The sequence below is a fragment of the Streptomyces sp. NPDC060184 genome, assembly GCF_042728795.1.
In the GTDB taxonomy this organism is placed as follows: Bacteria; Actinomycetota; Actinomycetes; order Streptomycetales; family Streptomycetaceae; genus Streptomyces.
Window position 1 is genome coordinate 1 of record NZ_JBHWYX010000033.1, and the last position, 55,610, is coordinate 55,610.

Genomic DNA, 55,610 nt, shown 5'->3' on the forward strand with positions numbered 1-55,610 from the left:
GGCCCGGCCCGGTCTCGGGCCGGGCCCTGGGACCGGAGCGGGCCCTGCTCAGCCGTCGGGCGAGAACACCCCGCCGCTCGCCGAGATGCCGGTGTCGAAGGTGCTGCGCACCGTGAAGTCGTCGCCGCTCGCGTCCCGTTCGCCCTCCGCGTGGTTGTACTGCCCCGCGAAGGTGAGGGTGGCCGCCGGGACGGTACGGCCCGGCCGCAGGGTCCAGCGGAACACGAGGAAGCCGCCCTCCTCGCCGATCGAGAGCGTGTAGTCCTCCTTGTGGCCGGACGTCCACGCGTCCGTCTTGGTCACCCCGCCGGTCAGCGCGACCCGCAGCTCCACCGTGAGGGAGGTGAGCGGCCGGGACGCGGTCACCAGCACGTCGCTCTGCGCCCAGTACGCGTTCGACCCGGGGTCCACCATGCCGCGGGTGGACACCGGGCCGTTGGCCGCCGGGAGCTGGGCGCCGCGCTCCCCGGAGAGGGCGGGCGCCGGCGCCGTCGCCTTCGCCGTACGGCTCGGTGCGGCTGCCACCGGCTGCCCGGAGCCACCGTCGCGGGCCGTCCACGCGACGGCGAGCGGGACCGCCACGAGGACCCCGCAGACCGCCGCCGCCGCTGCCGCGATCCGCAGCCTCGGCATCGGCGCGCGCGGCGGGCGTGCCACGCGTCCGGGCGGCGGGTCCTGACTCATCCCGCGCTCGATCCGCGCCCACATCCGTTCGCGGTCCGGGCGGTGCTCCAGCGCCGCACCGCGAAGACGCTCCCGCAGCTCCTCGTCCATCAATGCCTTCCTCCGCCGGGCTGCCCCGCCACGGCCACCCGCGCCGGAGCCGGACCCGCCTCGGGGCCGAGCAGCCGCTGCAACTCCGCCAAGCCCCGGGAGGTCTGGCTCTTGACCGTACCGACCGATATCCCGAGGACCAACGACGTGTCCCGCTCGGACAGGTCGAACGCGTGCCGCAGCACGACGCAGGCCCGTTTCCTGAACGGCAGCTTACGCAGGGCCTCTTGCACGTCCACCACGGTGGTGACGTCGGGGTCGTCGACGGCGAACCCGTCGCCGGACCCGGCGCGCGGTGCCCAGAACAGCGCGATCCGGCGGCGCTCGCGCACCGCGCCCCGAATCCGGGTCCGCGCCAGGTTGGCGACGACCCCGCGCGCGTACGCGACGGGATGATCGGCCTCCCTCATCCGGTCCCAGCGGTGCCAGAGGGCCATCAGAGCGTCGGCGGCCAGATCATCGGCCGCATCCGCCTCGCCTGTCAACAGGTGTGCGAGACGAGCCAGTTCGGCGTAGTGCGCCTCGAAGAACTGATGGAACTCGGCGGCAGCGGCAGCGTCGACCACAGTGCCCACGGGTACCTCTCCCTGCTCTCGAATCCCTGTACGCGAACCGCGTGGCTGTGTACGTTCCCTCAACGGCACCCAGGGGTGCGAGCGGTGCGAGAGCGTACCAGCGCGCCTCGGAAGCGCTGTGAAGCGGGTGTCACTCCAAGTAAGGCGTAACACGGCGAAAACCTGAACCCCCTTTCCACGGGGGAACATGTCGTCACTCACCCCGCAGACCACTCACACCCCGAGGAGCGCCATGCCGGACACACCGGAAGCACCACAGGCACCAGCGGCCCCCGAAGCACCCCAAGCGCCGGCGGCAGCGGAGACCACGCCGGCCACCGGCCCGGCCGCGGCGCCCCGGAACGCGCTGGACCGCTACTTCGCGATCACCGCGCGCGGATCGAGCCTCGCCCGCGAGGTGCGCGGCGGCTTCGCGACCTTCTTCACGATGGCGTACATCCTGGTCCTCAACCCGATCATCCTCGGCTCGGCCGAGGACAAGTTCGGCGCCCACCTCTCCACGCCCCAACTCGTCACCGTCACCGCGCTGGTGGCCGCCGTGATGACCGCGATCATGGGGCTCGGCGGCAACCTCCCGCTCGCGATAGCCGCCGGACTCGGCCTCAACGCGGTCGTCGCGTTCCAGATCGCCCCGCTGATGAGCTGGCCCGACGCGATGGGCCTGGTCGTCCTCGAAGGGCTCATCATCTGCGTCCTGGTCGTCACCGGCCTGCGCGAAGCCGTGATGCGCGCGATCCCGCCCGCCCTCAAGCAGGCCATCAGCGTCGGCATCGGGCTCTTCATCGCGTTCATCGGCTTCGTCGACGCCGGGTTCGTCACCCGTATCCCCGGCGAGACCGGCTCGACCCCCGTACAGCTCGGCTCGGTCGGCCACCTCACCGGCTGGCCGGTGCTGGTCTTCTGCGTCGGTGTCCTGCTCACCGTCGCCCTGATGGCCCGCAAGGTGAAGGGCGCCATCCTCATCAGCATCGTGGTCAGCACCGTGCTGGCCGTCGTCGTCAACTCGGTCGCCGACATCGCGCCGACCGCCTGGGGCCTGACCGTCCCCGAGGTCCCCGAAGACCTCGTCGCCGCACCCGACTTCGGTCTCGTCGGCTCCTTCAGCCTCTTCGGCGCCTTCCAGCAGGTCGGCGTGGTCACCATCGTCCTGCTGATCTTCACCCTGATCCTCAGCGACTTCTTCGACACCATGGGCACGGTCGTCGGCGTCTCCCAGGAGGCCGGGCTGCTCGACGAGAAGGGCGACGTCCCGAACATCGGCCGCGTCCTCCTCATCGACGGAGCCGCCGCCGCCGTCGGCGGAGCCGCCTCGGCCTCCTCCAACACCGCCTACATCGAGTCGGCGGCGGGCGTCGGCGAGGGCGCCCGCACCGGTTTCGCCTCCCTGGTCACCGGCGCCCTCTTCGCCGTCGCGCTCTTCCTGACCCCGCTGGCCACCGTCGTCCCGGCCCAGGCCGCGGCCCCGGCGCTCATCGCGGTCGGTTTCCTGCTGATGGCGCAGGTCCGCCACATCGAGTGGGAGAGCTACGAGATCGCCATCCCGGCGTTCCTGACGATCGCCGTCATGCCGTTCACCTACTCCATCACCAACGGCATCGGCGCGGGCTTCCTCGCCTTCGTCGTGATCAAGGCGGCGCTCGGCAAGGCACGGGAGGTCCACTGGCTGCTCTGGGCCACCTCCGCCCTGTTCGTGGTGTACTTCGCGATCGACCCGGTCGAGCAACTGCTCGGCGTGAAGTGAGGCCCGGACGCGAGGACGGCTGACCCGCGTGGTCCGGCTCCCTCCGCGGGGGAGCCGGACCGACACCGCGGGGCGTCACCGCGCGAGCGCCGCCTTCATCATCTTCTGCGCGACGGGCGCCGCCAGGCCGTTGCCGCTGACCTCGGAGCGGGCCGCCCCCGAGTCCTCCACGACGACGGCGACCGCCACCTCCTTGCCGGAGGCGTCGTCCTTGGCGTACGCGGTGAACCAGGCGTACGGGGTGTTCCCGTTGTCCACGCCGTTCTGGGCCGTACCCGTCTTGCCGCCCACCTCGGCGCCGTCGATCCGCGCGTTGGTGCCCGTACCGTCCTCGACCACCGTCACCATCGCGCTGCGCAACTGGGCGGCGGTCCGCTTTGACACCACGCGCTCGGTGTCGCCGTCCGGGTACTCCTGGAGCGTCGTGCCCTTGCCGTCGGTCACCGAGGAGACCATGTGCGGGGCGGCCAGCTCACCGCCGTCCGCGAGCGCCGCGGAGACCATCGCCATCTGCATGGGGGTGGCCGTGACCTCGAACTGGCCGATGCCGGTGAGCGCGGTCTGCGCGCTGTCCATCTCCTTCGGGTACACGCTCGCCGAGGCACGCACCGGCACGTCGAGCTTCTCCACGTCGAACCCGAACTTCTCCGCCATCGCCCGCAGCTTCTCCTGGCCGAGGTCGGCCGCCACCTTGGCGAAGACGTTGTTGCAGGAGTACTGGAGCGCCGTGCGCAAGGTGGCGTTCTCGCAGGGCGCGGAGGCGCTCTCGTTGCGCAGCACGGTCGTGGTGCCGGGCAGGGTGTAGGGGTCGGGGCTGTCGGTGGCCTGGTCCACGGAGTCGTACAGGCCGTTCTCCAGCGCGGCCGACGCCACCACCAGCTTGAACGTCGAACCCGGCGCCAGTGGCTGCCGCAGCGCGCGGTTGACCAGCGACTTGTCGGGGTCGTCCAGCAGCTTCTGCCAGGCGTCCTGGTCCGTGGTCCCGCTGATCGTCGACGGGTCGTACGACGGGGTGGAGACCATGCCGAGGATGCGGCCGGTCTTCGGGTCCATCGCGACCGCCGCCCCCTTGTCGTCGCCGAGCGCCTCGTACGCGGCCTTCTGCACGTCCGGGTCGATCGTCGTCACCACGTCGCCGGGCTCGGCCCGCTCGCCGGTGATCACGCCGGCGGGGTCCTTCAGCCGGTCGTCCGTGCCGTCGAGCACCGAGCCGTAGATGCCCTCCAGCTGGGTGGAGCCGTACGCCTGCGAGCCGTAGCCGGTGACGGCCGCGTAGAGCGCGCCGTTCTCGTAGGTGCGCTTGTACGCGAGATCTCCGCTCTCCGTCCTCTGCGATCCGGTGACCGGGGAACCGGCCACGATGATGTCACCGAGCGGCTGCGCGTACCGCGCGATGGTGTTCCGCCGGTTGTTGCCGTTGTCCGCGAGTGCCTTCGCGTCGTACACCTGCACCCAGCTCGCCCGCGCCAGCAGCGCGAGCACCAGGAGCAGGCAGAAGACCGAAGTACGCCTGATCGTCTTGTTCATCCCGGTGTGGGACGAACGGGGGAGCGGCGGATGTTCCCGGTCGTGCCGCTTCTCACCGGTTTCTCAGACGGCCCGGCCGGTGTTCCGGGGATGCGCCCCGTCAGAGGCGGCGGGTCGCCAGCGTCAGCCGGTCGCGGGCGTCGAAGAGGGCGTCCTTCACCGTCTGCTCGTGGGCGGGGGTGAGCCGGGCGACCGGCACCGAGCAGCTGATGGCGTCGCGCGAGGGCGTCCGGTACGGGATCGCCACGCCGAAGCAGCGCAGCCCCAGGGTGTTCTCCTCGCGGTCCACCGCGTACCCCTGCTCGCGGATGGTGTGCAGCTCCTCGATGAGCTGCTCGCGGTCGGTCAGGGTGTGCTCGGTCAGTGCCGGGAGCGTCTCGGGGAGCATCTTGCGCACCTGCTCGTCGCTGTGGGTGGCCAGCAGCGCCTTGCCCAGCGAGGTGGAGTGGGCGGGCAGCCGGCGGCCGACGCGGGTGAAGGGGCGCAGGTAGTGCTGGGACTGCCTGGTCGCGAGGTAGACCACGTTGGTACCGTCGAGCCTGGCCAGGTGGATGGTCTCCGTGGTGTCGTCGGAGAGCCGGTCGAGCGTGGGGCGGGCCGCCGCCACCACCTCGTCGCCGTCGATGTACGAGGTGCCGACCAGCAGGGCGCGCACCCCGATGCCGTACCGGGTGCCGGTGGCGTCGGTCTCCACCCAGCCGAGCTCGACGAGGGTGCGCAGCAGCATGTAGAGACTGGACTTGGGGTAGCCCACCGCCTCCTGCACGGCGGCGAGGGAGTGCATCCCGGGGCGCCCCGCGAAGTATTCGAGGAGCTCCACCGTCCGTACCGCGGACTTGACCTGCGCCCCACCAGACTCGGCAGCCGACATCGCCCTCGCCCCTTCCACTTACGTCGAAATCCCGTGACTTCGCTGTGACTTCTTGCCTGTGACTTCTTGCCAACGCGGAACGCCCGGAAATAGAGTTCCAGGACATTCACGATGAGGAACGCTGTTCAGAATACCGAACAACTTCCTGGCGTGTGGCAGACAGTACGGAAGGGAAAACGGTGGCAGCAGCACCAGTCTGGAGCGTCGACCCCCGCACCGGGAACCCGCGCGAGCAGGTTGCGGTGGAGGCTAGCGCGGAGGAGGTCGACCGCGTGGTGCGGGCGGCGCACGCCGTCCGCGACGCCCTCGCCGACCGCACCGTACGCGCCGCCTTCCTGCGCACCGCGGCCGACCTGCTCGCCGGGGCCGAGGAGGCCGCCGTCGCGACCGCCGACGCCGAGACCGCGCTCGGAGCGCCCCGGCTGACCGGTGAACTCGCCCGCACCGCAGCACAGTTGCGGGCCTTCGCCGAGGTCGTCGACGAGGGTGCCTTCCTCGACATCCACATCGACCACGAGGACGCCGGCCGCACCCCGCCCTGGCCCGACCTGCGCCGCTGGAAGATCCCGCTCGGCGTCGTCGCCGTCTACGCGGCCAGCAACTTCCCGTTCGCCTTCTCCGTCCCCGGCGGCGACACCGCGAGCGCACTGGCCGCCGGCTGCCCGGTCGTCGTCAAGTCCCACCCCGACCACCCGGCCACCTCCGAACTGAGCGCCTCCCTGCTCCGCCGCGCCGCCGCCGCCCACGGCCTGCCCGAGGACGTCGTCCAGCTGGTGCACGGCTTCGAGGCCGGCGTCGAACTCGTCCGCCACCCGCTGATCTCCGCGGCCGGCTTCACCGGCTCGATCCGCGGCGGACGCGCCCTCTTCGACGCGGCGGCGGCCCGCCCCGCCCCCATCCCCTTCCACGGCGAGCTCGGCTCCCTCAACCCCGTCGTCGTCACCGAGGCCGCGGCGGCCGAGCGCGGCGAGCAGATCGGCAGCGGACTCGGCTCCTCCATGAGCATGGGCGTCGGGCAGTTCTGCACCAAGCCCGGCCTGGTCCTGGTCCCCGAGGGCGAGAGCGGCGACGCACTGGTGAAGACCCTCACCGCGACCGTCGGCGACACCGTCCCCGCCGTCATGCTCGACCACCGGATGCGCGACGCCTTCATCGCCGGAGTACGCGACCGGGCCGCCCTCCCCGACGTGGCGGCGCCCGTCACCCCGGGCGACGGCGGCGAACACGCCGTCGCCCCCGGCTTCCTCACCGTCCCGGCCGCCCGCCTCGCCGAGGACGGCCCCCACGAAGCGCTCCTGGAGGAGTGCTTCGGCCCGGTCACCGTCGTCGCCCGGTACGCCTCCGAGGACGAGGTCGCCGCCGTGCTCGGCCGCCTCCCCGGCAACCTCACCGCCACCCTGCACATCTCCACCGAGGAGGAGGGGGGCGCCGCCGCCGGACTCCTCGCCTCCCTCACCCCGCTCGCCGGGCGCGTGCTCGTCAACGGCTGGCCCACCGGCGTCGCCGTCGCCCCGGCCCAGCACCACGGTGGCCCGTACCCGTCCACCACCTCCACCTCGACCTCGGTCGGCGCCACCGCCATCGAACGCTGGCTGCGCCCGGTGACGTACCAGTCGACCCCCGAGGCCCTCCTCCCGCCCGAGCTTCGCGACGACAACCCGCTGGGCCTGCCCCGCCGGGTGAACGGATGACGGCCATGACCCTGAGACTTCCCGAACTCCCCTTCGAGCTGGAGCCGTTCGGCCCCGAGGGCAAGTGGACCTACGAGGACGGCGTACTGACCGGCCGCGCGGGCGCCCGGCAGGACCGCTTCGTACCGCCCGGCGGCGACTCCCTCGAATCGGCGAGCGACGCGCCGCGCCTGCTGGGCACCGCGCCCGCGGGCGACTTCCAGCTGCTCGCCCGGGTCAAGGTCGGCTTCGCCGGCGCCTACGACGCCGGGGTCCTCTACCTGCACGTCGGGCACCACGACTGGGCGAAGATCTGCCTGGAACTCTCGCCCGCCGTCCCCACCATCTGCACGGTGGTCACCCGGGGCGTCTCCGACGACGTCAACTCCTTCACCGTGGACGGCGACACCTTCTGGCTGCGCCTCACCCGCAACGGCGGCGCCTTCGCCTTCCACGCCTCGCCGGACGGCGTCACCTGGACCTTCGTCCGGGTCTTCGCCCTCGGCGACCCGGAGGGCACGGCCTCCGCGCAGGTCGGCTTCCTCGTCCAGGCGCCCGTCGGCGACGGCTGCGAGGTGTCCTTCGACGAGATCGCCTTCCGCGCGGAGGGCCTTGCCGACCTGCGGGACGGCAGCTGACCGCCGCCCGCCCACCCGCACCCCGGCCCCTGCCCACCGCCTCCGTCCGGCGGGCAGGGGCCGGCCCCGCACGTGAACTTCCCCGAGCCCGGCCCGGAGTGGCGGATCCTCCGGCGGAAATTCGCTGGCACGGCGCAGCCCGGTGGCCGATCATGCGGCCCATGACCGAGCAGCCCGAACGCTGGACCCAGGCCGCCGTCCACCCCGACATGTGGACCGACCCCGACAAGGACCCGCGCGAGAACGACGGGAACGGCCCGGACGGTGAACTCCCCACCCTCCAGGAGTACCTGCGCAACTACCGCCTCACCCTTACCATGAAGTGCGAAGGGCTCGACCCGGAGCAGCTGGCGCGCCGGGCCGTTCCGCCGTCCACGATGTCGCTGCTCGGCCTGGTGCGCCACCTCGCCGAGGTCGAACGCGACTGGCGCAACTGGATCACCGACGGCGACCCGCTGCCGAAGCTCTACGGGGTCCGCGACGGCGACTTCGACGGAGCCGTCGCCGAACAGTCCGCGGTGGACGGCGCGTACGCCGACCTCGCACGCGAACAGGCGGCGACCGACGCGGCGTTGGCCGGACACCCTGACCCGGGTGCGCGGATCGGGAAGGAGGGCGTCGTGGTCCGGGAGCTGCTGGTGCACCGCATCGAGGAGTACGCCCGCCACTGCGGCCACGCCGACCTGCTGCGCGAGTGCGTCGACGGACGCGTGGGGCAGTGAACCCGCAGCCGCACGCGCCCGCCGGACCGGCGATCCCTCAGCGGTCCACCGCCGGGAGCCGGTCCAGCCCCGTCTCCCGCAGCACCCGGTCCACCGTGTCCGCCAGCGCGCTCGAAGCGCCGACGACGGTCTCCGTACCGCCCGGCAGCAGGTCGAGCGGGCGGTACCAGGAGCGCAGGTCGTCCGCCCCGACCACCTCGGCGATCGGCTTGGTGGCGTGCCTTTGCAGCGTCTCCTCGAACGGCACGTCCAGGTAGTACCCGTGCGTCGGACCGCGGTGGTCCGCCCGCAGCCGGGCGAGCATCCCGCCGTAGTGGTCGGCGTACAGGATGCCCTCCAGCACGACGTGGAACCCGGCGTCGAGGGCGTACCGGGCGACCGCGTCGATCAGGCCGATGTTCGCCGCCCCGGGCCGGTCGCGCTCCCGCAGCACGGTCCGCCGCAGGTTGTCCTGGCCCACCAGCGCCACCCCCCGGCCGAACCGCTCCCGTACCCCGGCCGCGACGGCCGACTTCCCGGAGGCGGAGTTCCCGCGCAGCACGACGAGACGGGTCTGGGCGGTGCCGGTTCTCATCCACGGGACTCTACGGACGCGGGTTTCCGGGCACACGGTGGTACGACGCGGTGTCGCGCGCCCGTAGCGCACGCCGGTACGACGTGGTGTCGCGCATCCGTAGCGCACGCCGGTACGACGGGTCTCGCGCGCCCGTAGCGCACGCCGGTACGCGCCCCGCGTGGAACCGGTCCCGCGCGCCCCGCGTCCCCTCAGGCATGTCCCTCCTCATCCGCACCGCCGCCCCCGCCGACCTGGACGCGATCGTCCGCCTGCACACCGAGGCCCGCGCCACCTACTACCGCGGGCACCTCGCCCCCGAGGAGTACGCGGGCCCCGAGGAGGTCGGCCGGTCCGCCGCGGGCTGGGCGCGCGCCGTGGACGCCGAACACGCCACCGTCCTCTGCGCGGAACGCGGCGGCGCCCTGGTGGGCGTCGCCTGCCACGCCGTACGCGACGGCGGCACCACCCTCACCCAGTTGCACGTGGACCCCTCGCAGTGGCGTACGGGCGTGGGCACCGCCCTCCACACCGCGTGCACCGAGGCCTGGCGGCGGACCGGTGTCCGCACCGCGCGCCTGGAGGTGTTCGCCCCCAACACCCGCGCGCAGGCCTTCTACGCCCACCACGGCTGGACCGCCGACCCCGACACCCCGCGCGACGGCACCCACATGGTGCTCCGGCTCGTTCTCGGCGACGGCTGAAACCACCGTCCCGCACCGAGCGCTCAGATCCCGGGCACCGCGTGCGGGCGCAGGACCATGAGCGAGCCCTCCAGGGCCGCCACCATGGCGAAGGGGAAACGGTCGAGTTCGAGACAGAGCTCCACGTCGTCGGGGTGGACCCCCTCGCGCACCCCCTCCCTCAGCTCGGTGGCGGCGAGGGACATCTCCCCGCGACGGAGAAACGCGTCGGCGTCCTTCCTGTCCCCGTTGGCCCGCCCCGCGATGTACTGCGCGCACGCGAGATCCTCGTCGGCCCTTCCGTCCTCGCCGGTGACGACGAACGTGACGCTGCCGCTCCCGCCGGTCCGCAGGACCTCGGCCGTCGCCTCCGCCACCACGAAGCTCGCGCACAGCACCAGGGATGCGTCCTTGACCGCGAGCGCGCCGACCGTACCCGCCGTGGTCTTCTGCACCACGGTCCGCCCGCCGAGATCGACCGAGCGCAGCAGCCCCGGCGAGTTGACGGCGTCGAACCCGGGCGCGGGCGGGCCGTCCTTCAGCGTCACCCACTCCGGGTGGCGGGCCTTGAGCGCCAGGGACTCTTCCAGCGACCCGGAGAGCACGATCTTCTCGGCTCCCCGGGCGAAGGCCCACGCGGCCACCGTGAAGGCGCGCATCACGTCGACCACGACCGCCACGGGCGGGGTGTCGGTCAGCTCATCGATTCCGAGAAAGGAGGCGTCCATGCGGTCATGATCGTGGGAGCCCGGCCCCGGTCGCCCGGAGAGTGGCGCGTCTCACACCAGGGGGTGACGAGGAACCGCAGGACCGCGATCCGGACCGTGACGCGGTGCCCGGCGGGAATCCGGGTGGGGACGACGGTGTTGTTCCCCCTGGCGCGGAGGGCTCTCCGCGCGCGTCACCGAGCCCGTCCGGGGAAGAGCTCCCGCCGGGGCAGAGCTCCCGTCACGGGAAGAGCTGGAGAGAAGAGAGAATGCGCGTCGAGATCTGGAGCGACATCGCCTGCCCCTGGTGCTACATCGGGAAGGCCCGCTTCGAGAAGGGGCTGGCGGGCTTCGCCCACCGCGACCAGGTCGAGGTGGTGCACCGCTCCTTCGAGCTGGACCCGGGGCGCGCCAAGGACGACATCGCGCTGGTCGTGGACATGCTCGCGCTGAAGTACGGCCGCACCCGCGAGGAGGTCCTCGCGATGGAGGGAAACGTCGCCGCGAACGCGCAGGCCGAGGGGCTCGGGTACCGCAGCGAGGGCCGCGACCACGGCAGCACCTTCGACATCCACCGGCTGCTCCACCTCGCCAAGGCGCGCGGGCGCCAGGACGAGCTGCTGACCCTCGCCTACCGGGCCAACTTCGCCGAGGAGCGTTCCGTCTACGACGACGCGGTCTTGGTCGACCTCGCCGTCGAGGCCGGTCTCGACGAGGCCGAGGCCCGTGCGGTGCTCGCGGACCCGACCGCGTACGCCGACGACGTACGCGCCGACGAGCGCGAGGCTTCCGAACTCGGCGCCAACGCCGTCCCGTTCTTCGTCCTCGACCGGCGCTACGGCATCTCCGGCGGCCAGCCCTCCGAGGTGTTCGCCCAGGCGCTGGAGCAGGCGTGGAAGGACCGCGAGGTGACCGCCCTCACCCCGCTCGGGGACGACGCCGCCGCCTGCGACGCCGACGGCGCCTGCGAGGTCCCGCAGCGGGGCGAGGCGACCGCCTGACGGCCGGTCGGCGCCGAACACGTCGGGGCGGGTGGACCCGGTCCGCCCGTCCCGCCTTCGCATCGGGCTCAGTCGGTCCCACGGCGAGACGCGCGCATTCTGCCGTCGTGGAGGGCATCGACAGCCTCACCGAACAGTACGACTGCCGGACGTGACCCGGGCCAGGGCCACCGGGTCGGAGCGGTTCGTCCGGCCTGGCGGGCCTGTCGTGCCGCCCGGTCGCCCCGGCGAGCCGCCCTTGCCTCATTGACGCGGTGGCCGGGGCGTCCCAGGCTGGAGCGCATGGAGACCACGCCGCTGAGCGAGACCACCGGAACGGGCGGAGCCACCGCGCTGGCACGGGCCGCAGCCGAGGAGTTCGCTCCCGCCACCACCTACCTCAACACCGCCTTCGCCGGCCTGCTGCCCCGCCGTACCGTCGCCGCCGTCACCGACCTGGCGCGGGCCTGCGCCGAGGGCGGGCCCGTGGGCACCGGGGAGTTCGCGGTGGTGGACGCCGCGCGGGCCGGGTTCGCCGGGCTGGCCGGTGTCGGAGCCGACCGGGTCGCCGTCGGCACCTCGGTCGCGGTGCACGTCGGGCTGATCGCGGCCTCGCTGCCCGCCTACGCCGAAGTGCTCTGCCCGGAGGGTGAGTTCAGCTCGGTGGTCGCCCCCTTCGCGCACCGGAGGGACCTGCGGGTGTCGTACGCCCCGCTCGCGGAGCTGGCCGGGGCGGTACGGCCCACCACGGCACTGGTCGCGCTCTCCGCGGTGCAGTCCTCGGACGGCCGGGTCGCCGATCTCGCCGCCGTACGGGCCGCGGCCACCGCGCACGGGGCCCGGGTGCTGCTCGACACGACGCAGTCGGCGGGCTGGCTGGCGGTGGACGCGGGAGAGTTCGACTACACGGTGACCGGCGGGTTCAAGTTCCTGCTCTGCCCGCGCGGCGCCTCGTTCCTCACGGTGACCGAAGAGGCGCAGGAGTCGCTGAAGCCGGTCTTCGTGGGGTGGGTCGCGGCCGAGGACACGGAGAACAGCACCTACGGGCCCATCGACCGGCTCGCCGGCTCCGCCCGGAGGTTCGACTCGGCGCCCGCCTTCCTCTCCTACTACGGGGCGGAACGCTCGCTCGCCCTGCTGGCGGAGATCGGCACCGACGCCCTGTACACGCACGCCACCGGGCTCGCCGCGCGCTTCCGCACGGGGCTGGGGCGCCTCGGGCACCCCACCGTGCCGGGGGAGTCGGCGATCGTGGCGGCCCCCGGACTCGGCAAGCGCCAGGCGGAGTTGAGTGCGGCCGGCATCACCGTCTCCGACCGCGCGGGCAACCTGCGGGCCGCCTTCCACCTCTACAACACCGAGGCCGACGTGGACCGGGCGCTCGACGTGCTCGGCTGACGGCGGGCACACGTCCTAGGCCGAGTCCCGCCGCACCAGTTCGGTGGGGAGGATCACCGCGGCCGGGTCCTCGCCGCCGATCTGGGCCAGCAGCACCCGTACCATCTCGGCGCTGATGCGGTCCCAGGGCTGCCGGATCGTGGTCAGCGCCGGGCGGGAGTCCAGCGCGGCCGGGGAGTCGTCGAAGCCGCCGACCGCGATGTCCTCGGGCACCCTCCGCCCGGCCCGCTCCAGCGAGGTGAGCACACCCTGCGCCATCAGGTCGGACGCGACGAAGACCGCGTCGAGGTCGGGGGCGCGTTCCAGCAGCAGCGTCCCGGCCGCCTCGCCGCCGGCCCGGCTGTAGTCGCCCGGGACGATCAGGTCCTCGTCCACGGGCAGCCCGCACTCGGCGAGCGTCTCGCGGTACCCGGCGAGCCGCTCGACGCCGCCCGGGGTGTCCAGGGGGCCGCTGACCGTACCGATCCGGCGGCGCCCCGACTCGTACAGGTACCGCACCATGTCCCGGGCGCCGTCCCGGTCGTCGGCCGCCACATAGCTGACCTTGGAGCCCTGCCCGAGGGGCTTGCCGCAGGTCACCACCGGTACGCCCGCCTCGTGGAGCTGGGCGACCACCGGGTCGCCCGAGTGGCTGGAGACCAGCAGGACGCCGTCCACGTGGCCGGCGATGTACCGCATGTTGCGGCGCCGTTCGGCCTCCGTACCCGCGATCATCAGCAGCAGCGGGACGTCGTGCGCGGCCAGCGCGCTCGTACAACCCCGGAGCAGCACGTTGAAGTTGGGGTCCTCGAAGAACCGCTCCTGAGGTTCCGTCAGCAGGAACGCCACCGAGTCGGAGCGCCCGGTGATCAGGGAGCGGGCGTGCCGGTTGACCGTGTAACCGGTCTTGCGGATGGCCGAGTTGACCGCTTCGAGGGCGGCCGGACTGACGTTGTGGCCGCCGTTCAGCACCCGGGAGACGGTCCCGCGCGACACCCCCGCCTCGCGGGCCACGTCGTGGATCGTCGGCGGCCTGCGGCGTCCCCTTCCGGGCTGCCCGGAGAGCGGGGGAGGTTCAGTGCGGCTCATGGTGCGTGTTCTTTCGTTTTCGGGGCCCCGGGTGGAGGGGGCGGGTCCGGCGGCCCCCTGGGGGCATGGTCAGGACTTTACGGCGCCGGAGAGCAGGTCGAGACTCCAGAACCGCTGGACCACGAGGAAGAGCGCGATCAGCGGCAGGATCGCCAGCAGCGCGCCGGTGATCACCAGCGTATAGAGGGCCGGTGTGTTCGAGCCCTGCTGGAGCAGGGTGAAGAGCCCGAGGGTGACCGGGAACTTCTCGTCGTCGCTGAGCATGATGTAGGGCAGCAGGAAGTTGTTCCAGATCGCGACGAACTGGAACAGGAACACCGTGACCAGCCCCGGCAGCATCATCGGCAGCGCGATGGTGCGGAAGATCCGCCACTCGCCGCCGCCGTCCATCCGGCCCGCCTCGATCACGTCGGGCGGCACCGCGGCCGTCGCGTAGATCCGGGCGAGGTAGACGCCGTACGGGGAGAGGACGGTGGGCAGCAGCACCGAGAGGTACGAGTCCGTGAGGTCGGCCTTGGCGAGCAGCAGGTACTGCGGGACCGCCAGGATCACCGGCGGCATCAGCACCCCGGCGAGCAGGAGGTTGAAGATCGACTCGCGGCCCCGGAAGCGGTAGACCGCCAGGGCGTACCCGGAGGCCGCCGACACCGCCGTGGAGAGCAGGGCCCCCACCCCGGCGTACAGGGCCGAGTTGCCCATCCACTTCCAGTAGACGCCGTCCCGGTACGCGGAGAGGTCGGCGACGTTGTCGGAGAACCCCGAACCGGGCAGGAAGGTGAAGGTGGAGAAGAGCTCGCTGCCCGACTTGGTCGACGCCACGACCACCCAGAGCACCGGCAGCAGGCAGTAGACGGCACCCAGCAGCAGCGCCGCGGTGGGGATCGCGGCGAACCGGCGCGGGGCGCGGCCGGCGCGGGACGTGCCGGACGTCCGGGCGGTGGCCGGGAGGGTCTGCGTACTCATCGTGCATCACCCTGCTTGGTGCGGGAGTTGGCGGCCCGGAGGAAGCCGAAGGAGAGGGCGAGGGTGGCGACGGCGATGATGACCGCCTGGGCCGCCGCCGCGTAGATGTCGTTGTTGACGAAGGCGTCCTGGTAGACCTTCATCAGCGGACTCCACGTGGTCGAGAGGGAGTTGGTGAGCGGCTTGAGCGTGGTGGGCTCGCTGAACACCTGGAGGGTGGCGATGATGGAGAAGAAGAACGTCAGCACCAGCGAGGGCGCCACCATCGGGATCTTGATCCGCAGCGCGGTCTGCCACTGCGAGCAGCCGTCCAGCCGGGCCGCCTCGAAGATCTCGGCGGGGATCGCCCGGAGCGAGGTGTAGATGACGATCATGTTGAAACCGGTGCCGCCCCAGACCGCGATGTTGGCGAGCGAGGCGTAGAGCGGCCCGCCGTCCAGCAGGTCCGGCTGCGGCAGCCCGAGGTGGTCCAGCAGCCAGAAGAACGGGCTGACGTCGGGCAGGTAGAGGAACCCCCACATCATCGCGGACACCACCCCCGGGATGGCGTACGGCAGGAAGATCGCCAGCCGGGTGAAGCCGCGCAGCCGGACCCGCTCGGTGTCCAGCAGCAGGGCGAACAGCAGCGCGAGGCCCAGCATCACGGGCACCACGATCAGGCCGTACCCCAGGATGCGCAGCGCGCCGTGCAGCAGCTCGGAGTCGGAGAGGGCGTCCGTGTAGTTGGCGAGACCGGCCCAGACCTCGTCGCGGGCGCCCTTGCCGAGACCGAGGCCCTTGACCTCGGTGCGGCGGAAGCTGAGGTAGAGCGCGTAGCCGATGGGCAGCGCGAAGAAGAGCAGGAAGAGCAGGGTGGCGGGGACCAGGAAGGCGTACGGGGCGCTCTTGACCCCGTACGACCCACTGCGGCGTGCGCGTGTCACTCGGAGACTCCGAAGCCCTGCTTCTTCAGGTCGGCGACCGTGGCGTCCTGCATCGCGGTCAGCGCCGCCCCGAAGTCCGACCGGTCCTTGGCGGCCTTGGCGAACTCGTCCTTGAAGGCGGTGTACGCGACGTTGACGTTCGGGCCCCAGGCGGCGGGCGCGGTGCCCTTCGCGATCTCGGCGGCCTTGGTGTAGAAGTCGGGCTGGTTGGAGAAGTACGCGGGTGCCTGGGCGAGCGCGCTTCCGGTCTGCGCGGCGGTCGCGGCGGGGTAGATGCCGGACTCCTTCACCAGGGCGGCCAGCGCGGTGGGGTCGGTGTTCAGCCACTTCGCGAACTTCGCCGCCGCGCCCTTGTTCTTCGAGTCGTTGGTGACGGCGGTGGAGGACCCGCCCCAGCTGCCGGTGACGTTCTGGCCCGCCGTCCACTGGGGGAGCGGGGCCATCGCCCACTTGCCCGCCGTGTCGGGGGCCGCCGTGGTCAGGGTGCCGGGGGCCCAGACCGCGCTGACCCAGGCGATCTGCTTGCCGGTGTCCAGCGCCTTGTTCCAGGCGGGGGTGTACATCGGCTGGTTGTCGATCGCCCCTTCCTTCACCAGGCCGCCCCAGAAGTCGGCGACCTTCCGCGTGGCCGGGTCGTCGATGGCGACCTTCCACGTGTCGTCGGCGGTGGTCCACCACTGGGCGCCGGCCTGCTGGGCGAGGCCCGCGAAGAGGCCGGAGTCGTTCGAGGAGAACGTCGTCAGGTCGGTGTCCGGCGCCTTCTTCTTCAGCGCGCGGGCCGTCTCGGCGAACTCGTCCCAGGTGGCCGGGACGGTCAGCCCGTACTTCTCGAACAGGTCCGCGCGGTAGTAGAACATCAGCGGGCCGGAGTCCTGCGGCAGCGCGTACAGGGCGTCCGTCCCCAGCGTCGCCTGCTGCCAGATCCCGTCCGCGAAGGCGCCCTCGGCATCGCCCGCCTCCTTCGATATGTCCGCGAGGACGTCGTTGGAGACCAGCGTGGGCAGTGCCTGGTACTCCGCCTGCACCAGATCGGGCGCCTTGTGCGCCTTGGCCGCGGTGATGATCTTGGTGACCAGGTCGTCGCCCGACGCCTGCTTCTTCACCGTGACCGTGATGCCCTCCTTCTTGCCCTCGCCCTTGTTCCAGATGTCCGCGACCTTGTCGAGGCCGGGCGCCCAGGACCAGTAGGTGAGCTGGGCGGGACCGGCGGCGGCGGGCGCGTCGCCCTTCCCGTCGTCCGACGAGCCGCAGCCGGTGAGGAGGGCGGAGGCGGCGAGGACGACGGCCGTGGACAACGCGACGTTGCGGTGCTTCATGGTTTTCCCCTGACGAGAACCGAGGGTGCAGCGCGGGAACTGCGCTGTGAGCGTTCACAGTAGAGAAACGGAACCGACACTTGTCAATGGTTGTAACTCTGCGGTTATCTTGGCTCCACACCGCCGATCGACTGTGTGCACGTTCCCAACCCGATGCACACAGCGGCCCGAGGGGCGTCGCCGCAGGGCGGCGGTGCCACCCCAGGACCGACCCGGTCGGGTGCATCCGTACCGCCCGGTGGCGGGCCGCCGCCCGACCCGGCGGCGGACGACCGCCGTCACCGCCGAGAACGCCAGGAGACCCCCATGCCCCACACCGCTCCCCGAGGTCTGGACCGGCTCGCCTTCGGCGGCGACTACAACCCGGAACAGTGGCCCGAGGAGATCTGGCCCGAGGACGTGCGGCTCATGCGCGAGGCCGGCGTGACCATGGTCAGCGTCGGGATCTTCTCCTGGGCCCTGCTCGAACCCGAGCCCGGCGCCTACGACTTCGGCTGGCTCGACCGCGTACTCGACCTGCTCCACGAAGGCGGCGTCCGCGTCGACCTCGGCACCCCGACCGTCGCCCCGCCCGCCTGGTTCTACCGCGCCCACCCCGAAGCGCTCCCGGTGAACCGCGACGGGGTCCGGTACGCCTTCGGCTCACGCGGCGCCATCTGCCACAGCAACCCCGACTACCGCGCCGCCGCCGCCCGCATCACCGAGGAGATCGCCCGCCGCTACGCCGGTCACCCCGCCCTCGCCCTCTGGCACGTCCACAACGAGTACGGCGTCCCCGTCTCCGCCTGCTACTGCGACAACTGCGCCGCCCACTTCCGCCGCTGGCTCACCGCCCGCCACGGGTCGGTCGAAGTCGTCAACAAGGCCTGGGGCACCGCCTTCTGGGGCCAGCACTACCGCACCCTCGACGAGATCGACCCGCCGCGCACCACCCCCACCGTCGGCAACCCCTCCCAGCAGCTCGACTACCGCCGCTTCGCCGACGCCACCCTGCGGGAGAACTTCACCGCCGAACGCGACATCCTGCACCGGCTCGCCCCCGGCATCCCGGTCACCACCAACTTCATGACCGCGCTCAGCCAGTGCGACTCCATCGACTACTGGGCCTGGGGCCGCGAGGTCGACCTCGTCACCAACGACCACTACCTGATCACCGACGGCCGCCGCACCCACGTCAACCTCGCGATGGCCGCCGACCTCACCCGCTCCGTCGCGGGCGGCGCCCCCTGGCTGCTCCTCGAACACTCCACCAGCGGCGTCAACTGGCAACCCCGCAACCCCGCCAAGCGCCCCGGCGAGATGGCCCGCAACAGCCTCGCCCACGTGGCCCGCGGCTCCGAGGGCGCCATGTTCTTCCAGTGGCGCCAGTCCCGCGGCGGCGCCGAGAAGTTCCACTCCGCGATGCTCCCGCACGGCGGCACCGACACCCGGATCTGGCGCGAGGTCACCCGGCTCGGCGCCGACCTCGGCCTCCTCGACGGCATCCGGGGCACCCGCACGGTCGCCGACGCCGCGATGGTCTGGGACTGGCAGTCCTGGTGGGCCCAGTCCCTGGAGTGGCGCCCGAGCCAGGACCACGACGCCCGCGAGCGCGCCGACGCCTTCTACCTCTCGCTCTACGACCGCCACCTCACCGTGGACTTCGCCCACCCCGAGGCGGACCTCTCGGCCTACCCGCTGGTCGTCGTACCCGCCCTCTACCTCGCCACCGAACAGGCGGGGGAGAACCTGCGCCGGTACGTCGAAGGCGGCGGCACCCTCGTCGTCTCGTACTTCTCCGGCATCGTGGACCCCGACGACAACGTCCACCCCGGCGCCTACCCGGGCGTGCTGCGCGACGTCCTCGGGCTGACCGTCGAGGAGTTCTCCCCGCTCGGCGAGGGCGACACCGTCCGCCTCATCACCCCCGAGGGCGCCCCCGAAGGCCCCGCCCTCACCGGCGACCTCTGGTCGGACGTGGTCGTCCCGCGCGGCGCCGAGACCGCCTGGTCGTACGCGGACGGGGTCGCCGCCGGCCGCCCCGCCGTCACCCGCAACCGCCTCGGCGACGGCACCGCCTGGTACGTCTCCACCCGGCTCTCGGGCGCCGGCCTCGACGCCGTACTGGACCGCGCCTGCGCGGACGCCGGGATCGCCCCGCGCACCTCGCTCCCGTACGACGTCGAGGTGGTCCGCCGCACCGGGGAGACCGGCAGCTACCTCTTCGTCATCAACCACACCGGGGGCGACACCAAGGTGCCGCTCGACACCCCCGGCACCGAACTCCTCACCGGCGAGCCCGCCTCCGGACACCTCGCCGTCCCGGCGGGCGCGGTCCGGGTCGTACGGCTCGACGCCTGAGGCGCACCAACGCACCAACGCACCAACGCACCTCCGCATCTCCAGCCCCCCCCACGTACCACCAGCACCACCCCCGTATCCCGCACAACGGTCGAAGGGACATCGACGACGATGTACGGAAAGACGCTGTTCGGCAGGACGCAAGACGAACCGGGAGCGGCGGCCCGCCGCACCCCGCGCGGCAGCCGCCGGACCGCCGCCGCGCTCACCGCCCTCAGCGGGCTGATGCTCGCCGGGCTACCCGCCCAGGCCGCCCACGCGGCGGCCACCGTCACCAACCCCGGCTTCGAATCGGGCGCCACCGGCTGGACCGCCTACTCCGCCGGAGGCCAGAGTGCCGCCTCCTTCACCGAGGCCGGCGGCCACGCGGGCACCACCCGGCTCAGCCACTGGTCTGCCTCCGCCTACAAGGTGGAGACGTACCAGTACCTCTCCGGGCTGACCGACGGCACGTACACCCTCAGCGCCTGGGTCCGCTCCAGCGGCGGCCAGAACTCCGCCTACATCGCCCTGCGCAACTGCGGCTCCGCCGAACAGCGCACCGACCTGCCGCCCACCGCCAACGGCGCCTGGATACGCCTGGTGACCTCCGTCAAGGTCACCGGCGGCGCCTGCACCATCAGCCTCAACTCCGACGCGCACGCCGGGGAATGGGCCAACTTCGACGACCTCGCCTTCACCTCGGGCACCACCGGCCTCAGCGTCAAGGGCGGCGACCTCTCCACCCTCCCCAAGAACGAGGCCCACGGCGCCGTCTACCGCAACGCGAGCGGCACCACCGGCGACGCCATGACCCTGCTCCACTCCGCCGGAATGAACTACGTACGCCTCAAGGTGTGGGTGAACCCGGCGGACGGCTTCAACGACAAGGTCCACGTCCTCGCCATGACCAAACGCGCCAAGGCGCTCGGCATGAAGGTCCTCGTCGACTTCCACTACTCCGACGCCTGGGCCGACCCCGGCAAGCAGACCAAGCCCGCCGCCTGGGCGGGCCACGGCTACGCCCAGCTGAAGACCGACGTCTACAACCACACCTACGACGTGCTCAACGCCCTCAAGGCGCAGGGCACCACCGCCGACATGGTCCAGATCGGCAACGAGATCAACGCCGGGATGCTCTGGCCCGAGGGCTCCACCGACAACTGGTCCCAGCTCGCCGGACTCCTCACCTCCGGAGCCAACGCCGCCAAGGCCGTCTCCTCCTCCACGAAGGTCGCCCTGCACCTCGCCAAGGGCGGCGACAACGCCGGCACCCGCTGGTGGTTCGACAACGCCGTCGCGTACGGCGTGCCCTTCGACGTCATCGCCCTCTCGTACTACGGCTACTGGCACGGCGCCCTCTCCGACCTGCAGACCAATCTGGACGACGCCGCCTCCCGCTACGGCAGACCTGTCCTCGTCGCCGAGACCGCCTACGCCCACACTCTCGCGGACAAGGACGGCCTGGAGAACAACGTCGCCACCGCCGACCAGCTCGTCACCGGCTACCCCGCCACTCCTGCGGGCCAGGCCGCCAACCTCCGCGACGTACTGAACGTCGTCGAGGCGGTCCCGGGCGGCCGGGGCCTCGGCGCCGTCTACTGGGAACCCGCCTGGACCGCCGTCACCGGCAGCGGCTGGGACCCGGCCGACGCCTCCTCCGGCAACGCATGGGAGAACCAGGCGCTCTTCGACTACAACGAGAAACTGCTCCCCGCGGCCAGCTGGTTCTCGCACCGGTAGGACGCCCGGCACGCGACCGTGCCCCGCCGTGCTCCGGGTTGTGGAGGCGCGGCGGGGCACGGTTGCCGCGTGCGGGGGCGGCCGTACTCGAAAGGACGTACAGCGCGCGATCGCCGGCACCCCACCCGATCCGGTCGCTACCGTCACCACGACCATGACCACGGCCCCGACCTGCGGTGGTTCGCCGAGCACGACCTGCCCGGGGACCTGATCGAGTACCCCGCCGCAGGGCTGCGCGGCAGCCTCACCCGCCCCGGCGGGGTCACCTTCCACGACTGGTCGTAGAAAGGGAGGGCGCGCCGCACGTCGAGGAGCCCGAAGCGGGGAGCCGGATGCTTCCCTGTCCGGGAACGAACCCGGGAACGAACCCGGGAACGCCCGCGGGAACGAGTCCCGGAGTGAGTCCGGGAGTGAGCCCGGGATCAGAGGAGTGGTGCGCGATGAGGCTGGTACTGCAGGAGTTCGTGTCGCTGGACGGCGTCTCCCAGGGGCCCGGCGCCCCGGACGAGGACACCAGCGACGGGTTCACCGGGGGCGGCTGGTTCGTGCCGCATCTGGACGAGGCGTTCGAGCGGGTGGCCGCCGACTGGCTCGGCAGGGCGGACGCGTTCCTGTTCGGCCGCCGCACGTACGAGAACTTCGCGCGGGACTGGCCGGAGATGACCGACCACCCGAACGCCCGCGTCCTGAACGGCTCGCCCAAGTACGTCGCCTCCCGGAGCCTCGCCGAGGCCGGGTGGGCGCCGACCACGATCCTGTCCGGCGACGTCCCCGCCCAGGTCGCCGCGTTGAAGCGGCAGCCCGGCCGTGAGCTCCAGATCCACGGCAGCGCCCGGCTCGGCCACAGCCTGCTGACCGCCGGTCTGGTCGACGAGGTGCGCCTCGCGATCGCCCCCGTGGTGGTGGGCGGCGGACGCCGCCTGTTCCCGGACGGCGGCACCCCGGTCGGCCTGCGCCTGCTGCACCACGAGACGACCCCGCGCGGCGTCGCGGTGCACGTCTACGAGCCGACGGGCGTTCCGGAGTACGGGACGTACGGCGGCTGACGCCCGGAGCCCGGCCCCGCGTACGCCCGCCCCGGGGTCGGTCAGCCGGTGAAGCCCTGGTCGCCCAGTGCCTTCTCGATGCGGGCGCGGTGGTCCGCCTCCCAGGCGTCGAGGGACTGCTCGGCCTCCGCGGCGAGCTTCGTCCGCGAGGCCGCGAATATCTCCTCCTGGCGGGCGGCGGGAGTGACGACGACGCCCTCCTCGTCCGCGACGACGATGTCTCCGGGGTGCACCAGCACGCCGCCGACGCGGGCCGGTTCACCGAGCGCCCCGACCTTCTTCTTGGTGCCGGGGATCGGGATGACGCCCCGGGCGAAGACCGGGAAGCCGGCCTCGCGCACCTCGGCGAGGTCGCGGACGACCCCGTCGACGACGAAGGCCGCGACGCCCCGCCGCTGGGCGATGGCGCACACGTTGCCGCCGGCCAGCGCGTAGTCCACGTCGCCCGACTCCACGACGATGACCGAGCCGGGTTCGGCGCGGTAGATCGCGGCATGCAGCATCAGGTTGTCGCCGGGCACGCACCGCACCGTGTATGCGGGGCCGGCGACCCTCGGCGCGTTCCACAGCGGGCGGACGCCGATGTCCATGACCTGCTCGCGGTCCAGCAGTTCGGCCAGGGTGGTGGAGGGAATGTCCTTGAAAGCGGCGTTCATGGTCGTCTCTGTTCCTTTGTGCGGCGAGACGGTCGGCGGTGGGCCGACCGTGTACTCACCGGGCCGTGAAGGGGGCGTTACCGGTTGACATCATCGTCGGAGTCCGAGCCGCACGGGAGGTCGGGTTGCTCACACTGCCGGAGATCGCCGAGGAGCATGGCGTCCTGACGTACCGCCTGGACCTGGCCGACGGTACGTCGGTCGTCTTCCCGCCCCCTCGTCCGTACCGACGCCGGACCCCTGGCGCGTTTCCTGGGGGCCTGTCGGCCGAATCGAGGCGTCTCAGTACGTTCGACGGGTACGGCTTCGCGGCTGCCCAGGAGTTGTGCGACGCGATCGCGCGCTACGACGAACTCACGCTTCGGTCCCACCCTGGCCGACGACCATCAGGGGCGAGGGGCGAGGGGCGAGGGGCGAGGGCGAGGGCCTCCTTGGTCGTGGGGGAGACCCCGGACCCGGCAACCCCACCGGCGTGACGCAAAGAGCTGGAGAACCGCCCTCCCGTCCCCGGCCCGCAAGCGCCCCCACTGCACCGTCGTCTCGCGATGCGGGACATGATTGCTCACATGGTGGACTAATCGCTAACGTCCGGAGCCATGACTGAACTCGTGGATGTCCCGCCGTTCGCGCGGGTCGAAGAGTTGGGCGGACTGCCGGGGCGCGTGGTTCTGGCGGACGTGCGGTGGTATCTGGACGGGCGTTCGGGGCGTGCCGCGTACGAGGGGGGACACCTGCCCGGCGCGGTCTTCGCGGACCTCGACCGCCGGCTGACCGGGCCTCCCACGCCGGTGGGCGGCAGGAACCCCCTTCCCGCACCGGAGTTGTTCGCCGAGGGCATGCGGGAGCTGGGCATCGGTGACGACGACATCGTGGTGGCCTACGACGACCAGGGCGGGGTCATCGCGGCCCGGCTGGTGTGGATGCTCCGGGTCACCGGGCGCCGTGCGGCGATCCTCGACGGCGGTCTCGCCGCCTACCTCGACGCGCACCCCGACTCCCTGACGACCGATGAACCGAAGCCGGAAAAGGGCGAGTTCTCCGTACGCGCCTGGCCCGCAAAGGCCCTGGTGGAGGCCGACGACCTGGTGGGCCCGGAGGCCCTGACCGTCGACGCCCGCAACCGGGACCGCTTCGTCGGCGCGCAGGACCCGGTCGACCCCCGCCCGGGCCACGTACCCGGTGCGGCGAACGTCCCCTGCCGGGAGAACCTGGACGGGCTCGGCCGGCTGCTGCCGGTACAGAGGATCCGGGACAACTTCGCCGCCGGGGGCGTGGACGCGGACACCGCGTCGAAGGTCGTCTCCTACTGCGGCTCCGGCGTGACGGCCTGCCACAACCTCCTGACCCTGGAGCACACCGGGCTCGGCCGGGGCCGGCTCTACGTCGGCGGCTGGTCCGCCTACAGCCGTGACGAGGCCCGCCCGGTGGAGACCGGACCCGCCCGTTGAGACGGCGGACCACGACTCCGACTCCGACTCCGGCGCGTCCGCACGGGCGGGGCGGGACTCCGGCGCGTCCGCAAGGGCGGGGCGGTTTCACACCGTCCCGCCCCGCCCGTCGCCCGGCTTCCGCTACCGCACCGGGGTGAAGTCGCGGGCCCCGATGAACTCGGGCCGGCGCACCGGGGCCTGGAAGGGCTCCTGCGCCGGGTTCTCCACGCTGTTGAAGACGATGAAGACGTTGCTGCGCGGGAACGGGGTGATGTTGTCCCCCGATCCGTGCATGGCGTTGCAGTCGAACCAGGTCGCCGAACCCGCCCTGCCCGTGAAGAGCTTGATGCCGTGCGCGTCGGCCATCCGGGACAGGGCCTCGTCGGACGGGATGCCCGCGTCCTGCATCCGGAGCGACTTCTTGTAGTTGTCGGCGGGCGTCTCGCCCGCGCAGCCGAGGAACGACCGGTGCGAACCGGGCATGATCATCAGCCCGCCGTTGGTGTCGTGGTTCTCGGTCAGCGCGATCGAGACGGAGACGGTCCGCATCTGCGGCAGGCCGTCCTCCGCGTGCCAGGTCTCGAAGTCCGAGTGCCAGTAGAAGCCCGAGGCGCCGAAGCCCGGCTTCACGTTGATCCGGGACTGGTGCACGTACACGTCCGAGCCGAGGATCTGCCGGGCCGCGCCCACCAGCCGCTCGTCGGAGACCAGCCGGGCGAACACCTCGCTGATCCGGTGCACTTCGAAGACGGAACGCACTTTCCGGGACGTCGGCTCGACGATCGACCGTTCGTCGGCGCGGATCTCCGGATCATCGATCAGCCGCTCCATCTCGGCGCGGTAGTCCGCGACTTCGTCCGGAGTGAGCAGCTGGTCGACGGCGAGGAAGCCGTCCCGCTCGAACGTGAGGAGGCTCTGTACGGGTACGGGCCCCGGGGCGCCCGGCGCGGACCAGACGACCGGGTCCCGGCGGGGAGTGAGCGTCTCGGTGACACCGCGCGAGGGGTACGGATCGGTGCGCGCGTACGTGGTCATGGTCAGGCCTCCTCGGTCAGCAGCGGGTAGACGCCGTTCTCGTCGTGGTCCTCCCGTCCGGTGACGGGCGGGTTGAAGACGCAGACGCAGTGGAAGTCGGTCTTCGGCCGGAGCGTGTGGTGCTCGTGGCCGTTGAGCAGGTACATGGTGCCGGGGGTGATCCAGTGCTTCTCGCCGGTGTCGTCGTTGGTGAGTTCGGCCTCCCCCTGGGTGCACAGGACGGCCTCGATGTGGTGCGCGTACCACATCGACGTCTCCGTGCCCGCGTACAGGATGGTCTCGTGGAGCGAGAAGCCGACCTTCTCCTGGGCGAGCACGATGCGCTTGCTCTCCCAGGTGCCGGAGGCGGACTTCACGTGCCGGTCGGTGTTCTCGATGTCGCGGAACGAACGGACGATCACGGTGGTGTGGTGCCTTTCTCTTCGGCGATGGCCCAGTGCCTCGGCCGGGTTGGTGCGGCCGGTGGGGCACTCGGTGCCCGCCTGCCCGGAAGTCCCGGGCCCAGGCGAGGGGTTCAGGGTGGAACGGGGGCGGTCAGGCGGCCGTCTCGCGGACGGACCGGGCCAGTGTGCGCAGCCCTTCGTCCAGTTCCTCGGGGGTGATGGTCAGGGGCGGCAGCAGCTTCACGACCTCGCTCCGCGGGCCCGAGGTCTCCAGCAGCAGCCCGAGTTCGAAGGCGCGCGCGGCGACCGCGGAGGCGCGCGCCGGGTCGGTGAACTCCAGGCCCCACACCAGGCCCCGGCCCCGGAAGGAGGCGGTGGGCTCCTCGGCACAGAGGGAGAGCAGGGTCTGCTCCACCTGCTCGCCGCGGGCCTTCGTCTGCCGCTCCATGTGGCCGTCCGTCCAGTACGCGTCGAGCGCGGCGGCGGCGGTGACGAACGCGGGGTTGTTGCCGCGGAAGGTGCCGTTGTGCTCGCCGGGCTCCCAGACGTCCAGCTCGGGGGCGAACAGGCAGAGGGACATGGGCAGTCCGTAGCCGCTGATGGACTTCGACAGGGTGACGATGTCGGGGACGATGCCCGCCTCCTCGAAGGAGAAGAAGGCGCCGGTGCGCCCGCAGCCCATCTGGATGTCGTCGACGATCAGCAGCATGTCCTGGCGGTGGCAGAGATCCTGGAGCGCGCGCAGCCACTCGGCACGGGCGACGTTGACACCGCCCTCGCCCTGGACGGTCTCCACGATCACGGCGGCGGGCTTGTTCAGGCCGGAGCCGCGGTCCTCCAGCAGCCGCTCGAACCAGAGGAAGTCGGGGACCTGGCCGTCGAAGTAGTTGTCGAACGGCATCGGCGTGCCGTGCACCAGCGGGATGCCCGCACCGGCCCGTTTGAACGCGTTGCCGGTCACGGCGAGCGAGCCGAGCGACATCCCGTGGAAGGCGTTGGTGAAGGAGACCACGGACTCGCGGCCCTTCACCTTGCGCGCCAGCTTCAGTGCGGCCTCGACCGCGTTGGTACCGGTCGGGCCCGGGAACATCACCTTGTAGGGCAGGTCGCGCGGGCGCAGGATCACGTTCTGGAAGGTCTCCAGGAAGGCACGCTTGGCGGTCGTCGCCATGTCCAGGCCGTGGGTGATGCCGTCCCGTTCGATGTAGTCGAGCAACGCCCGTTTCAGGACGGGGTTGTTGTGGCCGTAGTTGAGTGATCCGGCCCCGGCGAAGAAGTCCAGGTAGGTGTGGCCGTCCTCGTCGGTCAGCCGGGCTCCCCGCGCGTGGTCGAACACGGCGGGCCAGCTCCGGCAGTAGCTCCGGACCTCGGACTCCAGGGTCTCGAAGACGCTCAGGGCGGGCGGGGTGATGGTCACGGCGATCTCCTGAGGGTTGGGGACACAGGGGTGGTGGGCACGGGGGTGGAGGACACGGGGGTGGAGGGCGATGGGGTTGGGGCGCACGAGGCGAGGGTGCGAGGGCCGGCACGCGGTCGCGGAAGGCGCGGGTGCGGCGGTGCCGACGACGGCCGCGTGCCGCGCGGGCGCCCCGTCGGGCCGGCGGCGCCCGTCAGCTGCCGAACGGTCCGATGCTGTACAGGACTTCGGGAAGGTGCGTGTCCTCGGGGAACAGCTCCCCGGCGAAGAGGACCTCGCGCTCCAGCCCCACGTCGTGGCGCTGCGCGTACGAGGTGAAGAGCCGGTTCGAGGCGGTGTTGTCGGGCGTGACGGTCGTCTCCACCGCGACGAGCCCCTGCTCGGCCGCGACCCGCTCGGTCAGCGCGTCCAGCAGGGCCGCGGCCAGCCCCCGGCCCCGGTACGCGCCGTCCACCGCCACCTGCCAGACGACGAGCGTCTGCGGGCGGTCCGGGCGTACGTACCCGGTCACGAAGGCGACCGGCTCGCCGTGTTCGTCCCGGGCCACCACCGAGGTGCCCGCGAAATCGCGGCACCAGAGCAGGTAGCTGTACGAGGAGTTGAGATCGAGGACTTCGGAGTCACGGGCGATCCGCCACAGCGCGGCCCCGTCCTCCACCCGTGGCGCGTCCACGGTGAGGAATGCGCTCGGCGCGTGCGGCGCATGGAGGTCGGCGGAGTCGATTCGGGCACGGGCAAGGTCTGCTGGTGCGGCGCTCATGCCAGGGAATTTACCCAGCAAATTTCGTAATCGCACCGCCGGAAAGGGTTGGGTGGCGGAGGCGAACGTGTTATCACGCGAGTGCGAGCAGCCTCGGCCGGGTGGGCGTTTTCCGGTGATTACCGATGGATTTATCCGGCATAACGCCCCGTCTGTGGAGTCCGTCACAGCCCGTAAATCCCCTGTCCGGCATGTGGAACGCGTTTCGGGGTGGCTCCCGGATCGGCGCGTTTACCTGCCGGAAGTCCGGGCACAAGAATGCGGGGAGCTGCTTATCGATAAGCAGCTCCCCGCATTCTTTAATTCACCGCGACGATGAATTTGTGGGTCGAGTGCGGAGCATGTGGAGAATGTGCCGCGCCCCGTGGATCACGCGCTCGGCCAGGTTTCCTCGACGGCCTTGCGGGCACCTTCCAGATCGACCTGCCGGCCGGCCTCGGCCAGCGCCGAACCCAGCGCCGCGAGGGAGGCGAGGACCGCTCCGCGCGTCGCGTCCACCCCGTAGTGATTGACCCGGACCATCTCCTTGGAGAGCGCCCCGCCGCCCGCGATCAGCGGCAGCGAGGGCTCCGCGAGCAGCGCCCGCGCCACCAGTGCGGAGGCGTCCACCCCGTCCGGCACGCGCAGCGTCGTGGCGACCGGCGCCGCGTCCCGCGCCTCGTGGACGTACGGCGTCAGCCCGCCGCCGAGCGCGAGCGCACCCGCCCGGGTGGCAGCGGCGGCGGCGGCGTGACGGGCCATGAGGGGCTCCAGGCCCTCCGCCTCGATCCGCTCGACACACGCCTCAAGCGCCAGCATCTCCAGCTGCGCCGGGGCGTGCAGCAGCGCCTTGCGGCCACCGTCGATCCAGCGCTGCTTCCAGTCCAGCAGGGAGAGGTAGGAGTGGCGCGGCGCCTGCGGGTTGGCGGCGATCCGCTCCCAGGCGCGCTCGCTCACCGAGACGGCCGAGACGCCCGCCGGGCCGCCCATCGCCTTCTGCGCGCCGATCACGCACAGGTCCACGCCCCAGGCGTCCGGCAGCAGCGGCTCCGCGCCGACCGAGGCCACCGCGTCCAGCATGAAGAGGGCGCCGTGGGCCCGGACGACTTCACCGATCTCCGCGACCGGGTTGGTGTTCCCGGTCGCGGCCTCGGCGTGCACCAGCGAGACGAAGTCGATCTCCGGGCGCTCGGCCAGGGCGGCGGCGACCTGCTCGGCGGTGACGGCCGTGTGGAACGGCACCGCGAGGTCGACGACCTCGGCGCCGCAGTCGCGCAGCCAGTTGCCGAAGGTCTGGCCGTACGGGCCGGTGACGACGTTGAGTGCGGTTGTACCGGGCCGGGCGGCGCCCCGGATGCAGCCCTCCAGGGGCAGCAGCGCCTCGCCCTGCATGATCACCACGTCCTGGTCGGTGGCGAGGAGACCGGCCACCCGCTTCTCGATGGCCGCGAAGTGCGTGGCGGTGAGCGGGGCGAGGTCGAGGAAGGGGTGCGTCACGGTGGTGCTCTCTCCGGTTCGGTCAGTCATTCTGCGGGCCTCTGTACGAACAGATGCGGGCCTGTGTACGAACAGCGCTCGGTCCGAGAGTACCGACCGCCTCGTACAGTGCCGCACATGAGCGATCACAGCGACCAGCGCGACCACCGCGACCGGGACCGGCGCGTGCTGCGGGTGAGGGGACGGGTGCTCGTCGGCCCGGACGAGGTGCGGGACGAACTGTGGGCCGTGGACGGCCGGATCACCTACGAGCGGCCCCCGGGCGCGGACGGGGCGGACACCGTCGAGGGCTGGGTGCTGCCGGGTCTGGTGGACGCGCACTGCCACGTCGGCCTCGACCGCCACGGCCCCGTCGACGAGGCCACCACCGAGCGGCAAGCGCTCACCGACCGGGAGGCCGGCGCCCTGCTGCTCCGCGACGCCGGATCGCCCTCCGACACCCGCTGGACCGACGACCGGGAAGACCTGCCCAAGATCATCAGGGCGGGCCGTCACATCGCCAGGACCCGCCGCTACATCCGCAACTACGCCCACGAGATCGAGCCCGGCGACCTGGTCGCGTACGTCGCGCGCGAGGCACGCCGGGGCGACGGCTGGGTGAAGCTGGTCGGCGACTGGATCGACCGGGGGGTGGGCGACCTCACCCCCTGCTGGCCGCGCGGGGAGGTGGAAGCCGCGATCGCCGAGGCCCACCGGCTCGGTGCCCGGGTCACCGCGCACTGCTTCGCCGAGGACTCGCTGCGCGACCTGGTGGAGGCGGGCATCGACTGCGTCGAACACGCCACGGGACTCACCGAGGACACCGTCCCGCTCTTCGCGGAGCGCGGGGTGGCGATCGTACCGACCCTGGTCAACATCGCGACCTTCCCGCACCTGGCGGACGGCGGCGAGGCCAAGTTCCCGCGCTGGTCGGCGCATCTGCGACGGCTCCACGCCCGCCGCTACGACACCGTGCGCGCGGCGTACGACGCGGGCATCCCGGTCTTCGTCGGTACGGACGCGGGCGGCTCGCTCCCGCACGGCCTGGTGGCCGCCGAGGTCGCCGAGCTGGTCAAGGCCGGCATCCCGCCGCTGGATGCGCTCGGCGCGACCACCTGGGCGGCGAGGCGCTGGCTCGGCCGCCCCGGCCTGGACGAGGGCGCCCCGGCCGACCTGGTCGTCTACGCCGAGGACCCCCGCGCCGACGTACGGGCCCTGGCCGAGCCCCGCCACGTGGTGCTGAACGGCCGGGTGGTGGGCTGACCCCCGCCGCACCGGGTGGCGGGCCGACCCCGCCGGACCGGCGTCAGCGCGCGGGTGCCCCCGTGGCCACGGCGTTCGGTACGGGCTCCAGGGCACGCAGGATCCGGGCCAGGTCGCCAGGCGCGGCGGTGAGGCGGACGGGGGTCCCCGCGTCGTCCAGCTCGGCGACGTGCCAGCCGCTGGAAACCTCGTCCCCGTCCTCGCCCCGGACCCGCCGCACACGCACCACGGTCAGCCGCTCCACCGGCACCCGCCTCACCCCGAACCGCCCGGGACCCGAGTGCGGAGCCACGGCGAGCACCTCGCCGCCGCCCAGCACCACATGGGTGCCGAAGTGGTACGGGTTGTACTCCGTGGCCTCCAGGAAACGCGCGGAGAGGAACACCTCCTCCGTGTCGGCCCCGTCGGCCCCCTCCGCCCCCTTCGCTCCGTCCGTGTCGTCAGCTCCGAGGGGCCCGGGCGTCCGGACGCGGCTGGTGCGGAAGGCCAGGACGAGGAGCCCCGCCGACACCGCCGTACCCGCCACCGTCCACGTGACCGTCGCGGGGGAGCCGAGCGGGTCCGTGGGGTGCAGGACGCAGAGCGGGAGCAGCCACAGGGCGGTCGCGAGGAGTGCCCCCGCGAAGGGGAGGGCCGAGGGAAGCACCTCGTCGTCCGGCAGCCGGCGTGCGCGCACCCGCTGGACGACCAGGGCCAGGGGGTAGCAGGCAGCGAGCGCGAGCGCCACCGCGAGAGCCAGCAACTGCCCTGCCGGGGCGCGGTGTTCGTGCCAGTCCCCGTGCGCTCCGGTGAACGATCTCGGCCTGCCGCGCCAGAAGGTCACCTCGACCCGGTCGCCCGGGGTGTACGCATGCGCCGTCTCGTAGGGCACGTGGATCCGCCCGGTGAACCGGCCGGACTCGACGTACACGTAGTTGTGCCTCTTGTGCCGGTTGGCGCCGGTGCGCGCGACCACCCCCGGGAGCGTGGTCAGACATGCGCCGCGCTCCGCGACCGGCGTCGCGGAGGTGCACGGGGCGGCTGTCGGCCACGCGCGGGCGTCCGAGAGCGCCTGGGGCACCGCCCAGAGGGCGACGATCATCGCCACGACGAGCAGCGGGACGCTCCAGGCGACCGGCCCGAAGAGGCCGTGGCCCCCGGTGCGCGCGGTGATGACGTGCGGATGCTCCGGTCCGGCCGGGGCGCCGTAGCGGCGGCGCAGAGCACACAACTCCTCGACACAGGCGTCGAATTCCGGGTCCGCGGTCCGGTGGCTCCGGGGCCGGGGAAGGTTGCGGACACTTCCGTCGCGCAGTCGCAGGCTGACCCGACGCCGTTCCTGATGGCGGGAGTCGGCGCGCGTCCGGTGGACGCGTACGGCCACCACCTCCGGCCACGGCACGCTCCGGCGCCGCAGCGGAGTCCGGTAGCGCACGCCGTCCGCGTCGGCGTCCACGACGGGAGCGGCGCCCCCGGGCCCGACGGGCGACCACCCCCGGCCGTATCCGTGACGGCGGGTCGGCCGCGCATCATCGCTCATGCGCCCAGCTTGCCACCGGCCCGATCCGCGCTCTTGTCCAGGTTGCGGCAGCGTTCGGGCCCGCGAACCTGCCGAGTTCCGCCCCTGGCGCGTGCGGTGTTTTCGGCGGCGGTCACGATGCCGCGCCGACGCGGGCGCGGTGTTGACAGGCAGTGTCGATCGGGCGGTCGGCTCGTTGTGATTGCTCGATCCGCACGCTCAACACCCCGGCTTACCCGTCGCGTTCGGTGAAACGGGTGACTTCGAGGAACGCACGTGCCGCCAGATTCGAATACGTACGCTAAAACACCCCTTTAGGGTGAACTAGCGCCAGGTATGCGCCAGTTCACCCTTCGTGCGTAAAGATTCACGGAGTCGAGGCCGCCGGCGCACGCGATGTCCCCCATTGGACGGCGCCGGTGGCTCCATGTCTCTTGTGGGGGTTCCACCATCTTGAACAGCAACACCTTCCGTCTCGCTGCCCTGGCGGTCGCCGCCGCTCCCGTCGCCCTGTTCGCCGCGTTCCCCGCGCAGGCCGCAGCTCCGGCGACGACGGGCGCGGACGGGGGCAGGGCGAGTGCGGTCGTGCTCCGGGCGGCGCTCGACGTCTCGCTCGCCGACAAGACCGTCGACGTGCCGCTCAAGGCCACGCTCAACGAGGTCAACGCCCCGGAGAGCGCGGAGAAGACCGCGCTCTCCGTGAGGCTGGACGGCGTGGCCGAAGGTCCGGTGCAGGTGCTGCGGGCCGACGTCGCGACCTCGGGTGCCACGGTCGACAAGCACCGCGCGGAGGGGCACAGCAACCTCGTCAAGGCCCGGGTACAGGTCCCCGGCCTGCCGTTCCTCCCGCTCATCGAGGTCGAGAAGGTCACTTCGAAGGCCGTCTGCGAGGCCGGCAGGAAGCCGGTCGCGTCCTCGAACGCCCTCGGGCACGTGACGGTCCTCGGCAAGCGGATCACGCTGACCGCGGGCGGCCGGACCGAGGTGGACATCCCCGACGTCGGCACGGTGACCCTCGACCTGTCGAAGACCGGCACCACGTCGAAGACCGCCGCCGCTACCGCGCTCCAGCTGCGGATCTCCCTCAACCCGGGCAAGCTCAACGTCGCCGAGGTGCAGGGCGAGGTGACCCTCGCGGAGGCGACCTGCACCACCCCGGGCTCAGGCCACGGCGGCTCCGGCGGCGGTTCCGGCCACGGAGGTTCGGGCAACGGAGGGTCGGGCAACGGAGGTTCGGGCAACGGCGGTCACGGTGACGGCGGTTCGGGTGACGGCGGTTCGGGCGACGGCGGCGCGACGACCGGGGACACCGGCGCGACCGGCGACTCCGGTGCCACGGACGGCGGGTACGAGGACGGCGGCGCCACGGACGGCGGCGCGAGCGGTGACGGCGCAACGGACGGCACCGCCACCACCGGCGACACGTCGGGTGCCACCACCGGCGACACCTCGGGCGACACCGGCTCCACCGACAGCACGTCCGGCAGCGGGAGCACCGGCGGAGACGTGAAGACGCAGACCGGGGCCGACACCTCACCGGCCACCGTCTCCGGGGACGACCTCGCGGAGACCGGCAGCAGCTCCAGCACCCCGCTCATCGCGGGCGGCGCGGCCCTGCTGCTGGCGCTCGGCGCCGGAGCGACCGTCCTCGCCCGCAGGCGCGCCCAGGACTGACCCGGACCGCGACCCGGCAGACGGTCCACGGCCGGTCGGACGGGCCGACGCCCGTGCAGACGGCCGGCGACCGAGCGGACGGTCACGGCCGGTCGGCCGGTCCACGGCCGGTCCGCGCGCTCAGGCGGGCGCGCGGACCGGCCGTAACCGCCCAGGGCCGCCACGGGTGACCGCGGGCGTCCACGAGCGGCTACCGCCCCTTGCTCACCCCGCCCCCACCGGCAGCGCCTGCAGGGCCAGGTCCAGCGCCTGGAGGAAGCGGTTCGTCGTCACCCGGTCCCGGACGGCGAGCCGCAGCCACTCCGGTCCGAGCCCGGGGAAGGTGTCCCCGCGCCGGGCCGCGAACCCCAGGGAACGCAGCCCCTCCCGCAGCTCGGCCGCACCCTCCAGGCGGATCAGCACGAACGGTCCCTGGGCGGGGGCCACCACCTCGATCTCGCCGAACTCCGCGATGCCCGCCAGCAGATGGGCCCGGTCCACCGCGATCCGGTCCGCCGCGCAGGCCGCCTCCGCCAGAGCCCGGGGCTCCATGCACGCCTCGGCCGCCGCCAGCGCCGGCGAGGACACGGGCCAGAGCGGCTGCGCCTCCTCCAGCAGGGCGATCACCCCGGGGTCGGCCAGCACGTAGCCGATCCGCAGCCCCGCCAGCCCCCACGTCTTGGTGAGGCTGCGCAGCACGACGAGACCCGGGATGTCCGTACGCCCGCAGAGCGCCTCGCGCTCCCCGGGCACCGCGTCCATGAACGCCTCGTCGACCACCAGGGTCCGCCCCGGTCTCGCCAGTGCTTCCAGCACACCGGCGGGGTGCAGCACGGACGTCGGGTTGGTCGGGTTGCCGACGACCACCAGGTCGGCGTCCTCCGGCACCGTCGCCGGGTCCAGCCGGAACCCGTCCTCCGCCCGCAGCACCACCCGCCCCACCTCGTGCCCGGCCGCCCGCAGCGCCGCCTCCGGCTCCGTGAACTGCGGGTGGACCACGACCGGCCGTCGGGCCGACAGCGCCCGGGCGATCAGCACGAACGCCTCGGCCGCCCCGGCGGTGAGCAGCACCCGGTTCACCGGGAGCCCGTGCCGGGCGGCGACGGCTGCCCGTGCCGCACGGCCGTCGGGGTAGGAGGCGAGCCCGCCGAGGGAGGCCGCTATGCGTTCCCGCAGCCAGTGCGGCGGGGTGTTCGTCCGGACGTTCACGGCGAGATCGGTCAGATGCCTGCCGCGTACCTCGGCGTCGCCGTGGTGACGCAGGTCGGGGCCGCCGCTCTCGATGTACCGCGTGGGGGGTGTCATGGCTGCCATGGTGGGGGGCGCGGAGCCTCCCGTCACCGGCGCGGCTGAAGATTCCGCTTCCGGGAGAACCGCGCGCGGTCCGCTCCGCCGGGCCACCGCGCACGTCGCCCGCGCCGATTTCGTTTTCGGCACCACCAGTTCGTCCGCCGCGCAGAGTGCCGCCGCCTCCGCGACCGAGGCCGTACCCACCAGCGCGGCGACCGCCTCGGACGCCCCGGGCGCCGGTACCCGGTTCAGTTCCGCCGCCGACCGGCCGCGCAACGGAACCCCCAGCCGCGCCGCCGCCGCGACGATGCCGGGCTCCGCCGTCTTCGCCTCGACGGTGGCCAGCTCGACCACGTCGGAGACCGCGAGCCCCGCCGTCCGCAGCACCTGTTCGATCAGCGCGGACACCTCCTCGCCCGGGACGCCCCGGCGCGCGCCGACGCCGACGACGAGCCCCGCCCCGGCGGCGGCTGCGGGGGAGTGGTCCTGGGGCCCTGCGCTTGCGGACACGGGCAGTCCTTTCGTACGGGCCGCCGACGCCGGGTCCTCGGGACTCCCGGCGGGGCGTACGGCGCTCCTGCGGAGACGGGGAGACGGAGAGTGGGAGGAGGCGGAGAGGCGGAGGAGACGGGGAGACGGCGGAGGAGAGGGCGGAGACGGGGAGACGGCGGACGTGGCGGAGATGCGGGCAACCGGCCCGATCGGCTAGCAAGGGCCCATGGCGGTGTTCGTCGCGCTCGGCGCGTTCCTGATGACTCTGGCCGGCGGCTGGGTCGCGCAACGCGTCACCGACCGCCGCCACCTGGTGCTCGGCTTCGCCGGCGGGCTGATGCTCGGCGTGGTCGGTCTCGACCTCCTGCCGGAGGCGATCGATGCGGCGGGGCGGCCCGTGGCGGGAGTGCCCGCCGCCCTGCTGTTGTTCGTGGGGGGCTTTCTGCTGGCCCATCTGGTGGAGCGCCTGCTCGCGGTGCGCCAGGCGGCACACGGGGCGGGCGAGGAACGCGTGCCCCAGGTGGGGCTGACGGCGGCAGCCGCGATGGTGGGCCACAGCCTGATGGACGGGATCGCGCTCGGCGCCGCCTTCCAAGTCGGCGCCGGCATGGGGGCGGCCGTCGCGCTCGCCGTCATCACCCACGACTTCGCCGACGGATTCAACACCTACACCCTTACCAGTCTCTACGGGAACAACCGCCGCAAGGCGTTCTTCATGCTCTTCGCGGACGCGATCGCCCCGATCGTGGGCGCGGCGACCACCCTCGTGTTCACTCTTCCGGAGGAATTGCTCGGTGCGTATCTCGGGTTCTTCAGCGGGGCGCTGCTCTACCTCGCCGCCGCCGAGATCCTGCCCGAGGCCCACCACGACCACCCGGCCCGTTCCACCGTGCTCTGCACGATCGGCGGGGTCGGCTTCATCTGGCTGGTCGTCGGCATCGCGGACTGAGCGGACGCCCGCCGTTCTCCGCGCCACGGGAAAGGCCCTCAGCCACCGAGGGAAGGCCCGCAGCGCATCGGGAGAGGGCCCCTCAGCGCACCGCCCCGCACCGCTCCACGAACCGCCGGGCCGTGCCCGGCGCCCCCGCCCAGTGGGTGTGCAGATAGCTCGCGTGCACCCCGCCCCGGACGAAGCCCTCCACCCGGCGTTCCGGCAGGTGCATCCCCCAGGCCGGTACGGGCCCCGAGCCCGGCTCCAGCACCGTCCGGTGGAACTCGTGGCCGCGCACCCGGGTCCCGGCCGCCGCGAGCGAGCTGTCCGCGACCGCCACCGCCTCCCGGTAACCGAGCGTCAGGCGCCCCGACATCCGGGCGCTCGCGTCCAGCACCCCGCACATCGGCCGGCCGTCCAGCTCGCGCGCCAGGTAGAGCAGGCCCGCGCACTCCGCAGCCACCGGCGCCCCGCTCTCCGCGAGGGCGGTGACCGCCCGGCGCAGCGGTTCGTTGGCCGACAGCTCGGGGGCGTACACCTCGGGGAAACCGCCCCCTATGACCAGTCCCGCCGTGCCCTCGGGGAGCTTCTCGTCGTGGAGGGGGTCGAAGGGGACGACCTCCGCGCCCGCCGCCGTGAGCAGCTCGGCGTGTTCGGCGTACGCGAAGGTGAACGCCGCCCCGCCCGCCACGGCGACGACCGGCCGCCGCCCGGAGACGGTGTACGGCTCCGGCTCCCAGGCCTCACCGGCCAGTGGCGGAGCGGTCCTGGCCAGGGCCAGCAGCGCGTCCATGTCGCAGCCGGTCCGTACGCGTTCGCCCATGGCCGCCACCGCGTCCACGGCGTCCATACGCCGTTCGGCCACCGGCACCAGCCCCAGATGGCGCGACGGGGTCTCCACCTGCGCGGCCCGCCGCAGCACCCCGAGCACCGGCAGCCCGGACTCCTCCAGGGCGTCCCGCAGCAGCGTCTCGTGCCGGTCGGAGGCCACCTTGTTCAGGATCACCCCGCCGATCCGCACCCCGGGGTCCCAGGCCGCGAAACCGTGCACCAGGGCCGCCACCGAACGCGACTGCGAGGAGGCGTCGACCACCAGCACCACCGGTGCCCGCAGCAACTTCGCCACCTGCGCCGTCGACGCCAGCTCGCCCTGGCCCGAGGCACCGTCGAACAGCCCCATCACGCCCTCCACGACCGCCAGGTCGCACCCCGCCGACCCGTGCGCGAAGAGGGGCGCGATCAGGCCGGTCCCGCACATGTAGGCGTCGAGGTTGCGGCCCGGCCGGCCGGTGGCCAGCGCGTGGTAGCCCGGGTCGATGTAGTCGGGTCCCACCTTGTGCGGGGAGACGGCGAGCCCGCGCGCGGCGAAGGCGGCCATCAGCCCGGTGGCGACGGTCGTCTTGCCGCTGCCGGAGGCCGGAGCGGCGATCACCAGCCTCGGCACACCGCCGGAAGAACCGCCGGAAGAACCGCCGGAAGAACCGTGAAGGGCACTCACCACTCGATGCCTCGCTGGCCCTTCTGACCCGCGTCCATCGGGTGCTTCACCTTCGACATGTCGGTCACCAGGTCCGCCGCGTCCAGCAGCGCCTGCGGGGCGTTGCGGCCGGTGATCACCACGTGCTGGGTGCCGGGACGGTTCCGCAGCGTCTCCACCACGTCCTCGGTGTCGATCCACCCCCAGTGCAGCGGGTACGCGAACTCGTCGAGCACGTACAGCTTGTACGTCTCGGCGGCGAGGTCGCGCTTGACCTGCGCCCAGCCCTCCCGGGCCTTCTCCTCGTTCGCCGTGTTGTCCGTCTCGCCCGAGGGCCCGCGCTGGACCCACGACCAGCCCTCGCCCATCTTGTGCCAGGCGACCGTGCCGCCCTCGCCGCTGGCCCCGAGGACCTTCAGCGCGTTCTCCTCGCCGACCTTCCACTTCGCCGACTTGACGAACTGGAACACCCCGATCGGCCATCCCTGGTTCCAGGCGCGCAGCGCCAGCCCGAACGCGGCCGTCGACTTCCCCTTGCCGATCCCCGTGTGGACCAGCAGGAGCGGACGGTTGCGGCGCTGACGGGTGGTGAGCCCGTCGTCCGGTACCGAAGTCGGCTGTCCCTGCGGCATTACGCGGCCCTCCCGGCTGCTCTGACATCCTTGACCAGCCCGGCGATCGAGTCGGCCCGCAGCTCGTCGAGCGTGACGGCGGTGCCTCCCAGATCGCGGGCGAGCTGTGCGGCGAGCCCGAGGCGTACGATCCCCGACTCGCAGTCCACCACGACGGACGCGGTCCCCTCGGCGGCGTGCAGCCTTCCGGCCCGCGCGGCCAGCGCCACCGGCCCGGGGCCGCCGGTCGCCCGCCCGTCCGTCACCACCACGAGCAGCGGACGCCGCGACGGGTCGCGCATCCGCTCCACCCGCAGCACGTCGTGCGCCTTCAGCAGACCCGCCGCCAGCGGGGTGCGCCCCCCGGTCGGCAGGGTCTCCAGCCGGGCCGCCGCCGCGTCCACCGACGAGGTCGGCGGCAGCACCAGCTCCGCGTCCCGGCCCCGGAACGTCACCAGGCCCACCTTGTCGCGCCGTTGGTACGCGTCGAGCAGCAGCGACAGCACCGCGCCCTTCACCGCGCCCATCCGTTGCCGGGCCGCCATCGACCCGGAGGCGTCCACCACGAAGAGCACGAGGTTCCCCTCGCGCCCCTCCCGCGTCGCCTGCCGCAGATCGTCCCGGCGCACCACGAGCCCCCGCCCGGACCGGCCGCGCGCCCGCTGGTGCGGGGCGGCGGCCTGGACCGTCGCCGCCAGGTGCAGCTTGGTCAGCGCACCCTCCGGGCGCCGCGCGCCGGTCGTCCGGCCGTGCTCGGTACGCGCCCGGGACCGGCGGCCCGCCGCACCCTCGCCGAGTCCGGGGACGCTCAGCGTCTTCGTACGGAACGGCTCCGCCGCCGCGACCGGCCGTTGCTCACCACCGGCCGGGGCGCCCGGCGCCTGCGCGGAGTCAGGTCCCTGCGAGGAATCCGGGCTCCGCGGGAGATCCGGGCTCTGCGGGGAGGACGAGGCCGAAGGCGCGGGCGCGTCCTCGGGGCCGCCCCCCTGCGGCGGCACCCCGCCGCCGGGCCCGTCCCCGTCGCCCGGTCCGTCGGGATCAGGATCGGGATCGGAGTCAGGATCGGGATCGGCGTCCGGGCCGGGATCGGGGGCACCGTCACCGCGCCGCCCCTCGTCCCGCCGGTTCTCCTCCTCGGCGGCCTCCCGGAGCGTGTCGTCGAGCTTCTCCTCGTCGAGCCCCGGGGCGTCGAAGGGGTTGCGCCGCCGCCGGTGCGGCAGGGCCAGCAGGGCGGCCTGCCGTACGTCGTCGGCGGTCACCTCGTCGCGCCCGGCCCAGGCGGCCAGCGCGGTCGCGGTCCGGGCCATCACGATGTCCGCGCGCATCCCGTCGACCTCGAACGCGGCGCAGGTCGCCGCGATCCGCCGCAGCGCCCCGTCGCCGAGGACGACCCCGGGGAGCAGGGCACGCGCCGCGGTGATCCGCTCGCGCAGCGCGCTCTCCTCGCCGGCCCACGCCGCGGCGAAGGCCTCCGGGTCGTCGTCGTACGCCAGGCGCCGCCGCACGACCTCCACCCGCAGATCGGTGTCCCGGGACGCGGCCACCTCCACGGTCAGCCCGAACCGGTCCAGCAACTGGGGCCGCAGCTCGCCCTCTTCCGGGTTCATCGTGCCGACCAGCAGGAACCGCGCCGCGTGCCGTACGGAGACGCCCTCGCGCTCCACGTACGAGGCACCCATCGCCGCCGCGTCCAGCAGCAGGTCCACCAGGTGGTCGTGGAGGAGGTTGACCTCGTCCACGTAGAGGATGCCGCGGTGCGCGTCCGCGAGCAGACCCGGCTCGAAGGCCTTCACGCCCTCGGAGAGGGCCCGTTCGATGTCGAGCGCCCCGACCAGCCGGTCCTCGGAGGCGCCGACCGGCAGCTCCACCGTCCGCGCGGGCCGCGACGCACCGGGAGCCGCCGCGTGCGGGCCGTCCGGGCACGCCGGGTCGGGGGAGACCGGGTCGCAGGAGAACCGGCAGCCGGGCACCACCGCGACCTGGGGCATCAGCGCGGCCAGCGCCCGCACGGCGGTGGACTTCGCGGTGCCCTTCTCGCCGCGCACGAGCACCCCGCCGACCGCCGGTGACACGGCGTTCAGCAGCAGCCCGAGCCTCAGGTCGTCCTGGCCGACGATCGCGGTGAACGGATACGGCGTGCTCACTGGGCCTCCTGGAGGGTGTCGGAAACGTTCGTGCGCGTCACGGCAAGCGGTGCGGCGGGCGGGTCGGCGGACGGTACGGACCCCACGTCGGCGCCCGCGCCCGGCAGCACAGGCGCGCCCGGTCCCACGAACGGCAGCCCCTTCGGTGCGCCCCGTTCGATCAGCCGCCACAGGGCGTCGGTGTCCGCGTGCTCCTCGATCAGGTCGCCCAGCAGGTCCAGCTGCTCCTCGCGCAGCGCGGCGAAGCTGGTGTCCGGGGCGGCCGTGAACCGTCGCCCGGCAGCCCGGGCGACCTCCGTCAGGAAGGCCCGCCGGAACGCGTCGCTCTCCAGCGACCCGTGCCAGTGCGTCCCCCACACCTGGCCCACCCGGCATCCGTCCAGGAACGGTTCGCCGCCGTGCACGTCGGCGACGCCGTGGTGGATCTCGTACCCCTCGACCGGCTCGCCGAGCGCCGTACCGACCGGCCGGGCCAGGGTCTTCTCCCGCGCGAAGCGGACGCGCACCGGCAGCAGGCCCAGACCCTCGACCACACCGGCCCGCGACTCGACCTCGTCCTCGATCCGCTCGCCGAGCACCTGGAAACCACCGCAGATCCCCAGCACCGGACGGCCCTCGGCCGCCCGCCGGACCAGGGCGTCCGCGAGCCCCCGGGCCCGCAGCCACTCCAGGGCCTTCACGGTGCCCCGGGTCCCGGGCACCACGACCAGGTCCGCGTCGGCCAGCTCCTCCGGCCGGTCCACGAACCGCACGATCACGCCCGGTTCGGCGGCCAGCGCGTCCACGTCGGTGAAGTTCGACATCAGCGGCACCGCGCACACCGCGACCCGCAGCACGTCCTCGCCGTGCGGCGGCGCCACCACCGACTCCCGGACGGTCCCGCGCAGCGACACCCGCAGTCCGTCCTCCTCGTCGATGCCGAGACCGTGCGTGAACGGCAGCACCCCGTACGTCCGCCGTCCGGTCAGCCCCAGCAGCATGTCGAGGCCCGGCTCCAGCAGCGACACGTCACCGCGGAACTTGTTGACCAGATAGCCCGCGACCAGCTCCTGGTCCTCGGCGCTCAGCAGCGCCGTCGTACCGAAGAACGAGGCGAACACCCCGCCCCGGTCGATGTCGCCGACGACCAGCACCGGGAACCGCGCGGCCCGGGCGACGCCCATGTTCACGATGTCGGTCCGCCGCAGATTGATCTCGGCCGGACTGCCCGCCCCCTCGCAGATCACGGCGTCGTACGTGCCCCTCAGCTGCTCCAGGCAGTCCACGACCGTCCCGAACAGCGACTCCTGGCGGCCCCCGTGGTAGCCGCGCGCGCTCATCTCGCCCACCGGCTTGCCCATCAGCACGACCTGGCTGGACCGGTCGCCGCCGGGCTTGAGCAGCACCGGGTTCATCAGCGCGGACGGCTCGACCCGGGCGGCCTGCGCCTGCATGGCCTGCGCCCGCCCGATCTCGGCACCCTCCCGGGTCACGAAGGAGTTCAGCGACATGTTCTGCGCCTTGAACGGGGCGACCTTCACGCCCTGTCGCACCAGCCACCGGCAGATCCCCGCCGTGACGACGCTCTTGCCGGCGTCCGAGGTGGTCCCGGCGACGAGCAGCCCGCCGCCCCCAGACGGTGTCCGGTTCCCGCTGCTCATGCCCGTCCTCGTTCCGTGATCATGTGGGTCGCCGACGGCCGCCCCGCGGCCCGCTCCGCCACCAGCCGCCCCGCGACGCAGACGACCAGGGCCAGCACGCCCACCCGGCGCGACAGCCGCACCGCGCGCTCGATGTCGCCCGCCTCCACGTCCACGGCCCGCCCCTCGGCGCCGTTCAGCACCGGCCGGTGCTCGACCCGCCCGCCGTACGCGAGGGTCCCGCCCAGCCGTACGCCGAGCGCCCCCGCGAACGCGGCCTCCACCGGGCCCGCGTTCGGGCTCGGATGCCGCCGCGCGTCCGCGCGCCAGGCCCGGACGGCCTGTCCGGGCCGCCCCCCGGCGACGACGGCCAGGGCGGCGGTGAGCCGGGCACCGGGCCAGCCCACCACGTCGTCCAGTCGGGCCGACGCCCACCCGAAGCGGCGGTGGCGCGGCGAGCGGTGGCCCACCATCGCGTCCAGGGTGTTCACCGCGCGGAAGCCGACGAGCCCGGGGACCCCGCCCAGCGCGCCCCACACCAGGGCGCCGACGACGGCGTCCGAGGTGTTCTCGGCGACCGACTCCACGACGGCACGGGCGATCCCCGGACCGTCGAGCGCCTGCGGGTCACGGCCGCACAGATGCGGCAGCCGCTCCCGGGCCGCCTCGACGTCCCCGGCGTCCAGCGCCGCGCCGATGGTCCTGGCCTCGCGGCCCAGCGACGTACCGCCGACGACGGACCAGGTGACGGCCGCCGTCAGCGCGACGGCGGCGACGGGACTGCGGCGCACGGCACGGGCGGCGAGCGCGGCGGCCCCCGCGGCGCCTCCGGCGCACACCAGGGTGTGCAGCGCGCCCCGGCCCCGGTGGTCCCGCCACAGGCGCCGTTCCACGGCGGCGGCGGCCCGGCCGAACCCGGCGACCGGATGGCCCCGGCGAGGATCGCCCAGCAACCGGTCGGCGATCAGCCCCGCCGAGGCGCCGTACGCGAAGACGCGGTCTCCACGCACGGCTCAGCCCGCCGGGTGCCGGAGCGGTCCCGGACCGGACGGAACGGCTGACGGGGGAAGGGGCGCACGGCGGCCGGGCATGGCTTCATGTCCTCACTCAGGGTCCGCGCCCTGGTTCGACGAGACGGCGACGAGAGTGTCCTGGCTCCCGGGTCGGCGGCCACCCCGGTCGTCCGTGACACGCACGCACGGCGGGGCGCCGCTCCCCGGTGACAGTGGCGGGACCGCGCCGGATTCGCACCGGCTTCCTCTGCTGTCGCCGTGAATGGCTCCGGCAGTCCACCACGCAGCGCGAAGGCCCGTCAACTCGCCGTTGACCTGCGGGGCCGTGGTGTGCCCGGACGCACGTCGGGCCGGACACACGGGGTGTGTCCGGCCCGACGGGGCGCGACGAGTGCCGCGGGGGAGCGGGTCAGGCGACGATCAGATAGATGCCGTACGCCACCGCCGCCGCGCACAGCGCGAAGCAGGCGTACGCGCCGGTGCGCACCAGCGCGGCGGACGAACCGGAGCCGCCGCTCAGCGCGGTACCGGCCTTCCTGGCGAGGCCGACGACGCCGAGGCTGAAGAAGCCGACGAGCGCCACGGTGACCACGAGGCTGACACCGAAGACGGTGGCGAGAGCTGCCCAGTCGATTTTCATGGGGGCGAGTCCTTACACCGCGGCCGGACGGGCCGGGTCGGTGGTCGTCGCCGCGGCCGGTACGGACGCGGCGGAGAGGGGCGACGGGATGGTGGCGGTGAGGCCGGTGACCGGGAGGCCGGCGGCCGACGACCCGGGGAGCTGCGCGGGGATCGCGTCGAGCGTCGCGGTGGCGACGCCCGCGGGCTCGTCCGCCTCGGCGATGTCGGTGTGGCCGACCGGCTTGCGCCGCGACAGCAGCCAGATGGCGCCGGAGCCCGCGACGAGCAGCGCGGCGACCAGGACGATGCCCCAGGTGCCCTGCCGGGTCACGAACTCGGCACCCGCGCCGACCAGACCCGCCGCCGGGAGCGTGAGGCCCCAGGCCACGAACATGCGGGTCGCGGTGGACCACTTCACCGTGCCGCCCTTGCGGCCGAGCCCGGCACCCATCACCGCGCCGGAGCACGACTGCGTGGTGGAGAGCGAGAAACCGAGGTGCGAGGAGGCCAGGATGACGGTCGCCGCGCTGGTCTGGGCGGCGAAGCCCTGCTGCGGCTGGAGGTCGGTGAGCCCGCTGCCCATGGTGCGGATGATGCGCCAGCCGCCGAAATACGTGCCCAGGGCGATGGCCAGACCGGCCGAGCAGATCACCCAGACCGGCGGGTTCGAGCCGGGGGAGAGGACACCGCCGGTGACGAGCGCCAGGGTGATGATGCCCATCGTCTTCTGCGCGTCGTTGGTGCCGTGGGCGAGCGAGACGAGGCCGGCCGAAGCGATCTGCCCGGCCCGGTACCCCTTGGCCGTCGACTTCAGCTGCTCCTCGTCGGTGACGTTCCGGTTGACGCGGTACGACAGCCTCGTCGCCAGCATCGAGGCGGCACCGGCCACCAGCGGGGCGGCGACGGCGGGCAGCAGGATCTTGGTGACGACGGTGCCGCCGTCCACCGAGGACCAGCCCGCGGACATCACCGCGGCACCGATGAGTCCGCCGAACAGGGCGTGGGACGAACTGGACGGCAGGCCGACCAGCCAGGTCACCAGATTCCACAGGATGGCGCCGACGAGCGCCGCGAAGATGACCTCGGTTCTCAGGCCGTCCTCATCGACGATCCCGCCGGAGATCGTCTTCGCGACCTCCACCGACAGGAACGCGCCGACCAGATTGAGGGTGGCGGACATCGCCACTGCTGTCTTGGGCTTCAGGGCGCCGGTCGAGATGGTGGTGGCCATCGCGTTGGCGGTGTCGTGGAAACCGTTCGTGAAATCGAACACGAGCGCTGTCGCGACGACGATCGCGAGCAGCAGTGTGATGTGTTCCATTTACCCAGGCAATCGTTCGACGTCATTGGCACGTGGAACGTAAGCAACCTGGGTGAACGGAAGATGAACTGGGCGGGGCATTGTGGTGCCCCTGCCCTCGGGCCGGGGATTCCGCTTCTGCCCGCGAGGGCGTGGCCGGAGCTGCGGTACCGGTGGGGGGACTGCCGTCGACCAGCTTTTTCCGCCCGTGGCGGGAAGCCGGACAAGCCCGGACAGGACGGTGAAATGTCGTTCCGGTCACGTTCGGGCCGGCCCTCCGGTCCGCTCCCGATTCACAGGAAAACCGTGTCAGCGGTCCGCGTGCTCTCCCCACACCCCCGACCGCCCCGCCCCCTGCTGCCCAGCCCCCGCCACACCCCCGCCCGCACCCCGCCGTGGCACGCCCCCCACCACACCGCCGCCCCGCACTCCGTCGCGACACGCCCCACGACACGCCGTGCCCACCGGACGGCCCATCCCGCTGGCCCCCGGCACCGCCTTGCCCCAAGACTGAAGCCGTGCGCCCGGCAACAGCGACGGCAGCGGCCGTCTCCACGATCCTCGGCGCCGGCGCGGCAGCGGTCGCCGTCGGCAGATACGCCGGTGGTACCGCTCTCACGGTCCCCGCCGGTCGCCCCCTTCCCGCCGACCGCGGCCTGACCGTGCACGCGACGGCGCCCGGACAGGTGACCCTGACCCGCTCCTTCGCCTCGCTGCGCCCCGGCCTCTGGGGCCTGTCCGGACGGGACGTGCACGCGGTCGTGGGCCCGGTGACCGACGAGCCGGCGCTCTCCGCCGACACCGTCGTCCGCCGCCTCGAACGCGTCACCCACGGCTCCCTGGAGCCGGGCACCCGCGTCCGCGCCACCCCCGAGGTGCACCGGGGCGACCCCGGCACCGCCCTCGGCCTGGTCCACCACGAGGTGGAGATCCCCGGCGAGCTCGGCGCGCTGCCCGCCTGGTACGTCCCGGCCGCCCGCTCCACCTGGGTCATCGCCCTGCACGGCATCGGCACCACGCGCGAGCACACCCTGAACGTGACGGGCTTCCTCAACGGCCTCCGTCTCCCGGTGCTCGCCCTCGCCCACCGGGGCGACGCCGGAGCCCCGCGCTCCCCGGACGGACTCGACCACCTCGGCGCGTCGGAATGGCGCGATCTCGACGCCGCGATCCGCTACGCCCTCCGCTACGGCGCCGAGAAGGTCGTCCTGCTCGGCTGGTCCACCGGCGCCACCATGGCCCTGCACGCCTGCGTCGACTCCGCGCTCCGCGACAGCGTCGCCGGCCTGGTGCTGGACTCCCCGGTGATGGACTGGGAGACCACCCTGCGCGCCCTCGCCGCCGCCCGCGGCGTCCCGGCGGCGCTGATGCCGCTCGCGGTCCGCGCCGCCCAGGGGAGGACCGGCCTGCGGGGCACCCCGCTCCTCCAGGGCAGGCTCCCGACCGTGCTGCGCGTCCCGACGCTGATCTTCCACGGCCCCGGCGACACCCTGGCCCCCTGGGGACCCTCGCAGGAACTCGCAGCGCTCCGCCCCGACCTCGTCGCCCTGCACACCGTGCCCGACGCCCCCCACGCGTCGATGTGGAACCTGGGCCCCGCCGCCTACGAGGAAACCCTCCGCCGCTTTCTCACACCCTTGATGTGAGAACCCCCGCCGCTTTCTCACACCCCTGATGTGAGAACCCCTGACGCGAGAACCCCGATGTGAGAACCACGAGGGGAGAGTTGGGGGCAAACCGCCCGGTTGATGACGGCCGGACGGGCTCGCCCGGACGAGGCGGGGAAGCCTCCGTTTGGGCTTTCGGCCCGTCAGAGGCAAGACTGCTCCCCGTGACGTCCCGTAACCCGCGCGACTCCAGGCTGCGACTTGTCCGCCCGCGACCCCTCGCCACGGCACGCAAGGCCGTGACCACCCGCCGCACCAGGCCCGCTCCCCGCCCGCCCGAGGGCACTCCGCCACGCACCGAACTGGCCCGCCAGGCCAGGGAGGTGCTCGCCGCGGACGTGCGGGTCGCCCACTGGGCCGCCGACGGCACCGGCCCCGGCACGGCCTCGCTCGCCGCCGCCGAACTGGACCGCGCCGCCGCCGAGCTGGGCCTCACCCCCGACCGGGTGCTGGCCGGCTGGGACCGCGCCCGGCTCGCCGGCCTCGTCGAACTGCACGGCGACACCGTGCGCCCCGGCTGGCGTCTGCGCGCCTGGGACCGCGACGACTCGGCGGTGCTCCGCGGCTGGGTCGCGCTCTTCGACGCGTGGTCGCTCGTGCACGCCTCGCCCGAGGGCATCGAGGCGACCGCCGTCGCCGAGGCGATCGAGGCGGTGCCCCAGGTCCTGTCGCTGCTTCAGCTCTCGGCCGGACCCGTCCCCGTCCCCGTACTGCTCGACCTGCTCGGCCAGCGCGTCGCCGAGCTCCACGAGGAACGCTGCGAGGTGCCGTACGCCCCCGGCGCCGTCGGCGGCCCCGCCACCCCGGCCGCCCCCTCCGACGAGCTGAACGCCCTGCTGCTCGACTGGGCCCTGGAGGGCCTCGCCGCCGTCGGCGCCCTCACCCTCGAACCGGGCCACGCCACCCTCACCCCGCTCGGCAACTGGGCGGTCTGGGTCAAGCTGGAGCAGATCTGCGTCGCCGCGCAGAGCCCGGCCGGGAACATCGAGCAGCCCGCCGCCGACATGCTGCTCGGCTGTGCCTCGCTCACCCCCGGCCCGGCCCGCGCCGAGTACCGCGCCTGGGTCGCCGCCCGCACCGTCGGCAGCGCCGTCGCCGAACTGCTCGGCGTCGCCCGGGGCGAGGACGCGCTGCTGCGCGGGCTGGCGTTCGAGGCGCTGCGTGTCGTCGGCGCCCCGGCCGAGCCCGAGGTCCGCGCGGTCGTCGCGCACCCCTCGCTCCGCCCGTACGCCCTGCTCTGGCTCGCCGAGTACGAGGGCGCCGACCCGGACGACGCCCAGGAGGTGCTCAGCCGCGAGGAGGCCACCTGGCTCTGGGTGGACACCGCGGCGGCCGTCGCCGACCACGGCGAGACCGGGCTGCTCGTGCGGCATCTGGACACGGCCGTCCAGGGCACCGTCCCGGCGCTGCTCGAAGAGGTCCGGGCGGTCGGCCACCCGCGCACCGTCCAGGTCCTGGTCGCGCTCGCCGCGGCCCACCCGGACCCCGCGCTCGCCAAGGCGCTGCGCCGCGCCGCCTTCCAGGTGCACACCGGCGGCAGCCGTACCTGACCCCGGCGCCCCGGGCCGCCGTCCTCAGGCGGCGCCCGGGGCGTACGTCCCGAAGCTCCACACGTTGCCCTCGGCGTCCCGCACCATGTAGTCCCGCGACCCGTAGTCCTGGTCCGTCGGCGGCATCAGAATCTCCATCCCGTGCGCCTCGGCCCGTGCGCAGTGCCGGTCCACCGCCTCCGCCGAGTCGAGGACCACGTAGACGCCGACCGGGCCCCCATCCGCCATGGCCCGCGCGAAGACGCCCTCGCGCCCCCGGGACCCGAGCATCACCCTGCCGTTGCCCAAGGACAGTTCCGCGTGGACCACCGCGCCGTCCTCGCCCTCGTACACCGCTTCCTCTGTGAACCCCAGTGCCTCGGTCAGCGTCCTGATCGCCGCCTTCGCGTCGTCGTACAGGACCGCCGGGAAGACCGTGGGTGTGCCGTGCGCCGTCTCCGTCATGGAACGTCACCTTCCGCCACTCGCCAGATGATGTGATCCCCGTCTCATTCTGGCGCCGCCCGGCGGTCCGGGCCCGCGCACGGCGGAGGAGTTGCGCACCGCCCGTAGAATGGGCCCATGGCAATTCTCCTTGTGCATTAGCGGCGTCGAGAGACCTCCGCCCTCGTCCCTCCGCCGTCCATACCGCCCTGGAGTCTTACCGTGATCACCGCTTCCGGCATCGAGCTGCGCGCCGGCGCCCGCGTCCTCATCGAAAACGCGTCCTTCCGCATCGCCAAGGGCGACCGCATCGGCCTCGTCGGCCGCAACGGCGCCGGCAAGACCACCCTCACCAAGTGCCTCGCCGGCGAGGGCACCCCCGCCGGGGGCACCATCACCACCTCCGGCGAAGTCGGCTACCTCCCGCAGGACCCGCGCACCGGCGACCTCGACGTCCTCGCCCGGGACCGCATCCTCTCCGCCCGCGGCCTGGACGAGATCCTGCGCCGGATGCGTGAGAACGAGGACCGGATGGCGAACGGCAAGGGCGCCACCCGCGAGAAGGCGATGAAGAAGTACGAGCGCCTGGAGACGGAGTTCCTCACCAAGGGCGGGTACGCCGCCGAGGCCGAGGCCTCCACCATCGCCGCGGCCCTCAGCCTCCCGGACCGGGTGCTGGGCCAGCCGCTGCACACCCTCTCCGGTGGTCAGCGCCGCCGCGTCGAGCTGGCCCGCATCCTCTTCTCGGACGCCGACACCCTGCTCCTCGACGAGCCCACCAACCACCTCGACGCCGACTCCATCGCCTGGCTGCGCGACTACCTCAAGTCCTACCGCGGCGGCTTCATCGTGATCTCCCACGACGTCGACCTCGTGGAGACGGTCGTCAACAAGGTCTTCTACCTGGACGCCAACCGGTCCCAGATCGACGTCTACAACATGGGCTGGAAGCTCTACCAGCAGCAGCGCGAGGCCGACGAGAAGCGCCGCAAGCGCGAGCGCCAGAACGCCGAGAAGAAGGCCGCCGCCCTCAACTCGCAGGCCGACAAGATGCGCGCCAAGGCCACCAAGACCGTCGCGGCCCAGAACATGGCCAAGCGCGCCGACCGGCTGCTCGCCGGGCTGGAAGCGGTCCGGGTCTCCGACAAGGTCGCCAAGCTGCGCTTCCCCGAGCCCTCGCCCTGCGGCAAGACTCCGCTGATGGCGGAGGGCCTCTCCAAGTCGTACGGCTCGCTGGAGATCTTCACCGACGTCGACCTCGCGATCGACAAGGGCTCCCGGGTCGTCATCCTCGGCCTCAACGGCGCCGGCAAGACCACCCTGCTGCGTCTCCTCGGCGGCGCCGAGAAGCCCGACACCGGCGAGATCATCCAGGGCCACGGCCTCAAGCTCGGCTACTACGCCCAGGAGCACGAGACCCTCGACCCGGAGCGGACGGTCCTGGAGAACATGCGCTCCGCGGCCCCGGACCTCGACCTCGTGGAGGTCCGCAAGACGCTCGGTTCGTTCCTCTTCTCCGGTGACGACGTGGACAAGCCCGCGGGCGTCCTGTCCGGCGGCGAGAAGACCCGGCTGGCCCTGGCCACCCTGGTCGTCTCCTCCGCCAACGTCCTGCTGCTCGACGAGCCCACCAACAACCTGGACCCGGCCAGCCGCGAGGAGATCCTCGGCGCGCTGCGCACGTACAAGGGCGCGGTCGTCCTCGTCACGCACGACGAGGGCGCGGTCGAGGCGCTCCAGCCCGAGCGCATCATCCTGCTCCCCGACGGGGTCGAGGACCTGTGGGGCGCCGACTACCGCGACCTGGTGGCCCTGGCCTGACCGGTCCGGCCGTGCGCGCCGGGACGCCCGGTTCGGGAGTGTCCGAGGCCGCTCCGACCTAATGATCCACCCCGAATGGATCATTCGGCCTACGCGTGATCCCTCATCTGTGCGAGACGGTCTCATCCCTCGGCGCGGCGCCCGGCAGATACCTGCCGGGCGCCTTCGTATGGGCGCTTTCTCCCCGTACGGCCTTGACCTGCGCTTTCTCTTTCGTGCTCTCCCCACCTGCCTCCTGAGCCCCTCGGAATGCTTCATTCCGCTTCCCCGGCGCTCTTCCCTGGCCCGGAATCGGGTTGTACGTACCTTGCCGAATGGGTGGCCAGGGCGCACGGTAGGGGTGATCATGAGAAACCAGAGCGCACTTCCCCTGAGGAGGCACGGGTGGCCGAGACTCTGAAGAAGGGCAGCCGGGTTACCGGCGTCGCGCGCGACAAGCTCGCGGCAGACCTGAAGAAGAAGTACGACTCCGGGGCGAGCATCCGGGCGTTGGCCGAGGAAACCGGCCGCTCCTACGGATTCGTCCACCGGATGCTGAGTGAGTCCGGCGTGACCCTGCGGGGACGCGGCGGAGCCACACGCGGCAAGAAGGCCGCATCGGCCTGACGGCCGGCGGCGGGTTCCGGGCGCGGCGGAAGGCCCACCGGAACCGGGGTGGACCACCCGGTCGACCGCACGGTCGGCCAGGTGGTTACTGTTCAGTCACTTATCAAGTGAAGTGCTGACAGCACCCCGATCCGGAGGCGCACGATGACCTCGCTCGACCCGCTGCTCGACAAGGACGGCGTACGACTCACCGTCGATGACGCGGTCGCCACGGTGACCCTGACCAACCCGGCCAAGCGCAACGCTCAGTCTCCCGCTCTGTGGCGGGCGTTGACGGAGGCCGGGCGGGCCGTCCCCGGCACCGTGCGGGTCGTGGTGCTCCGCGGCGAGGGCAAGTCCTTCTCCGCGGGCCTCGACCGGCAGGCGTTCGCTCCCGAGGGCTTCGACGGTGAGCCGTCCTTCCTCGACATGGCGCGCGGGCCCGAATCCGGGCTCGACGCGACCATCGCCGAGTACCAGGAAGCGTTCACCTGGTGGCGGCGGAACGACATCGTGTCGATCGCCGCCGTCCAGGGCCACGCCATCGGGGCTGGCTTCCAGCTCGCCCTCGCCTGCGATCTGCGGATCGCCGCCGAGGACGTGCAGTTCGCCATGCGGGAGACGAGCCTCGGGCTCGTCCCCGACCTCACGGGCACCCACCCCCTGGTGCACCTCGTGGGATACGCCCGCGCCCTGGAGATCTGCGCCACCGGCCGCTTCGTGCTGGCCCCGGAGGCCGAGCGCACGGGCCTCGCCAACCTCGTCGTCCCCGCCGACCAGCTCGACGCCGCGACCAAGGACCTGGCCGCCGCACTGCTGGCCGCGCCGCGCGACGCCGTGATCGAGACCAAGGCGCTGCTGCGCGGCGCCGTCTCGCGCACGTACGAGGAACAGCGCGCCGCCGAGCGTGCCGCCCAGGGCCGTCGGCTGCGCGATCTGGCCGGCCTCACGGACTGACGGCGTCAGCCGGTCCGGCCGGCCCCACCGTCCGACGGCGTCAGCCGGTCTCCGGGGCCTCCACCACGGCGGTGACCAGCACCGAGACCGGCTGCCCGTCCTCCAGTGCGCCCGTCACTGCGGTGCGCACCGCACGGGCCACGTCGAGCGCGCGGTGCCCGCCGGCCGTCGCCACCTCGACGCGCACGTGATCGGCGGAGGCGGTCACCGGCGCGCCCAGCACCCGGGTCAGTGAGACGACGCCGGGGACCGCGGCGGCGGCAAGCCCCGCGGCCCCGTCGTCCCGCCCCGCGCGGACCTCCGGCCGGGGGAAGGCCGCCCGCTCCGCGGCCGAAGGCGTTCCGTCCGCGGACGTCCCTGCCGGGGGCGTACCGGCCAGGGGTGTCCCCGCGTCCAGCAGGCCCGTCACCCGCAGGTCCACCTCCGCCACGTCCAGCCCCAGCCGCCGCGACGCGGCTTCCATCAGGGCTTCCCTGAGCAGCGCGGCGGACGTGGGCAGCGGCCGGTCGGCGGGGGCGGTGAACTCCGCCTCGATCCGCAGCGGACCCGGCGGCAGCGCGCTCGGCGGCGCGGGCGGCCCCTGGGCGCGCCCCGCTCCGTGCTCTTCCCGCAGCCCGTCGCCGTACCCCTCTCCCGGCCCCGCTCCGCGCTCCTGCCCCGGGCCTTCCTCCGGCGCGCCGGGGGCGGTGCCCGCCGTCGCCGCGCCGATGCGCAGCCGCCCGAGCACCGCGCCGGGCCCGGCCGTCGAGTCCCGCAGCACCGAAGCGGCGGCCCGCTCGGCGATCCACGCGCCGTCCGCCGGACCGCCCAGAGGGAGCAACCGGCCCAGCCCCAGCCGTTCGCGCACCGAGGCCGTCCATCCATCCGCCCGCCGGGCGCCGTCCGCCGTTGTCATCGCCCCAGCCTGCCGCATCCGCAGGGCGAAGACGGACAAGCACACCTAATGTGGGCAAGGGAGTACACCCCTGCCCCATCGAAGGGATGAGCGGCCATGAGTGAGACAACCACGCAGCGCCCCGGCCCGGATGCCTCGGGCGAAGACCGCGGCAGGAGCCTGACCAAGCGCGGCGGCGGCGACGCCGGCACCCGCGGACGCACCACGATCGCGGACGGGGTCGTCGAGAAGATCGCCGGGCTGGCGGCCCGCGACGTCGACGGCGTGCACGCCATGGGCGGCGGGCTCTCCCGCAGCTTCGGCGCCATGCGCGACCGGGTGCCCGGCGGCGGCGGCAAGTCGCCCGCCCGCGGGGTGAAGGCCGAGGTCGGCGAATCGCAGGCCGCGCTCGACCTGGAGATCGTCGTCGACTACGGCGTGGCCATCCACGAGGTGGCCCGCGACGTCCGCGAGAACGTCGTCGCCGCCGTGGAGCGGATGACCGGGCTCGAAGTGGTCGAGGTCAACATCGCGGTCAGCGACGTCAAGCTGCCCGACGAGGAGGACGACGAGGACGACGGGTCCTCCTCCCGGGTCCAGTAGACCGGGCCGCACCGTGCGCCCGGCGGCCCATCACGCCCCGTGGCCCGGCGGACCGCCGGCCCAACGGGTCCGTTTACCCCTGTGCGTCGAGGGAGTTGAGGAGTCAGCATGAGCATGGCCGTGGTCGGCATGGTGGCCGGCATGGCGCTCGGGTTCGCCGGGTACTTCGGCGGATTCGGTGCCTTTCTGCTGGTCGCCGCACTGGGCGCGGTCGGCTTCGTCGCCGGCCGTTTCCTGGACGGCGACTGGGAACCCGGCGACTTCTTCCGGAGTCGCGAGCGCGACGACCGGCGACGGTGACCCCGGTGACCGGCCCGGTTCCCGCGGCGGAGCGCGGCGAGACCCGGATCGCCGACCGGGTCGTCGCGAAGATCGCGGCGCAGGCCGCCCGGGAGGCGATCGACGAGGTCCCCCAGGACGGCTCCCCGCCCAATGCCTCGGTCACCGTTCACCGGGACTCCGCGCGGGTACACGTCAGCCTGGAACTCGGTTACCCCGGTGACATCGGCCGCCAGTGCGGAGCCGTACGCCGGCAGGTGGCCGAACGGGTCAGGACGCTGGCGGGGATGGAGGTGCCCGAGGTGGCCGTACGGATCGAACGCCTGCACTCGGCGGCGACGGGTTCCTCGGGACAGGGGAGGCTCCGGTGAGCGAGCCCCGGTACCCCGGCGGCCCGGACGGCCCCGACGGCCCGGACGACCCGGAGCACAGCACCCGGCGGCTCCCCGTCGTCGCGCCGGAGCCGCTCGGCCCCGAACGCAACGCCTCCTCGTCCACGTACCGGCCCGTCCCCGCGGCGGAGGAGCCGGTGCGCGGACGGGCCGGACGCTTCTGGTCGGCCCGCCGCGTCCCCGCCGCGCTCCTGGCGCTCGTCGTGCTCGGCGCCTCGGGGCTCTTCCTCTACGACGTGGCGGCCGTACGCGCCGACCACCCGGCGATGAGGTGGCGGCGCTCCCTGGCCGACGGCCTCGCCGAGCGCTCCCTCGACGACGTCTGGGTGCTCACCGGCGCCGGGATCGCCGCCGCGCTCGGGCTGTGGCTCCTCCTCCTCGCCCTCACCCCGGGGCTGCGCTCCCTGCTGACGATGAGCCGCAGGCACGGCGGGGTGCACGCGGCCCTCGACCGGACCGCCGCGGCCCTCGTCCTGCGCGACCGGGCCCAGGAGGTGTCCGGGGTGCAGTCCGTACGCGTCAGGTCGGGCCGCCGCAAGGCCGCCGTCCGGGCCGTCTCGCACTTCCGGGAACTCGGCGAGGTACGGGCCGACCTGGAGTCCGCGCTCACCACCGCCATCGCCGAACTCGGCCTCGCCAAACCGCCGAAGCTGACCGTGCGCGTCCACCGGGCCGCCAGGAAGGGATGAGCCATGCTCCGCACGGTCAACCGGGTCCTGCTGGCCCTCGCCGGACTGATCCTCGTCGTCGTCGGCGGCACCGTGCTCGCCACCGGCCTCGGTGCCGCGGTGCCGTCCTGGTTCCCGTGGAGCGGGAAGTCCGACGTGCTGCTCAGCGACGCGGACCGGGGCCGCTGGCGCGACGAGAGCTGGTGGTGGCCGACCGTCATCGCGATTCTCGCCGTGCTCGTCGTCCTCGCCCTGTGGTGGCTGCTCGCCCAGCTGCGGCGGGCCCGGCTCGCCGAGGTGCTGGTCGACAGCGGCGACGGCGAGGGGGCGCTGCTGCGGGGCCGGGCCCTGGAGGGCGTGCTCGCCGCGGAGGCGGGCGGCCTCGACGGAGTCGCCCGCGCCCAGGTCGCGCTGACCGGCCGCCGGACCGCCCCCCAGGCCCGCGTCCGCATGCGGCTGGAACCGCACGCCGTCCCGGCGGAGGCGCTCCGCGGCCTCTCCGACGAGGCGCTGGCGCATGCCCGCG

Annotated in this window: 52 protein-coding genes and 1 riboswitch (1 of these 53 running past the window's edge); of the genes, 25 read left to right on the forward strand and 27 right to left on the reverse strand. The window is 73.1% G+C overall.

Going from position 1 to position 55,610, the window contains the following annotated elements; all coding sequences use genetic code 11:
- Positions 1–48: 48 nt before the first annotated feature.
- The gene (locus ACFWEE_RS21680) at positions 49–774 is read right to left on the reverse strand and encodes a hypothetical protein (RefSeq protein WP_386891284.1); all 726 of its coding nucleotides are present in this window, start codon (positions 772–774) and stop codon (positions 49–51) included.
- On the reverse strand, positions 774–1,349 hold the full coding sequence (locus ACFWEE_RS21685) for a SigE family RNA polymerase sigma factor (protein WP_386891286.1): 576 nt from the start codon (positions 1,347–1,349) through the stop codon (positions 774–776). Before ACFWEE_RS21685 ends, ACFWEE_RS21680 begins: the two co-directional genes overlap by 1 nt.
- Before the next feature lie 232 nt (positions 1,350–1,581).
- Here ACFWEE_RS21685 and ACFWEE_RS21690 point away from each other — a divergent pair, with 232 nt between their 5' ends.
- Entirely contained in the window at positions 1,582–3,090 is a 1,509-nt protein-coding gene (locus tag ACFWEE_RS21690) for an NCS2 family permease (RefSeq protein ID WP_386891287.1), read from the forward strand.
- Positions 3,091–3,165: 75 nt separating this feature from the next.
- Here the strand turns inward: ACFWEE_RS21690 and ACFWEE_RS21695 are convergent, their stop codons facing one another.
- Both ACFWEE_RS21695 and ACFWEE_RS21700 read right to left on the reverse strand, forming a co-directional pair.
- Positions 3,166–4,617, reverse strand: a complete 1,452-nt coding sequence (locus ACFWEE_RS21695) for a peptidoglycan D,D-transpeptidase FtsI family protein (protein WP_386891289.1) — start codon at positions 4,615–4,617, stop codon at positions 3,166–3,168.
- Positions 4,618–4,717: 100 nt separating this feature from the next.
- Positions 4,718–5,488 carry an IclR family transcriptional regulator gene (locus ACFWEE_RS21700; RefSeq protein ID WP_327175073.1) on the reverse strand — a complete coding sequence of 257 codons (771 nt, stop codon included), beginning with the start codon at positions 5,486–5,488 and terminating at the stop codon, positions 4,718–4,720.
- Positions 5,489–5,667: 179 nt separating this feature from the next.
- Between ACFWEE_RS21700 and ACFWEE_RS21705 the strand changes: the two genes are divergently transcribed.
- The 3 genes from ACFWEE_RS21705 to ACFWEE_RS21715 all read left to right on the forward strand — a co-directional run bounded on the left by ACFWEE_RS21705 (position 5,668) and on the right by ACFWEE_RS21715 (position 8,518).
- Positions 5,668–7,179, forward strand: a complete 1,512-nt coding sequence (locus ACFWEE_RS21705) for an aldehyde dehydrogenase (NADP(+)) (protein WP_386891290.1) — start codon at positions 5,668–5,670, stop codon at positions 7,177–7,179.
- Positions 7,180–7,184: 5 nt separating this feature from the next.
- Positions 7,185–7,796, forward strand: coding sequence for a DUF1349 domain-containing protein (locus ACFWEE_RS21710; protein WP_386891292.1), 612 nt, complete (start codon positions 7,185–7,187; stop codon positions 7,794–7,796).
- A gap of 161 nt (positions 7,797–7,957) precedes the next feature.
- Positions 7,958–8,518 (forward strand): DinB family protein, encoded by a 561-nt coding sequence (locus ACFWEE_RS21715; RefSeq protein WP_386891294.1) that lies wholly within the window; start codon positions 7,958–7,960, stop codon positions 8,516–8,518.
- A 37-nt stretch (positions 8,519–8,555) separates the two neighbouring features.
- Here ACFWEE_RS21715 and ACFWEE_RS21720 read toward each other — a convergent pair whose 3' ends face one another.
- Positions 8,556–9,092, reverse strand: a complete 537-nt coding sequence (locus tag ACFWEE_RS21720; protein ID WP_386891295.1) for an AAA family ATPase — start codon at positions 9,090–9,092, stop codon at positions 8,556–8,558.
- Between the two features lie 197 nt (positions 9,093–9,289).
- On the opposite strand from ACFWEE_RS21720, the gene ACFWEE_RS21725 reads away from it, so the two are divergent.
- Positions 9,290–9,775 (forward strand): GNAT family N-acetyltransferase, encoded by a 486-nt coding sequence (locus tag ACFWEE_RS21725; RefSeq protein ID WP_386891297.1) that lies wholly within the window; start codon positions 9,290–9,292, stop codon positions 9,773–9,775.
- A gap of 23 nt (positions 9,776–9,798) precedes the next feature.
- Here the strand turns inward: ACFWEE_RS21725 and ACFWEE_RS21730 are convergent, their stop codons facing one another.
- A complete protein-coding gene (locus tag ACFWEE_RS21730) occupies positions 9,799–10,482 on the reverse strand; it encodes a 2-phosphosulfolactate phosphatase (RefSeq protein ID WP_386891299.1) in 684 nt (227 codons plus the stop codon).
- A 248-nt stretch (positions 10,483–10,730) separates the two neighbouring features.
- Here ACFWEE_RS21730 and ACFWEE_RS21735 point away from each other — a divergent pair, with 248 nt between their 5' ends.
- A complete protein-coding gene (locus ACFWEE_RS21735; protein ID WP_386891301.1) occupies positions 10,731–11,462 on the forward strand; it encodes a DsbA family oxidoreductase in 732 nt (243 codons plus the stop codon).
- 282 nt (positions 11,463–11,744) lie between these two features.
- A complete protein-coding gene (locus ACFWEE_RS21740) occupies positions 11,745–12,839 on the forward strand; it encodes an aminotransferase class V-fold PLP-dependent enzyme (RefSeq protein ID WP_386891303.1) in 1,095 nt (364 codons plus the stop codon).
- Positions 12,840–12,854: 15 nt separating this feature from the next.
- On the opposite strand, the gene ACFWEE_RS21745 is transcribed toward ACFWEE_RS21740, so the two are convergent.
- The 4 genes from ACFWEE_RS21745 to ACFWEE_RS21760 all read right to left on the reverse strand — a co-directional run bounded on the left by ACFWEE_RS21745 (position 12,855) and on the right by ACFWEE_RS21760 (position 17,109).
- Positions 12,855–13,907: a LacI family DNA-binding transcriptional regulator gene (locus ACFWEE_RS21745; protein ID WP_386891305.1), complete on the reverse strand. Its 1,053-nt coding sequence runs from the start codon at positions 13,905–13,907 to the stop codon at positions 12,855–12,857.
- A gap of 69 nt (positions 13,908–13,976) precedes the next feature.
- Complete coding sequence (locus ACFWEE_RS21750; protein ID WP_386891307.1) at positions 13,977–14,870, reverse strand: carbohydrate ABC transporter permease; 894 nt, start codon at positions 14,868–14,870, stop codon at positions 13,977–13,979.
- Positions 14,867–15,793, reverse strand: coding sequence for a carbohydrate ABC transporter permease (locus tag ACFWEE_RS21755; RefSeq protein ID WP_386891309.1), 927 nt, complete (start codon positions 15,791–15,793; stop codon positions 14,867–14,869). Before ACFWEE_RS21755 ends, ACFWEE_RS21750 begins: the two co-directional genes overlap by 4 nt.
- Positions 15,790–17,109 carry an extracellular solute-binding protein gene (locus tag ACFWEE_RS21760; RefSeq protein ID WP_386891311.1) on the reverse strand — a complete coding sequence of 440 codons (1,320 nt, stop codon included), beginning with the start codon at positions 17,107–17,109 and terminating at the stop codon, positions 15,790–15,792. Before ACFWEE_RS21760 ends, ACFWEE_RS21755 begins: the two co-directional genes overlap by 4 nt.
- Before the next feature lie 306 nt (positions 17,110–17,415).
- On the opposite strand from ACFWEE_RS21760, the gene ACFWEE_RS21765 reads away from it, so the two are divergent.
- The 4 genes from ACFWEE_RS21765 to ACFWEE_RS21780 all read left to right on the forward strand — a co-directional run bounded on the left by ACFWEE_RS21765 (position 17,416) and on the right by ACFWEE_RS21780 (position 22,217).
- Positions 17,416–19,449 carry a beta-galactosidase gene (locus ACFWEE_RS21765; RefSeq protein ID WP_386891313.1) on the forward strand — a complete coding sequence of 678 codons (2,034 nt, stop codon included), beginning with the start codon at positions 17,416–17,418 and terminating at the stop codon, positions 19,447–19,449.
- Positions 19,450–19,674: 225 nt separating this feature from the next.
- Positions 19,675–21,171: an arabinogalactan endo-beta-1,4-galactanase gene (locus ACFWEE_RS21770; RefSeq protein WP_386891418.1), complete on the forward strand. Its 1,497-nt coding sequence runs from the start codon at positions 19,675–19,677 to the stop codon at positions 21,169–21,171.
- A 69-nt stretch (positions 21,172–21,240) separates the two neighbouring features.
- Positions 21,241–21,456 carry a hypothetical protein gene (locus ACFWEE_RS21775; RefSeq protein WP_386891315.1) on the forward strand — a complete coding sequence of 72 codons (216 nt, stop codon included), beginning with the start codon at positions 21,241–21,243 and terminating at the stop codon, positions 21,454–21,456.
- A gap of 155 nt (positions 21,457–21,611) precedes the next feature.
- Positions 21,612–22,217 (forward strand): dihydrofolate reductase family protein, encoded by a 606-nt coding sequence (locus ACFWEE_RS21780; protein WP_386891317.1) that lies wholly within the window; start codon positions 21,612–21,614, stop codon positions 22,215–22,217.
- 41 nt (positions 22,218–22,258) lie between these two features.
- Here the strand turns inward: ACFWEE_RS21780 and ACFWEE_RS21785 are convergent, their stop codons facing one another.
- Entirely contained in the window at positions 22,259–22,873 is a 615-nt protein-coding gene (locus tag ACFWEE_RS21785) for an RraA family protein (protein WP_386891318.1), read from the reverse strand.
- 596 nt (positions 22,874–23,469) lie between these two features.
- Here ACFWEE_RS21785 and ACFWEE_RS21790 point away from each other — a divergent pair.
- The gene (locus ACFWEE_RS21790; RefSeq protein WP_386891319.1) at positions 23,470–24,321 is read left to right on the forward strand and encodes a sulfurtransferase; all 852 of its coding nucleotides are present in this window, start codon (positions 23,470–23,472) and stop codon (positions 24,319–24,321) included.
- A gap of 123 nt (positions 24,322–24,444) precedes the next feature.
- On the opposite strand, the gene thpD is transcribed toward ACFWEE_RS21790, so the two are convergent.
- The 5 genes from thpD to ACFWEE_RS21815 form a co-directional block, all read right to left on the reverse strand.
- Positions 24,445–25,338 (reverse strand): ectoine hydroxylase, encoded by an 894-nt coding sequence (thpD, locus tag ACFWEE_RS21795; protein WP_386891321.1) that lies wholly within the window; start codon positions 25,336–25,338, stop codon positions 24,445–24,447.
- A 2-nt stretch (positions 25,339–25,340) separates the two neighbouring features.
- Positions 25,341–25,739, reverse strand: coding sequence for an ectoine synthase (locus tag ACFWEE_RS21800; protein ID WP_386891323.1), 399 nt, complete (start codon positions 25,737–25,739; stop codon positions 25,341–25,343).
- Positions 25,740–25,872: 133 nt separating this feature from the next.
- The gene (gene ectB / locus ACFWEE_RS21805) at positions 25,873–27,138 is read right to left on the reverse strand and encodes a diaminobutyrate--2-oxoglutarate transaminase (protein WP_386891420.1); all 1,266 of its coding nucleotides are present in this window, start codon (positions 27,136–27,138) and stop codon (positions 25,873–25,875) included.
- A gap of 193 nt (positions 27,139–27,331) precedes the next feature.
- The gene (gene ectA, locus ACFWEE_RS21810; RefSeq protein WP_386891422.1) at positions 27,332–27,796 is read right to left on the reverse strand and encodes a diaminobutyrate acetyltransferase; all 465 of its coding nucleotides are present in this window, start codon (positions 27,794–27,796) and stop codon (positions 27,332–27,334) included.
- Positions 27,797–28,267: 471 nt separating this feature from the next.
- The gene (locus tag ACFWEE_RS21815) at positions 28,268–29,374 is read right to left on the reverse strand and encodes a pyridoxal-phosphate-dependent aminotransferase family protein (protein WP_386891424.1); all 1,107 of its coding nucleotides are present in this window, start codon (positions 29,372–29,374) and stop codon (positions 28,268–28,270) included.
- Positions 29,375–29,491: 117 nt separating this feature from the next.
- Here ACFWEE_RS21815 and ACFWEE_RS21820 point away from each other — a divergent pair, with 117 nt between their 5' ends.
- Complete coding sequence (locus tag ACFWEE_RS21820; protein WP_386891325.1) at positions 29,492–30,616, forward strand: amidohydrolase family protein; 1,125 nt, start codon at positions 29,492–29,494, stop codon at positions 30,614–30,616.
- A 43-nt stretch (positions 30,617–30,659) separates the two neighbouring features.
- On the opposite strand, the gene ACFWEE_RS21825 is transcribed toward ACFWEE_RS21820, so the two are convergent.
- A complete protein-coding gene (locus ACFWEE_RS21825) occupies positions 30,660–32,135 on the reverse strand; it encodes a PH domain-containing protein (RefSeq protein ID WP_386891327.1) in 1,476 nt (491 codons plus the stop codon).
- Between the two features lie 432 nt (positions 32,136–32,567).
- Here ACFWEE_RS21825 and ACFWEE_RS21830 point away from each other — a divergent pair, with 432 nt between their 5' ends.
- Complete coding sequence (locus ACFWEE_RS21830; protein ID WP_386891328.1) at positions 32,568–33,788, forward strand: SCO1860 family LAETG-anchored protein; 1,221 nt, start codon at positions 32,568–32,570, stop codon at positions 33,786–33,788.
- A 204-nt stretch (positions 33,789–33,992) separates the two neighbouring features.
- Here the strand turns inward: ACFWEE_RS21830 and cobC are convergent, their stop codons facing one another.
- A complete protein-coding gene (cobC, locus tag ACFWEE_RS21835) occupies positions 33,993–35,567 on the reverse strand; it encodes an Rv2231c family pyridoxal phosphate-dependent protein CobC (RefSeq protein ID WP_386891329.1) in 1,575 nt (524 codons plus the stop codon).
- 208 nt (positions 35,568–35,775) lie between these two features.
- Between cobC and ACFWEE_RS21840 the strand changes: the two genes are divergently transcribed.
- Positions 35,776–36,498 (forward strand): ZIP family metal transporter, encoded by a 723-nt coding sequence (locus ACFWEE_RS21840; RefSeq protein ID WP_386891331.1) that lies wholly within the window; start codon positions 35,776–35,778, stop codon positions 36,496–36,498.
- Between the two features lie 82 nt (positions 36,499–36,580).
- Here ACFWEE_RS21840 and ACFWEE_RS21845 read toward each other — a convergent pair whose 3' ends face one another.
- The 7 genes from ACFWEE_RS21845 to ACFWEE_RS21875 all read right to left on the reverse strand — a co-directional run bounded on the left by ACFWEE_RS21845 (position 36,581) and on the right by ACFWEE_RS21875 (position 45,286).
- Positions 36,581–37,924: a cobyrinate a,c-diamide synthase gene (locus ACFWEE_RS21845; RefSeq protein ID WP_386891332.1), complete on the reverse strand. Its 1,344-nt coding sequence runs from the start codon at positions 37,922–37,924 to the stop codon at positions 36,581–36,583.
- Positions 37,925–37,974: 50 nt separating this feature from the next.
- Entirely contained in the window at positions 37,975–38,589 is a 615-nt protein-coding gene (cobO, locus tag ACFWEE_RS21850) for a cob(I)yrinic acid a,c-diamide adenosyltransferase (protein WP_327175046.1), read from the reverse strand.
- Positions 38,589–40,712, reverse strand: a complete 2,124-nt coding sequence (locus ACFWEE_RS21855) for a putative cobaltochelatase (RefSeq protein WP_386891333.1) — start codon at positions 40,710–40,712, stop codon at positions 38,589–38,591. Before ACFWEE_RS21855 ends, cobO begins: the two co-directional genes overlap by 1 nt.
- Positions 40,709–42,352 (reverse strand): cobyric acid synthase, encoded by a 1,644-nt coding sequence (locus ACFWEE_RS21860; protein WP_386891335.1) that lies wholly within the window; start codon positions 42,350–42,352, stop codon positions 40,709–40,711. The genes ACFWEE_RS21855 and ACFWEE_RS21860 overlap by 4 nt, the downstream gene beginning before the upstream one ends.
- Positions 42,349–43,341, reverse strand: a complete 993-nt coding sequence (locus ACFWEE_RS21865) for a cobalamin biosynthesis protein (RefSeq protein WP_386891337.1) — start codon at positions 43,339–43,341, stop codon at positions 42,349–42,351. The genes ACFWEE_RS21860 and ACFWEE_RS21865 overlap by 4 nt, the downstream gene beginning before the upstream one ends.
- 134 nt (positions 43,342–43,475) lie before the next feature.
- Positions 43,476–43,593: riboswitch (cobalamin riboswitch) on the reverse strand.
- 160 nt (positions 43,594–43,753) lie between these two features.
- Positions 43,754–43,984: a hypothetical protein gene (locus tag ACFWEE_RS21870; RefSeq protein WP_386891338.1), complete on the reverse strand. Its 231-nt coding sequence runs from the start codon at positions 43,982–43,984 to the stop codon at positions 43,754–43,756.
- 12 nt (positions 43,985–43,996) lie between these two features.
- Positions 43,997–45,286, reverse strand: a complete 1,290-nt coding sequence (locus ACFWEE_RS21875; protein ID WP_386891340.1) for an anion permease — start codon at positions 45,284–45,286, stop codon at positions 43,997–43,999.
- A gap of 497 nt (positions 45,287–45,783) precedes the next feature.
- Between ACFWEE_RS21875 and ACFWEE_RS21880 the strand changes: the two genes are divergently transcribed.
- Together ACFWEE_RS21880 and ACFWEE_RS21885 are read left to right on the forward strand one after the other, a co-directional pair.
- Complete coding sequence (locus tag ACFWEE_RS21880; protein ID WP_386891341.1) at positions 45,784–46,911, forward strand: alpha/beta hydrolase; 1,128 nt, start codon at positions 45,784–45,786, stop codon at positions 46,909–46,911.
- 260 nt (positions 46,912–47,171) lie between these two features.
- Complete coding sequence (locus tag ACFWEE_RS21885; protein ID WP_386891426.1) at positions 47,172–48,482, forward strand: hypothetical protein; 1,311 nt, start codon at positions 47,172–47,174, stop codon at positions 48,480–48,482.
- Between the two features lie 24 nt (positions 48,483–48,506).
- On the opposite strand, the gene ACFWEE_RS21890 is transcribed toward ACFWEE_RS21885, so the two are convergent.
- On the reverse strand, positions 48,507–48,926 hold the full coding sequence (locus ACFWEE_RS21890) for a VOC family protein (protein WP_386891343.1): 420 nt from the start codon (positions 48,924–48,926) through the stop codon (positions 48,507–48,509).
- Positions 48,927–49,127: 201 nt separating this feature from the next.
- Here ACFWEE_RS21890 and ACFWEE_RS21895 point away from each other — a divergent pair, with 201 nt between their 5' ends.
- The 3 genes from ACFWEE_RS21895 to ACFWEE_RS21905 all read left to right on the forward strand — a co-directional run bounded on the left by ACFWEE_RS21895 (position 49,128) and on the right by ACFWEE_RS21905 (position 52,268).
- A complete protein-coding gene (locus ACFWEE_RS21895) occupies positions 49,128–50,726 on the forward strand; it encodes an ABC-F family ATP-binding cassette domain-containing protein (protein WP_386891345.1) in 1,599 nt (532 codons plus the stop codon).
- A gap of 384 nt (positions 50,727–51,110) precedes the next feature.
- Positions 51,111–51,332 carry a helix-turn-helix domain-containing protein gene (locus ACFWEE_RS21900; RefSeq protein ID WP_266702971.1) on the forward strand — a complete coding sequence of 74 codons (222 nt, stop codon included), beginning with the start codon at positions 51,111–51,113 and terminating at the stop codon, positions 51,330–51,332.
- Positions 51,333–51,476: 144 nt separating this feature from the next.
- The gene (locus tag ACFWEE_RS21905; RefSeq protein WP_386891347.1) at positions 51,477–52,268 is read left to right on the forward strand and encodes an enoyl-CoA hydratase/isomerase family protein; all 792 of its coding nucleotides are present in this window, start codon (positions 51,477–51,479) and stop codon (positions 52,266–52,268) included.
- Positions 52,269–52,308: 40 nt separating this feature from the next.
- Here the strand turns inward: ACFWEE_RS21905 and ACFWEE_RS21910 are convergent, their stop codons facing one another.
- Positions 52,309–53,163 (reverse strand): hypothetical protein, encoded by an 855-nt coding sequence (locus ACFWEE_RS21910; RefSeq protein WP_386891348.1) that lies wholly within the window; start codon positions 53,161–53,163, stop codon positions 52,309–52,311.
- Between the two features lie 96 nt (positions 53,164–53,259).
- On the opposite strand from ACFWEE_RS21910, the gene ACFWEE_RS21915 reads away from it, so the two are divergent.
- From ACFWEE_RS21915 to amaP, 5 genes are all read left to right on the forward strand, one after another.
- The gene (locus ACFWEE_RS21915; RefSeq protein ID WP_386891350.1) at positions 53,260–53,745 is read left to right on the forward strand and encodes an Asp23/Gls24 family envelope stress response protein; all 486 of its coding nucleotides are present in this window, start codon (positions 53,260–53,262) and stop codon (positions 53,743–53,745) included.
- A gap of 108 nt (positions 53,746–53,853) precedes the next feature.
- Positions 53,854–54,045 (forward strand): hypothetical protein, encoded by a 192-nt coding sequence (locus ACFWEE_RS21920; RefSeq protein WP_386891352.1) that lies wholly within the window; start codon positions 53,854–53,856, stop codon positions 54,043–54,045.
- Positions 54,042–54,395 (forward strand): Asp23/Gls24 family envelope stress response protein, encoded by a 354-nt coding sequence (locus ACFWEE_RS21925; protein ID WP_386891353.1) that lies wholly within the window; start codon positions 54,042–54,044, stop codon positions 54,393–54,395. The genes ACFWEE_RS21920 and ACFWEE_RS21925 overlap by 4 nt, the downstream gene beginning before the upstream one ends.
- Complete coding sequence (locus tag ACFWEE_RS21930) at positions 54,392–55,105, forward strand: DUF6286 domain-containing protein (protein WP_386891355.1); 714 nt, start codon at positions 54,392–54,394, stop codon at positions 55,103–55,105. The genes ACFWEE_RS21925 and ACFWEE_RS21930 overlap by 4 nt, the downstream gene beginning before the upstream one ends.
- Before the next feature lie 3 nt (positions 55,106–55,108).
- On the forward strand, positions 55,109–55,610 hold the 5' portion of the coding sequence (gene amaP / locus ACFWEE_RS21935) for an alkaline shock response membrane anchor protein AmaP (protein ID WP_386891357.1). 77 nt of this gene lie beyond the right edge of the window; 502 of the gene's 579 nt are visible here — the first part of the coding sequence; its start codon is at positions 55,109–55,111; its stop codon lies beyond the right edge, outside the window.

Bases quoted from the DNA above. Each gene is read 5' to 3' on its own strand.
- ACFWEE_RS21680 (WP_386891284.1), bottom strand. From the start codon at position 774: ATGGACGAGGAGCTGCGGGAGCGTCTTCGCGGTGCGGCGCTGGAGCAC.
- ACFWEE_RS21690 (WP_386891287.1), top strand. From the start codon at position 1,582: ATGCCGGACACACCGGAAGCACCACAGGCACCAGCGGCCCCCGAAGCA.
- ACFWEE_RS21695 (WP_386891289.1), bottom strand. From the start codon at position 4,617: ATGAACAAGACGATCAGGCGTACTTCGGTCTTCTGCCTGCTCCTGGTG.
- ACFWEE_RS21700 (WP_327175073.1), bottom strand. From the start codon at position 5,488: ATGTCGGCTGCCGAGTCTGGTGGGGCGCAGGTCAAGTCCGCGGTACGG.
- ACFWEE_RS21710 (WP_386891292.1), top strand. From the start codon at position 7,185: ATGACCCTGAGACTTCCCGAACTCCCCTTCGAGCTGGAGCCGTTCGGC.
- ACFWEE_RS21715 (WP_386891294.1), top strand. From the start codon at position 7,958: ATGACCGAGCAGCCCGAACGCTGGACCCAGGCCGCCGTCCACCCCGAC.
- ACFWEE_RS21720 (WP_386891295.1), bottom strand. From the start codon at position 9,092: ATGAGAACCGGCACCGCCCAGACCCGTCTCGTCGTGCTGCGCGGGAAC.
- ACFWEE_RS21725 (WP_386891297.1), top strand. From the start codon at position 9,290: ATGTCCCTCCTCATCCGCACCGCCGCCCCCGCCGACCTGGACGCGATC.
- ACFWEE_RS21730 (WP_386891299.1), bottom strand. From the start codon at position 10,482: ATGGACGCCTCCTTTCTCGGAATCGATGAGCTGACCGACACCCCGCCC.
- ACFWEE_RS21735 (WP_386891301.1), top strand. From the start codon at position 10,731: ATGCGCGTCGAGATCTGGAGCGACATCGCCTGCCCCTGGTGCTACATC.
- ACFWEE_RS21740 (WP_386891303.1), top strand. From the start codon at position 11,745: ATGGAGACCACGCCGCTGAGCGAGACCACCGGAACGGGCGGAGCCACC.
- ACFWEE_RS21745 (WP_386891305.1), bottom strand. From the start codon at position 13,907: ATGAGCCGCACTGAACCTCCCCCGCTCTCCGGGCAGCCCGGAAGGGGA.
- ACFWEE_RS21750 (WP_386891307.1), bottom strand. From the start codon at position 14,870: ATGAGTACGCAGACCCTCCCGGCCACCGCCCGGACGTCCGGCACGTCC.
- ACFWEE_RS21760 (WP_386891311.1), bottom strand. From the start codon at position 17,109: ATGAAGCACCGCAACGTCGCGTTGTCCACGGCCGTCGTCCTCGCCGCC.
- ACFWEE_RS21765 (WP_386891313.1), top strand. From the start codon at position 17,416: ATGCCCCACACCGCTCCCCGAGGTCTGGACCGGCTCGCCTTCGGCGGC.
- ACFWEE_RS21770 (WP_386891418.1), top strand. From the start codon at position 19,675: ATGCTCGCCGGGCTACCCGCCCAGGCCGCCCACGCGGCGGCCACCGTC.
- ACFWEE_RS21780 (WP_386891317.1), top strand. From the start codon at position 21,612: ATGAGGCTGGTACTGCAGGAGTTCGTGTCGCTGGACGGCGTCTCCCAG.
- ACFWEE_RS21785 (WP_386891318.1), bottom strand. From the start codon at position 22,873: ATGAACGCCGCTTTCAAGGACATTCCCTCCACCACCCTGGCCGAACTG.
- ACFWEE_RS21790 (WP_386891319.1), top strand. From the start codon at position 23,470: ATGACTGAACTCGTGGATGTCCCGCCGTTCGCGCGGGTCGAAGAGTTG.
- thpD (WP_386891321.1), bottom strand. From the start codon at position 25,338: ATGACCACGTACGCGCGCACCGATCCGTACCCCTCGCGCGGTGTCACC.
- ACFWEE_RS21820 (WP_386891325.1), top strand. From the start codon at position 29,492: ATGAGCGATCACAGCGACCAGCGCGACCACCGCGACCGGGACCGGCGC.
- ACFWEE_RS21825 (WP_386891327.1), bottom strand. From the start codon at position 32,135: ATGAGCGATGATGCGCGGCCGACCCGCCGTCACGGATACGGCCGGGGG.
- ACFWEE_RS21840 (WP_386891331.1), top strand. From the start codon at position 35,776: ATGGCGGTGTTCGTCGCGCTCGGCGCGTTCCTGATGACTCTGGCCGGC.
- cobO (WP_327175046.1), bottom strand. From the start codon at position 38,589: ATGCCGCAGGGACAGCCGACTTCGGTACCGGACGACGGGCTCACCACC.
- ACFWEE_RS21860 (WP_386891335.1), bottom strand. From the start codon at position 42,352: ATGAGCAGCGGGAACCGGACACCGTCTGGGGGCGGCGGGCTGCTCGTC.
- ACFWEE_RS21870 (WP_386891338.1), bottom strand. From the start codon at position 43,984: ATGAAAATCGACTGGGCAGCTCTCGCCACCGTCTTCGGTGTCAGCCTC.
- ACFWEE_RS21875 (WP_386891340.1), bottom strand. From the start codon at position 45,286: ATGGAACACATCACACTGCTGCTCGCGATCGTCGTCGCGACAGCGCTC.
- ACFWEE_RS21890 (WP_386891343.1), bottom strand. From the start codon at position 48,926: ATGACGGAGACGGCGCACGGCACACCCACGGTCTTCCCGGCGGTCCTG.
- ACFWEE_RS21905 (WP_386891347.1), top strand. From the start codon at position 51,477: ATGACCTCGCTCGACCCGCTGCTCGACAAGGACGGCGTACGACTCACC.
- ACFWEE_RS21910 (WP_386891348.1), bottom strand. From the start codon at position 53,163: ATGACAACGGCGGACGGCGCCCGGCGGGCGGATGGATGGACGGCCTCG.
- ACFWEE_RS21915 (WP_386891350.1), top strand. From the start codon at position 53,260: ATGAGTGAGACAACCACGCAGCGCCCCGGCCCGGATGCCTCGGGCGAA.
- ACFWEE_RS21920 (WP_386891352.1), top strand. From the start codon at position 53,854: ATGAGCATGGCCGTGGTCGGCATGGTGGCCGGCATGGCGCTCGGGTTC.